56 protein-coding genes, 4 tRNA genes and 1 riboswitch are annotated in these 54,796 nt (G+C 69.4%); of the genes, 42 read left to right on the top strand and 18 right to left on the bottom strand.

Annotation, left to right across the window (positions count from 1 at the left end; translation table 11 throughout):
• Together ACFPUZ_RS10660 and ACFPUZ_RS10665 are read right to left on the bottom strand one after the other, a co-directional pair.
• Positions 1-1,115: HNH endonuclease signature motif containing protein (locus ACFPUZ_RS10660; protein ID WP_377001884.1), on the bottom strand; the 1,115-nt coding region annotated here is incomplete at its 3' end.
• A 100-nt stretch (positions 1,116-1,215) separates the two neighbouring features.
• Positions 1,216-2,289, bottom strand: coding sequence for an HAD-IB family hydrolase (locus ACFPUZ_RS10665; protein WP_377001885.1), 1,074 nt, complete (start codon positions 2,287-2,289; stop codon positions 1,216-1,218).
• 89 nt (positions 2,290-2,378) lie between these two features.
• On the opposite strand from ACFPUZ_RS10665, the gene ACFPUZ_RS10670 reads away from it, so the two are divergent.
• The 5 genes from ACFPUZ_RS10670 (at position 2,379) to ACFPUZ_RS10690 (ending at position 7,157) form a co-directional block, all read left to right on the top strand.
• The gene (locus ACFPUZ_RS10670; protein ID WP_377001886.1) at positions 2,379-2,615 is read left to right on the top strand and encodes a glutaredoxin family protein; all 237 of its coding nucleotides are present in this window, start codon (positions 2,379-2,381) and stop codon (positions 2,613-2,615) included.
• A gap of 86 nt (positions 2,616-2,701) precedes the next feature.
• Positions 2,702-4,033, top strand: a complete 1,332-nt coding sequence (locus tag ACFPUZ_RS10675; protein WP_377001887.1) for a glutamyl-tRNA reductase — start codon at positions 2,702-2,704, stop codon at positions 4,031-4,033.
• Positions 4,034-4,049: 16 nt separating this feature from the next.
• Complete coding sequence (gene hemC / locus ACFPUZ_RS10680; RefSeq protein ID WP_377001888.1) at positions 4,050-4,937, top strand: hydroxymethylbilane synthase; 888 nt, start codon at positions 4,050-4,052, stop codon at positions 4,935-4,937.
• Between the two features lie 12 nt (positions 4,938-4,949).
• Positions 4,950-5,321 carry a hypothetical protein gene (locus tag ACFPUZ_RS10685; protein ID WP_377001889.1) on the top strand — a complete coding sequence of 124 codons (372 nt, stop codon included), beginning with the start codon at positions 4,950-4,952 and terminating at the stop codon, positions 5,319-5,321.
• 156 nt (positions 5,322-5,477) lie between these two features.
• Positions 5,478-7,157 carry a uroporphyrinogen-III synthase gene (locus ACFPUZ_RS10690; protein WP_377001890.1) on the top strand — a complete coding sequence of 560 codons (1,680 nt, stop codon included), beginning with the start codon at positions 5,478-5,480 and terminating at the stop codon, positions 7,155-7,157.
• Here ACFPUZ_RS10690 and ACFPUZ_RS10695 read toward each other — a convergent pair.
• The 5 genes from ACFPUZ_RS10695 to ACFPUZ_RS10715 are packed head-to-tail and all read right to left on the bottom strand — an operon-like array spanning position 7,154 to position 11,361.
• A complete protein-coding gene (locus tag ACFPUZ_RS10695) occupies positions 7,154-7,627 on the bottom strand; it encodes a flavin reductase family protein (RefSeq protein ID WP_377001891.1) in 474 nt (157 codons plus the stop codon). The genes ACFPUZ_RS10690 and ACFPUZ_RS10695 overlap by 4 nt on opposite strands.
• A complete protein-coding gene (locus ACFPUZ_RS10700; RefSeq protein ID WP_377001892.1) occupies positions 7,624-8,574 on the bottom strand; it encodes an ABC transporter substrate-binding protein in 951 nt (316 codons plus the stop codon). The genes ACFPUZ_RS10695 and ACFPUZ_RS10700 overlap by 4 nt, the downstream gene beginning before the upstream one ends.
• Before the next feature lie 27 nt (positions 8,575-8,601).
• Positions 8,602-9,345, bottom strand: coding sequence for an ABC transporter ATP-binding protein (locus tag ACFPUZ_RS10705; RefSeq protein ID WP_377001893.1), 744 nt, complete (start codon positions 9,343-9,345; stop codon positions 8,602-8,604).
• Between the two features lie 8 nt (positions 9,346-9,353).
• Entirely contained in the window at positions 9,354-10,151 is a 798-nt protein-coding gene (locus tag ACFPUZ_RS10710; RefSeq protein ID WP_377001894.1) for an ABC transporter permease, read from the bottom strand.
• A 13-nt stretch (positions 10,152-10,164) separates the two neighbouring features.
• Entirely contained in the window at positions 10,165-11,361 is a 1,197-nt protein-coding gene (locus tag ACFPUZ_RS10715; protein WP_377001895.1) for an LLM class flavin-dependent oxidoreductase, read from the bottom strand.
• 223 nt (positions 11,362-11,584) lie between these two features.
• Between ACFPUZ_RS10715 and ACFPUZ_RS10720 the strand changes: the two genes are divergently transcribed.
• The 15 genes from ACFPUZ_RS10720 to ACFPUZ_RS10790 all read left to right on the top strand — a co-directional run bounded on the left by ACFPUZ_RS10720 (position 11,585) and on the right by ACFPUZ_RS10790 (position 26,902).
• The gene (locus ACFPUZ_RS10720) at positions 11,585-12,724 is read left to right on the top strand and encodes an ROK family transcriptional regulator (protein ID WP_377001896.1); all 1,140 of its coding nucleotides are present in this window, start codon (positions 11,585-11,587) and stop codon (positions 12,722-12,724) included.
• An 89-nt stretch (positions 12,725-12,813) separates the two neighbouring features.
• Positions 12,814-13,818 carry a porphobilinogen synthase gene (hemB, locus tag ACFPUZ_RS10725; RefSeq protein WP_377001897.1) on the top strand — a complete coding sequence of 335 codons (1,005 nt, stop codon included), beginning with the start codon at positions 12,814-12,816 and terminating at the stop codon, positions 13,816-13,818.
• Complete coding sequence (locus tag ACFPUZ_RS10730) at positions 13,818-14,357, top strand: hypothetical protein (protein ID WP_377001898.1); 540 nt, start codon at positions 13,818-13,820, stop codon at positions 14,355-14,357. The genes hemB and ACFPUZ_RS10730 overlap by 1 nt, the downstream gene beginning before the upstream one ends.
• Positions 14,358-14,363: 6 nt before the next feature.
• Complete coding sequence (locus ACFPUZ_RS10735) at positions 14,364-14,864, top strand: hypothetical protein (protein WP_377001899.1); 501 nt, start codon at positions 14,364-14,366, stop codon at positions 14,862-14,864.
• A gap of 9 nt (positions 14,865-14,873) precedes the next feature.
• Positions 14,874-17,480 (top strand): heavy metal translocating P-type ATPase, encoded by a 2,607-nt coding sequence (locus ACFPUZ_RS10740; protein ID WP_377001900.1) that lies wholly within the window; start codon positions 14,874-14,876, stop codon positions 17,478-17,480.
• A 38-nt stretch (positions 17,481-17,518) separates the two neighbouring features.
• The gene (gene hemE, locus ACFPUZ_RS10745; RefSeq protein ID WP_377001901.1) at positions 17,519-18,577 is read left to right on the top strand and encodes a uroporphyrinogen decarboxylase; all 1,059 of its coding nucleotides are present in this window, start codon (positions 17,519-17,521) and stop codon (positions 18,575-18,577) included.
• Between the two features lie 2 nt (positions 18,578-18,579).
• Positions 18,580-19,989 carry a protoporphyrinogen oxidase gene (locus ACFPUZ_RS10750; protein WP_377001902.1) on the top strand — a complete coding sequence of 470 codons (1,410 nt, stop codon included), beginning with the start codon at positions 18,580-18,582 and terminating at the stop codon, positions 19,987-19,989.
• A 9-nt stretch (positions 19,990-19,998) separates the two neighbouring features.
• Positions 19,999-20,063: riboswitch (guanidine-III (ykkC-III) riboswitch) on the top strand.
• Positions 20,064-20,075: 12 nt separating this feature from the next.
• Positions 20,076-20,390: a DMT family transporter gene (locus tag ACFPUZ_RS10755; RefSeq protein WP_377001903.1), complete on the top strand. Its 315-nt coding sequence runs from the start codon at positions 20,076-20,078 to the stop codon at positions 20,388-20,390.
• A 40-nt stretch (positions 20,391-20,430) separates the two neighbouring features.
• Entirely contained in the window at positions 20,431-21,759 is a 1,329-nt protein-coding gene (gene hemL, locus ACFPUZ_RS10760) for a glutamate-1-semialdehyde 2,1-aminomutase (protein ID WP_377002262.1), read from the top strand.
• A gap of 10 nt (positions 21,760-21,769) precedes the next feature.
• Positions 21,770-22,372: a histidine phosphatase family protein gene (locus ACFPUZ_RS10765; protein ID WP_377001904.1), complete on the top strand. Its 603-nt coding sequence runs from the start codon at positions 21,770-21,772 to the stop codon at positions 22,370-22,372.
• Position 22,373: 1 nt separating this feature from the next.
• The gene (locus ACFPUZ_RS10770; RefSeq protein WP_377001905.1) at positions 22,374-22,973 is read left to right on the top strand and encodes a TlpA family protein disulfide reductase; all 600 of its coding nucleotides are present in this window, start codon (positions 22,374-22,376) and stop codon (positions 22,971-22,973) included.
• A complete protein-coding gene (locus tag ACFPUZ_RS10775) occupies positions 22,970-23,764 on the top strand; it encodes a cytochrome c biogenesis CcdA family protein (protein ID WP_377001906.1) in 795 nt (264 codons plus the stop codon). The genes ACFPUZ_RS10770 and ACFPUZ_RS10775 overlap by 4 nt, the downstream gene beginning before the upstream one ends.
• A gap of 48 nt (positions 23,765-23,812) precedes the next feature.
• Positions 23,813-25,420: a cytochrome c biogenesis protein ResB gene (locus ACFPUZ_RS10780; protein WP_377002263.1), complete on the top strand. Its 1,608-nt coding sequence runs from the start codon at positions 23,813-23,815 to the stop codon at positions 25,418-25,420.
• Positions 25,421-25,493: 73 nt separating this feature from the next.
• Positions 25,494-26,489 (top strand): c-type cytochrome biogenesis protein CcsB, encoded by a 996-nt coding sequence (ccsB, locus tag ACFPUZ_RS10785; protein ID WP_377001907.1) that lies wholly within the window; start codon positions 25,494-25,496, stop codon positions 26,487-26,489.
• A gap of 140 nt (positions 26,490-26,629) precedes the next feature.
• Positions 26,630-26,902 carry a helix-turn-helix domain-containing protein gene (locus ACFPUZ_RS10790; protein WP_377001908.1) on the top strand — a complete coding sequence of 91 codons (273 nt, stop codon included), beginning with the start codon at positions 26,630-26,632 and terminating at the stop codon, positions 26,900-26,902.
• Here ACFPUZ_RS10790 and ACFPUZ_RS10795 read toward each other — a convergent pair.
• Positions 26,883-27,365: a nuclear transport factor 2 family protein gene (locus tag ACFPUZ_RS10795; protein WP_377001909.1), complete on the bottom strand. Its 483-nt coding sequence runs from the start codon at positions 27,363-27,365 to the stop codon at positions 26,883-26,885. The genes ACFPUZ_RS10790 and ACFPUZ_RS10795 overlap by 20 nt on opposite strands.
• On the bottom strand, positions 27,334-27,606 hold the full coding sequence (locus ACFPUZ_RS10800) for a hypothetical protein (RefSeq protein ID WP_377001910.1): 273 nt from the start codon (positions 27,604-27,606) through the stop codon (positions 27,334-27,336). The genes ACFPUZ_RS10795 and ACFPUZ_RS10800 overlap by 32 nt, the downstream gene beginning before the upstream one ends.
• A 35-nt stretch (positions 27,607-27,641) precedes the next feature.
• On the opposite strand from ACFPUZ_RS10800, the gene ACFPUZ_RS10805 reads away from it, so the two are divergent.
• Positions 27,642-27,977, top strand: coding sequence for a DUF4229 domain-containing protein (locus ACFPUZ_RS10805; protein ID WP_377001911.1), 336 nt, complete (start codon positions 27,642-27,644; stop codon positions 27,975-27,977).
• 24 nt (positions 27,978-28,001) lie between these two features.
• On the opposite strand, the gene ACFPUZ_RS10810 is transcribed toward ACFPUZ_RS10805, so the two are convergent.
• The gene (locus ACFPUZ_RS10810; protein ID WP_377001912.1) at positions 28,002-28,937 is read right to left on the bottom strand and encodes an AEC family transporter; all 936 of its coding nucleotides are present in this window, start codon (positions 28,935-28,937) and stop codon (positions 28,002-28,004) included.
• Positions 28,938-29,843, bottom strand: a complete 906-nt coding sequence (locus ACFPUZ_RS10815; protein WP_377001913.1) for a 1,4-dihydroxy-2-naphthoate polyprenyltransferase — start codon at positions 29,841-29,843, stop codon at positions 28,938-28,940.
• Positions 29,844-29,932: 89 nt separating this feature from the next.
• On the opposite strand from ACFPUZ_RS10815, the gene ACFPUZ_RS10820 reads away from it, so the two are divergent.
• Positions 29,933-30,799 carry a glycosyltransferase gene (locus ACFPUZ_RS10820; RefSeq protein WP_377001914.1) on the top strand — a complete coding sequence of 289 codons (867 nt, stop codon included), beginning with the start codon at positions 29,933-29,935 and terminating at the stop codon, positions 30,797-30,799.
• On the opposite strand, the gene menE is transcribed toward ACFPUZ_RS10820, so the two are convergent.
• Genes menE through ACFPUZ_RS10840 form a run of 4 tightly spaced genes read right to left on the bottom strand, consistent with a single transcriptional unit; the run spans position 30,796 to position 33,731 of the window.
• Positions 30,796-31,923 carry an o-succinylbenzoate--CoA ligase gene (menE, locus tag ACFPUZ_RS10825; RefSeq protein WP_377001915.1) on the bottom strand — a complete coding sequence of 376 codons (1,128 nt, stop codon included), beginning with the start codon at positions 31,921-31,923 and terminating at the stop codon, positions 30,796-30,798. The genes ACFPUZ_RS10820 and menE overlap by 4 nt on opposite strands.
• A gap of 40 nt (positions 31,924-31,963) precedes the next feature.
• Positions 31,964-32,488, bottom strand: coding sequence for a uridine kinase family protein (locus ACFPUZ_RS10830; protein WP_377001916.1), 525 nt, complete (start codon positions 32,486-32,488; stop codon positions 31,964-31,966).
• A complete protein-coding gene (locus ACFPUZ_RS10835) occupies positions 32,488-33,423 on the bottom strand; it encodes a 1,4-dihydroxy-2-naphthoyl-CoA synthase (protein WP_377001917.1) in 936 nt (311 codons plus the stop codon). Before ACFPUZ_RS10835 ends, ACFPUZ_RS10830 begins: the two co-directional genes overlap by 1 nt.
• A 5-nt stretch (positions 33,424-33,428) precedes the next feature.
• Positions 33,429-33,731, bottom strand: a complete 303-nt coding sequence (locus ACFPUZ_RS10840) for a 4a-hydroxytetrahydrobiopterin dehydratase (RefSeq protein WP_377001918.1) — start codon at positions 33,729-33,731, stop codon at positions 33,429-33,431.
• A 35-nt stretch (positions 33,732-33,766) separates the two neighbouring features.
• Between ACFPUZ_RS10840 and ACFPUZ_RS10845 the strand changes: the two genes are divergently transcribed.
• The 7 genes from ACFPUZ_RS10845 to ACFPUZ_RS10875 are packed head-to-tail and all read left to right on the top strand — an operon-like array spanning position 33,767 to position 39,851.
• Complete coding sequence (locus ACFPUZ_RS10845) at positions 33,767-34,357, top strand: Type 1 glutamine amidotransferase-like domain-containing protein (protein ID WP_377001919.1); 591 nt, start codon at positions 33,767-33,769, stop codon at positions 34,355-34,357.
• Positions 34,354-35,361 (top strand): o-succinylbenzoate synthase, encoded by a 1,008-nt coding sequence (locus tag ACFPUZ_RS10850; protein ID WP_377001920.1) that lies wholly within the window; start codon positions 34,354-34,356, stop codon positions 35,359-35,361. The genes ACFPUZ_RS10845 and ACFPUZ_RS10850 overlap by 4 nt, the downstream gene beginning before the upstream one ends.
• 10 nt (positions 35,362-35,371) lie before the next feature.
• Entirely contained in the window at positions 35,372-35,815 is a 444-nt protein-coding gene (locus ACFPUZ_RS10855; RefSeq protein ID WP_377001921.1) for a hypothetical protein, read from the top strand.
• Positions 35,816-35,844: 29 nt separating this feature from the next.
• A complete protein-coding gene (gene menD, locus ACFPUZ_RS10860; protein ID WP_377001922.1) occupies positions 35,845-37,449 on the top strand; it encodes a 2-succinyl-5-enolpyruvyl-6-hydroxy-3-cyclohexene-1-carboxylic-acid synthase in 1,605 nt (534 codons plus the stop codon).
• Positions 37,446-37,895 (top strand): DUF3592 domain-containing protein, encoded by a 450-nt coding sequence (locus tag ACFPUZ_RS10865; RefSeq protein WP_377001923.1) that lies wholly within the window; start codon positions 37,446-37,448, stop codon positions 37,893-37,895. Before menD ends, ACFPUZ_RS10865 begins: the two co-directional genes overlap by 4 nt.
• Before the next feature lie 41 nt (positions 37,896-37,936).
• Complete coding sequence (locus tag ACFPUZ_RS10870) at positions 37,937-39,136, top strand: glycosyltransferase family 4 protein (RefSeq protein ID WP_377001924.1); 1,200 nt, start codon at positions 37,937-37,939, stop codon at positions 39,134-39,136.
• A gap of 25 nt (positions 39,137-39,161) precedes the next feature.
• The gene (locus ACFPUZ_RS10875) at positions 39,162-39,851 is read left to right on the top strand and encodes a demethylmenaquinone methyltransferase (RefSeq protein ID WP_377001925.1); all 690 of its coding nucleotides are present in this window, start codon (positions 39,162-39,164) and stop codon (positions 39,849-39,851) included.
• On the opposite strand, the gene ACFPUZ_RS10880 is transcribed toward ACFPUZ_RS10875, so the two are convergent.
• Entirely contained in the window at positions 39,805-41,091 is a 1,287-nt protein-coding gene (locus ACFPUZ_RS10880) for a geranylgeranyl reductase family protein (protein ID WP_377001926.1), read from the bottom strand. The genes ACFPUZ_RS10875 and ACFPUZ_RS10880 overlap by 47 nt on opposite strands.
• Before the next feature lie 92 nt (positions 41,092-41,183).
• Here ACFPUZ_RS10880 and ACFPUZ_RS10885 point away from each other — a divergent pair, with 92 nt between their 5' ends.
• From ACFPUZ_RS10885 to ACFPUZ_RS10930, 10 genes are all read left to right on the top strand, one after another.
• Positions 41,184-42,200: a polyprenyl synthetase family protein gene (locus tag ACFPUZ_RS10885; protein ID WP_377001927.1), complete on the top strand. Its 1,017-nt coding sequence runs from the start codon at positions 41,184-41,186 to the stop codon at positions 42,198-42,200.
• A gap of 74 nt (positions 42,201-42,274) precedes the next feature.
• Positions 42,275-42,359 (top strand) — tRNA-Tyr (locus ACFPUZ_RS10890).
• 375 nt (positions 42,360-42,734) lie between these two features.
• Positions 42,735-42,807: transfer RNA gene (locus tag ACFPUZ_RS10895), tRNA-Thr, on the top strand.
• A 66-nt stretch (positions 42,808-42,873) separates the two neighbouring features.
• Positions 42,874-42,945: transfer RNA gene (locus ACFPUZ_RS10900), tRNA-Met, on the top strand.
• Positions 42,946-43,025: 80 nt separating this feature from the next.
• Positions 43,026-43,101, top strand: a tRNA-Trp gene (locus ACFPUZ_RS10905).
• Between the two features lie 110 nt (positions 43,102-43,211).
• Entirely contained in the window at positions 43,212-43,535 is a 324-nt protein-coding gene (secE, locus tag ACFPUZ_RS10910; protein ID WP_377001928.1) for a preprotein translocase subunit SecE, read from the top strand.
• 127 nt (positions 43,536-43,662) lie between these two features.
• A complete protein-coding gene (gene nusG / locus ACFPUZ_RS10915; RefSeq protein ID WP_377001929.1) occupies positions 43,663-44,574 on the top strand; it encodes a transcription termination/antitermination protein NusG in 912 nt (303 codons plus the stop codon).
• Positions 44,575-44,776: 202 nt separating this feature from the next.
• A complete protein-coding gene (rplK, locus tag ACFPUZ_RS10920; protein WP_377001930.1) occupies positions 44,777-45,214 on the top strand; it encodes a 50S ribosomal protein L11 in 438 nt (145 codons plus the stop codon).
• 73 nt (positions 45,215-45,287) lie between these two features.
• Positions 45,288-45,998: a 50S ribosomal protein L1 gene (rplA, locus tag ACFPUZ_RS10925; RefSeq protein WP_377001931.1), complete on the top strand. Its 711-nt coding sequence runs from the start codon at positions 45,288-45,290 to the stop codon at positions 45,996-45,998.
• Positions 45,999-46,345: 347 nt separating this feature from the next.
• On the top strand, positions 46,346-47,560 hold the full coding sequence (locus ACFPUZ_RS10930) for an RtcB family protein (protein WP_377001932.1): 1,215 nt from the start codon (positions 46,346-46,348) through the stop codon (positions 47,558-47,560).
• A 6-nt stretch (positions 47,561-47,566) separates the two neighbouring features.
• Here the strand turns inward: ACFPUZ_RS10930 and ACFPUZ_RS10935 are convergent, their stop codons facing one another.
• The gene (locus ACFPUZ_RS10935) at positions 47,567-49,582 is read right to left on the bottom strand and encodes a PTS sugar transporter subunit IIABC (protein ID WP_377001933.1); all 2,016 of its coding nucleotides are present in this window, start codon (positions 49,580-49,582) and stop codon (positions 47,567-47,569) included.
• The gene (locus tag ACFPUZ_RS10940; RefSeq protein ID WP_377001934.1) at positions 49,579-51,231 is read right to left on the bottom strand and encodes an alpha,alpha-phosphotrehalase; all 1,653 of its coding nucleotides are present in this window, start codon (positions 51,229-51,231) and stop codon (positions 49,579-49,581) included. The genes ACFPUZ_RS10935 and ACFPUZ_RS10940 overlap by 4 nt, the downstream gene beginning before the upstream one ends.
• Positions 51,232-51,305: 74 nt before the next feature.
• On the opposite strand from ACFPUZ_RS10940, the gene ACFPUZ_RS10945 reads away from it, so the two are divergent.
• From ACFPUZ_RS10945 to ACFPUZ_RS10955, 3 genes are read left to right on the top strand one after another with little or no spacing between them, the layout of a single operon-like run.
• Positions 51,306-53,255, top strand: coding sequence for a heavy metal translocating P-type ATPase (locus ACFPUZ_RS10945; RefSeq protein ID WP_377001935.1), 1,950 nt, complete (start codon positions 51,306-51,308; stop codon positions 53,253-53,255).
• A gap of 20 nt (positions 53,256-53,275) precedes the next feature.
• Positions 53,276-53,845: a TetR/AcrR family transcriptional regulator gene (locus ACFPUZ_RS10950; RefSeq protein ID WP_377001936.1), complete on the top strand. Its 570-nt coding sequence runs from the start codon at positions 53,276-53,278 to the stop codon at positions 53,843-53,845.
• Entirely contained in the window at positions 53,842-54,447 is a 606-nt protein-coding gene (locus tag ACFPUZ_RS10955; RefSeq protein WP_377001937.1) for an SIMPL domain-containing protein, read from the top strand. The genes ACFPUZ_RS10950 and ACFPUZ_RS10955 overlap by 4 nt, the downstream gene beginning before the upstream one ends.
• Positions 54,448-54,796: the final 349 nt, after the last annotated feature.

Consider the following 54,796-nt stretch of genomic DNA (forward strand, 5'->3'; position numbering starts at 1 on the left):
ATGGCGGAGAGTTTCCGGATGGGGTGGATGTTGGCCCTCGGTGGCCCACCATCCGGTGGGTGATGCAACACCCCACCGGGGTGGCGTTCGAGCCGTCCGTGGCGGGGAGGGGCGTCGGGGTCATCATCGTTACGCGCGTTGTGTACCTTGCAGGCCATCGACATGTTCTTGATGTTGGTCTCCCCTCCCTCCTTCCAGGCCTCCAGGTGATGCACCTGGCAGAAATCCGCCGCCGTCGTACACCCCGGCACCGGGCAGAGGATCGTCTCCGCAGCCAGCAGCATGCGCTGCTTGAAAGTGGCGCTGCGTTGGTCCCGGTAGAGATCCACCGGGCCTTCTACCGGGTCGTAGATACCGACGAACCCGTGGGTGGCCATCTCATGGGCCACCAGCTCCGCACCGGTGATGGTGGTGCCGTCAGTGAGCCCGAAGACCGTGTCATCGCCCTCCCGGCGCAGCACCTTGGCGTAGTCGGGTACGGCCATGACGACATGCGGGGCCAAGGGCTGGTTGGCGGCCGTAGAGGTACTGCCCATGATGTGGGTGTAGAGGGCATCAGCCATGGCCTGCTCGTGGCTCAGTCCCTTATCCGCTGCCCGCAACGCAGAAGCCGTAGGGGTGAGGTGCGACAGCATCGCGGCGATTTCGCGTTCCGGGCGGGTGACGGTGAAGGTCCGCATGCCGTGGCCGTCGGTGTTCTTGCCCCCACGCAACGCGCGTTTGCCGTAGGCCTTCGCTGCGGCATCCTTGACCGTGCGGTTGAGGTCGCGGACCTTCGTGGCTGCGGCCCGGTCGATCTCCGCGACGGTGCCGCGCAAACCACAGAGCTGCACGCGGAGTTCCTCCACGGTCACCGAGGCACCCCGGAGGAGGGAGCGGAGGTGTTTTTCGATGACGATCACCGCGTCCAGCGACAACTCGGAGGCCGCCTCCCGTGCGGCCTGTTGGAGTTTCTTGTACCTGGTGGCCCCGTAGTAGGTGGCCGCCAGCTTCTCCCACAACAACGCATCCTTCACCCCGAGGGCATCAAGCTGCGCGCGGGTGACCGCCTGGGAGGAAAGGTCCTCCAGGACGGTCATTGCCCTAAGGGCTGCCAGCGCGTCGAGGGTGTTCATGCCCCGGACACTAAACCGGAAACACGCAGGCGTCGAGAAGCAAGCAACGCGGCCTGTGGACAACTACCCGTTATCCACAGAAACCCCGATATCTGCCGCCCTACCGGTTGACAGCACCCTCCGGGGGCCTCCCTTTCCGGAACACCCGCCAGGAACCCAGGCTGGCGGCCGCGGTGACGAGGGCGGGCAGGCCGTAGGCGCGGACGGCGCGGCGCACGGAGCGGTAGTCGCGGACCTGCCAGCCGCGCTGGGCGGCTTCCTTCCGCAGCTTGGAGTCGGGGTTGATGGCCACGGCGGTGCCGACCATGGAAAGCATGGGGATGTCGTTGATGGAGTCGGAGTAGGCGGTGCAGCGCTGCAGGTCCAGTTGCTCGATGGCCGCCAGGGCCGCCACGGCGTGCTTCTTGCCGGGTCCGTGGAGGATGTCGCCGACGAGGCGGCCGGTGAACACGCCGTCCTCGACCTCCGCGACGGTGCCGAGGGCGCCGGTGAAGCCGAAGCGCTTCGCCAGGATCTGCGCCAGCTGCACGGGGGTGGCGGAGACCAGCCACACCTGGTGTCCGGCGGCGAGGTGCATGCGGGCCAGCTCGCGGGTGGCGGGCCAGGCCTTGTCGATCATGGAGGAGTCGACGATGTCCTCGCACAGTTCGACCAGCTCGTCGACACGCTTGCCCTTGATGAACTCCAGCGCCTGGGTGCGTCCCTCGGCGACGTCGGCGGCGTTCTCGGCGCCGGTCACCCGGAACTTGATCTGCTTCCAGGCGATGGGGAGGATCTCGGAGAGGCGGAAGTACTTGCGGCGCGCCAGACCCATGGCGAAGACGACGAGGGAGGATCCCTGGATGAGGGTGTTGTCCACGTCGAAGAAGGCGGCGGCGCCGACGTCCTGCGGGATGTCCGGATCGGGCAGGGAGATGTGGATCCCGCCGGCGGCCTCGATGGAGCCGGAGACGGAGTCGACGCCGGAGGAGAAGGCGTCGAGCTCGATGCCGAAGGTCTCCTGCACGGCGGCGGCCGCGGCGGCCTCACCGGCGGTGCGCTGGGACTCCTCGTCGATGGGCGGCAGCGCCCGGTCCTCCAGGAAACGGCGGAGGTTGCCGCGGGTCGCGCTCCAGCTGGCGAGGAACTCCCCGGGGGTGCCGGGGAAGAGGGAGTCCTGGGGGGAGGGGCTCACGTCGCTGTCCGAGCCTTCCTGTGTACTTCGGTGGATGGGTGGGGCGGTATCGTGTCCATGGTAGGCCCCGACGAAGGAGACTGTGGACCATGGCGGTGACGGTGGAGCTGATGATCCGTACGGAATGCGGGTCGTGCGCGCGCGTCGAGAAGCAGATCGCCCCCGTGGTGGCGGCGGCCGGACTCGACCTCGCGGTGCGCAACGTCGATGAGGACCGCGCCCTGGCCGTGGAGTTCGGGGACCGGGTGCCCGTGGTGGTCATCGACGGGGAGGAGTTCGCCTGCTGGGAGGTCGACGATGCGGAACTCGAGGCGGCGTTGGCCTGAACACCTGCCGGGGGTATCCTTTTGTATGATCCGCCCCGGGGCGGCATAGTCAGATGTCCGTGGAACCGAAAGCGGTGAACTTAAACGTGAGTGTGCTCGTCGTGGGAATGTCGCACCGATCGGCGCCGGTGGCGTTGCTCGAGCGGCTGAGCATGGACGAGACGGTCCGCAATGACACCACCTCCCGCCTCGTGGGGCGTTCCTCCCTCAGCGAGGCGATGATCGTCTCCACCTGCAACCGTCTCGAGATCTACTCGGTGACCAATTCCTTCCACTCCGGTGTGCAGGACGTCGTCGAGGTGCTGCACGAGATCTCCGATGTCGACATCGACACCCTCCGCGGCTACCTCTACGTCCGCTACGCCGACGCCGCCGCCGAGCACATGATGGTCGTCGCCTCCGGGCTGGACTCCATGGTGGTCGGCGAGCAGCAGATCATCGGCCAGGTGCGCACCGCGTACCAGGAGGCCGCCGAGAAGGGGACCGTCGGCCCGGCGCTGCACCAGCTGGCGCAGACCGCACTGCAGACCGGCAAGCGCGTCCATTCGGAGACCGACATCGACGACGCCGGGGCGAACATGGTCACCGTCGCCGTCGACGAGGCCCTCGAGCACCTGCACACCGACACCCTGGAGGGCCGCACGGCCCTCGTCCTCGGGGCGGGGGCGATGGCCTCGCTGGCGGCGACGCATCTGGGGCGACTGGGCGTCGAGAAGCTCATCATCTCGAACCGGACGCGCAGCCGCGCGGAGCGTCTCGCCGAGCATTCGCGGGAGGCGGGGGTGCCCGCCGAGGTCGTGGACTTCGAGTCCCGGGCGGCCACGCTCAGCCACGTGGACCTGGCGGTGTCGGCGACCGGCGCCGACGAGTTCACCATCACGCCCGCCGACATCCCCGCGGAGCGCCGCCGCGACCTCATGCTCGTCGACCTGTCCATGCCGCGCGACATCGACGACGCCGTCGTCGGCCTCGACGGGGTGCACCTGGTCAACATCGAGCGCCTCCACCAGACCATCTCCGGCCGCGGTGACCATGCCGCCGGCCATCAGGAGGCGCTGGCCATCGTCGCCGAGCAGCTCCGCGAATACAGCTCCGAGCAGCGGGTGCGCGATGTGGTGCCGGCGGTGTCGGCGCTGCGTCGGCACGCGGCGGAGCTCATCGACGGCGAACTCAGTCGCCTGCGGGGGCGCACCCCCGGGATCGACGACCCGGAGTTCGAGGAGGTGGCGCGCACGGTGCGCCGTGTCGTGGACAAGCTGCTCCACGAGCCGACCGTGCGGGTGAAGAAGCTCGCCGCCGAATCCGGGGTCGTGTCCTATGAATCGGCCCTCCAGGAGCTGTTCGGCCTGGTCACCGACGCCCCGGCGGTGGCGGTCGACGTCGCCAACCTGCCCGTGGGCAAGCTCACCACCACCTGATCGAAGGAGATCCCGAATGTTCAAGATCGGTACCCGCCGCTCGAAGCTGGCCACCACCCAGGCCGGTCACATGCGCGACGCCCTCATCGCCCTGGGCCATGAGGCCGAACTGCACCTGGTCACCACCGAGGGTGACGTCAACATGGCCCCGGTCGAGCGCATCGGCGTCGGCGTGTTCACCCAGCGCCTGCGCGAGGTCCTCGAGGCCGGCGAATGCGACATCGCGGTGCACTCCTTCAAGGATCTGCCCACCGCCCCCGACGAGCGTTTCCGCCTCGTCGTGCCCGTGCGTGCCGACGCCCGCGAGGCCCTCATCGCCCGCGACGGCCTCACCCTGGACACCCTCCCGGAGGGCGCCCGCGTGGGCACCTCCGCCCCGCGCCGGATCTCCCAGCTCAAGGCGCTGCGCCCGGACCTGGACATCCGCCCGCTGCGCGGCAACATCGAGACCCGCATGGGCTTCGTCACCGACGGCGAGCTGGATGCCGTCGTCCTCGCCTACGCCGGCCTCTCCCGGGTGGACATGGGCGACCGCGCCACGCAGGTCTTCGGCCCCGAGGTCATCCTCCCGGCCCCGGCCCAGGGCGCGCTGGCCATCGAGTGCCGCGCGGACGACGAGGCGGCGGTGGCCGCCATCAACCAGCTCCTCGACCCGGACGCCTACACCTGCGCCACCACCGAGCGCATCGTACTCAACCGGCTCGAGGCCGGCTGTACCGCGCCGGTCGCCTCCCACGCCACCCTCGACGCGGACGGCACCATCCACCTCACCGCCGGTGTCTTCGCCCTCGACGGTTCCGCCCAGCTCATGTACGAGGGCAGCGGCACCGACCCGGTCACCCTCGGGGAGGCCGCCGCCGCCGATCTGCTCGGACGGGGTGCCGCCGCGCTCATCGACCGGTAGACTGGTTCGACCATGGCTGTACTCAAGATCACCGACCGGCAGGTCACCGTCACCCTCGACTGGTGGGAGAAGATCGCCGCACGGCGCTCCCATTTCACCATCCCCACCCGGGTGATCACCGACGTCCGCGTCGTCGAGGACGCCGCCCGCCTGGCCAGCGCCGTCCCCGCCCGCAAACGTGCGCCCGGCACCCGTATCCGGGGCGTAACCAACACGGGCACCTTCACCGCCACCGACGGCACCGGGGCCCGGACGTTCGCCGTGTGCCACGGCACGGGTCCGGGCATCCTCATCGACCTCAAGTCCGCCACCGTCAACCGCATCATCATCTCCACGCCGCAGGCCGACCGGTATGCGGCGGAACTGGCCCGGGTGGTGGGTTGAGGCGGGCGTACCCGTGGTACGCAGGTTTTCATATTCGGGGGTTCCTCACTTAAGGTGTGGATACCACACCATCATTTCCCCGTGGTTGTCCGGCCCCCCTTAGCCGGAGCCACGGGTGTCCTGTTGTGAGCGTCCCCCACACTAGAAAAGATCCGTATGAGCATGGCCCCTCAGACCTCCCAGCCGGGAAAGGTCGTCTTCGTCGGCGCAGGCCCCGGTAACCCCGACCTGCTGACCGTGCGTGCCCGCGAGGTACTCGCCGCGACCTCCATCGCCGTGACCGACCCAGGCGTGCTCACCGGCGTGCGCGAGGTGGTCGCCTCCGGTCTGCCCGTCCCTCAGGAGCGTATCGACGCCGCCGAGGCCGAGTACGAGCGCATCTGCGCCGAGGCCAAGGCCGCCGGTGCCCGGCGCCGCCCGCCGCGCCCGCCGGCGCCCACCGCCGCGGACATCCGCGACGTGGTGGCCGGGGAAGCACACGACGTGGTGGCCCAGCTGTCCGCGGCTCTCGAGGAGGGCGGGGACGTCATCCGCCTCGTCACCGGCAACCCGCTGACCCGGGACCAGACGATGGCGGAGATCGCCGCCGTCGCCGCCGCCGGCCTGGAGTTCCAGGTCGTTCCGGGCATGTCCCTGCCGTCGACCGTGCCGTCGTTCGCGGGCATCGCCCTCGGGTCGACGTACACGGAGACCGATGTCACGGAGAACAACGTCGACTGGGAGCAGCTGGCCTCCGCGCCGCAGCCGCTGGTGCTGCAGGCCACGGAGACCGACCTGGTGACCATCGCCGCCGAGCTCAGCGAGCGCGGTATGGCCGCCGACACCCCCGTCTCCGTCACCGTCAACGGCACCACCCGCCTGCAGCGGACCCACGACGTCACCCTCGGCACGCTGGGGCGTCTCGACGCCGAGCTGCCCGGCCAGCTCGTCGTCACCCTGGGCAAGGGCGTCGACGACCGCTCCAAGTACTCCTGGTGGGAGAACCGCCCGCTCTACGGCTGGCGCGTCCTCGTGCCCCGCACCAAGGAGCAGGCCGCGTCGATGAGCGCCCGCCTCTCCGGCTACGGCGCCATCCCGCAGGCCGTGCCCACGATCTCCGTCGAGCCGCCGCGCAACCCCGCCCAGATGGAACGCGCCATCAAGGGCATCGTCGAGGGCCGCTACCAGTGGGTCGTGTTCACCTCCGTCAATGCGGTCGAGGCCGTGTGGGAGAAGATCGTCGAATTCGGTCTCGACGCCCGCTCCTTCGCCGGCGTCCGCCTCGCCGCCGTGGGCACCAAGACGGCGCAGGCCATCAGCGATCTCGGCATGACGCCTGAGCTGCTGCCCGCCGTGACCCAGCAGAACGCCGCCGGACTGGTGGAGGTCTTCCCCGAGTACGTCGAGGAGCTCGATCCGGTCGGCCGCGTGCTGCTGCCCCGGGCGGACATCGCCACCGACGTGCTTGTCGACGGTCTCGTCGACCTCGGCTGGGAGGTCGACGACGTGGTGGCCTACCGTACCGTCCGCGCCGCCCCGCCCTCCGCGGAGATCCGCGAGATGATCAAGTCCGGCGGTTTCGATGCCGTGTGCTTCACCTCCTCCTCGACGGTGAAGAACCTGGTCGGCATCGCCGGCAAGCCGCACCCCCGCACCATCATCGCCTGCATCGGCCCCATGACCGAGGCCACGGCCAAGGAGATGGGGCTGCGCGTCGACGTGGTCCCCGAGATCGCCGAGGTGCCTGACCTGGTTGACGCCCTCGCCGACCACGTGGCCACCCTGCGGGCGGCCGGCCAGCTGCCGCCGCCGCGGAAGAAGCGCCGCACCCGCCGCAAGACGGGCGAAGTCTCCTAGAGGCTGCGTACCCGCGAACCGTGGAACACCAGCGGATCCACGGCTCCGTCGGCTGTGGCCTCCGTGACCTGCAGGACTGCGAAGACGTGGTCGCCGGTGAGCACCTCGTCGACGAGGTGGGCGCGGAGGTGGGCCACGGCGTCGTCGAGAAGCACGGTCTGCCCCCGCGCCGACCAGGCGACCCCGGTGAAACGATCGGCGGCAGGCCCGCCCAGCTGGCGGGCGATGCCCGCGTGTGCGCTGCCGAGTACGGATATGCCCACTTCCGGGGCGTCGCGGAGCAGTGGCCACGTGCTCGAGGTGGTCTGCACGGACAAGCCGATCAACGGGGGGTCGAGGCTGAGCCCGACGAAGGATCCCAGGACGAGGCCGGTGGGGCGGCCATCCACCAGCGCGGCGACGGCCACCAGGGGGGTGGGGACGTGCGCCAGGACGGGGCGCAGGTGGGGGCGTGTCAGTGTGGTGCTCATCGGTTCTCCTCGAAACGGGTGTCGATCTTGTCGGCGAAGTCGAAGCCGGTGGGCAGGATCCCGGCGCGGTGGAAGGCGCCGATGAGATCGTTCTGGGAGGACACGACGCGCTCGTCCAACGGGATCTGCGTGCGTAGTGAGCGGTTGTTCAGTTCGGCTGCGGCCACGTCGACGCGGGTCTCCGTGGCGTAGACCTGCGCCCATGCGGAGGGGTTCTCCCGTGCCCACGCGTATGCGCGCTCGACCCGGGCGGTGAAGTCGGCCAGGGCGCGGGAGGTGAGCGGGTCCTCCAGTGCCGCGTCGCTGGCGACGCCGAAACCGAAACCGTTGGACACTCCGGCCGCGGTGACGAGCGGTACGGCGCCGTCGAGCTCGGCGAGGGCGGTGTACGGGTCCCACACGGCCCAGGCGTCGACCTGTCCGGACTCGAAGGCGGCCTTGCCGTCGGAGGGGGGCAGGTAATTGATGGTCACGTCCTCGACGAGGACGCCCGCCTTTTCCAGCTGCAGGATGAGGTGGCCGTGGGCGCTCGACCCGCGCGCCACCGCCACGGAGCGGCCGGCGAGTTCGGCGACGGAGGTGATGTCGGAATCCGGGCGCAGGAGGATGGCATCGCCCTCGGCCGGGTTGGAGTAGGCGGTGATGACGGTGGTGTCCGTGTTCCCTCCGAGGACCGGTGGGGTGTTGCCGGTGATCGCGAAGTCGATCTGTGCGGCATTGAGGGCCTCGATCTGGGGCGGGCCCGAGGTGAATGCCGACCACGAAATGTCATAGGGGACGTCCGCGAGCTCACCAGCAGCGGCGAGAACCTTCTCGGTGCCGGCGATCTGATCGCCGACGTTCAGGGTGAGCGAGCCGAGGTCGTCGGCGTTGCTCGGGGAGCTGCAGGCGCCGAGGCCCAGGGCGCCGGTGAGGAGGAGGGGAACCAGAATGCGGGGGGAGATCATGAGGGGGGTCCTTTGTCGTCGGGGTGATCAGGCCGGGCGGGTGACGCCGAGCAGGTCGAGCAGGTGGGTGGTCAGGGCGATGAAGCGTTCGTCGGTGAGGCGGGGGCGGGGCAGGTCGACGGGGATGTCGTGGGTGAGGTGGCCGTCGTCGAGCAGGATCACCCGGTCGGCGAGGGTCACGGCCTCGGAGACGTCGTGGGTGACCAGCAGCACCCCGAAATCACGCTGGGTCGCGGTCTCCAGGAGGAGGCGCTGGGCGTCGAGGCGGGTGAGGGCGTCGAGGGCCCCGAAGGGTTCGTCGAGAAGCAGCAGGTGCGGCTCGCTGATGAGCGCCCGGGCGAGCGCGGCGCGTTGGGCCTGCCCGCCGCTGAGGGTGTGGGGCCACCGCTCGGCGGCGTCCGAGAGGTGAACCTCCGCGAGCAGCTCTCGGGCCCGCGCCTGCTTCTCCGCGAGCGGCAGGGACACGCGGGTGAGGCCGGCCACGACGTTGTCCAGGACGGTGAGCCAGGGAAACAGGCGGGGTTCCTGGAAGGCCACCGCGGGGTGGCCGGCCACGTGGACGTGGGCGGAGTCGCCGTGGAGCCCGGCGAGGATCTGCAGGAGGGTGGATTTGCCGGAACCGGAACGTCCGATGAGGGCGACGATCTCTCCCCGCCGGATGTGCAGGTCGATGCCTGCGAGGACCTTCTTCGGCCCGAAGGACTTGTGGAGCGTGTCGACGCGAGCCACCGTCGTGGTGGACGGGCGGAGGGGCGTGATGAGGTTGGTCATGGTGATTCCTAAAGGGTGGTGGAGCGGTAACGGAAGACATGGCGCTCCCAGCGACGGATGAGCGCATCACTGAGCAGGCCGAGGACGGCGTAGATGACGAGGCCGACGATGACGATGTCGGTGCGGTAGAAGTCCCGGGCGTTGTTGATGAGGAATCCCAGACCTTCCCGGGCGTTCACCTGCTCCGCGACGATGAGCGTCAACCAGGCGGAGGCCGAGGCCTGGCGCAGTCCCACGAACAGGGCCGGGGCGGCGCTGGGGAGCAGCACACTGCGGAGGCGGCGGGTGAGGCTGAAGCCCAGGACGCGGGAGGTCTCCAGGAGTTTCGGGTCCGCCTGGCGCAGCCCGGAGACGGTGTTGAGGTACAGCGGGAACAGGACACCGAGGGCGATGAGCAGCACCTTCGGCAGTTCCCCGATACCGAACCAGATGATGAACAGGGGCACCAGGCCGAGGTGGGGCAGGGCGCGCGCCGCCTGCAGGAGGGGATCGAGGGCCTCATCGATGAGGCGGAAGAAGCCGACGAGCAGCCCCAGTCCGATCCCCGCCAGGGCGCCCACCGCGAAGCCGAACAGGACCCGCTGCGAGGACGTGGCGAGCGCCTGGAGGAGGCTGCCGTCGGAGAGCACCTCCCACCCGGCCCGGAGGATGGCGGTGGGGGCGGGGAGGATGCGTTCGGGGATGATCCCGGCGAGGCTGAGGAGCTCCCAGCCGAGAAGGAAGAAGAGCGGGGACAGGACGCGGACGTGGTTGCTGCCGGTTGATGGGGCAGTGCGCGTGGTGCGGGGGCGGGTGAGCAGTGACATGGGGGATCCTCTGTTAGCTGACGGGCTGCGGTTGCGGGGTGGCGGGGACGAAAGGCACGCGTGCGGTGCTCGGGCGGGGCGGGTCCTCGTGATTGCGCACACGGATGCCCCGGCGCAGCAGTTGGGGGATGACGCCCTCACCGAAGTGGTAGGCCTCCTCCAGGTCGGGGTAGCCGGAGAGGACGAAATCGCTCAGACCCAGCCCGGAGTACTCGATGATCCGGTCCGCCACCTCGCCGTAGGAGCCGACGAGCGCGGTGCCGGCGCCACCGCGGACGAGGCCCACCCCGGCCCACACGTTGGGGTGGATCTCCAGGTCGCGGGCGACGGTGCCTGCGTGGAAGGTGCTGCCCCTGCCGTGCAGGGCGGCCATCCGGCGCTGGCCCTCCGACTGGGAGCTCTGCAGCCCGGCCTGCGCCTGCCGGACCTGCTCCGGGGAGATCCCCCGGAGGAGTTTCCCGGCCGCCGCCCAGGCCTCCTCCGAGGTGTCGCGGGCGATGACGTGGAAGCGGATGCCGTGTCCGAGCGTGCGGCCGTGGGTGGAGGCCAGGGAGTTGATCCAGTCGATCTTCTGCTGCACCGGGGCTGGTGGCTCGCCCCACGTGAGGTAGAGATCGGCGTAGCGGGCGGCGACATCACCGGCCGGGGCGGAGGAACCGCCGAAGAGGACCTGCGGGATGACGTCGGGTACTCGCGTCAGGGAGGCGTTCTCCACGCTGAGGTGTTGGCCACGGTGGGTGACGGTCTCCCCGCGCCACAGGCGGGTGACGATGTCGAGGAACTCGCCGCACCGCGCGTAACGCTGTGCCTTGTTCAGGTGGTCTCCGAACGCCCGCTGTTCGTTGTCCTCGCCGCCGGTGACGACGTTGATGAGCAGGCGGTTACCTGAGTAGCGCTGGAAGGTGGCGGCCATCTGGGCGGACAGCGTCGGAGAGACCAGGCCGGGGCGGAGGGCGACGAGGAATTTGAGACGCTCGGTGGCGTCGATGAGCGCGGCGTCGGTGATCCAGGCGTCCTCGCACCACTGGCCGGTGGGAGTGAGGACAGACTCGAAGCCGTTGAGCTCGGCGGCCAGGGCGAGCTGGGTGAGATAGGGGAGTTCGATGGGGCGGTCGCCGGAACGGGCGGCGGCCCCGTGGCCACCTCCGACGATGCCCCGGGAATCTCCGGAGGTGGGCAGGAACCAGTGGAATGTGAGTGTCGTGGACATGCCGAGAAGTTAACAGACTGTGCGGTCTAGATGGCCAGAGTTTGTTTAATGCAGAAAGGAAGGTCCGGGAGGTTTGAGAGGTTTCCATTCGCGCGGCGGGGGCTGCCTCGGTGGTGGATAAAAGGGGTGTGAAATGCCACGATTGCGGGGGTGCCGGGCACGGACCTCGAATCCTGACTGGGCGGTATGGAACTAATAGACAGCCAGGTCTATTCTCTCCCTCATGCACCTTTCCCCGGCCCTCCTGGAGCAGGGCGCCCCGCTCCGTTTCGGGCACCCGACCCACCCGACGGCCCGCGTCTTGCACCAGATCCGCACGCTGCCCCACGCCACCCGGGTGCTCCTGCGGGACACGCTGGGACTCTCTGCCCCGAGCGTGACGCGTCACGTGCGTTCCCTCATCGACGCCGGCCTCGTCGAGGAGTCCGCCCCCCAGGGTTCCGATGACCGGGTGGGGCGCCCCCAGACCTCGCTGGACATCGACGCCCGCCACGTCGTCATCTGGGGTGCCCACGTCGGTGCCCGTTCCACGACGGTGCTCGCGGCCGACGGTGCCGGCCGGGTGATCCGCGAGGCGGACGTCGACATGGCGGTGAGCGGGCACGCTCCGGAGCAGACCATCGCGCGCCTGGCACAGGGCATGGCGGCGGTGGGGAGGGGGCTGCCGGCGCCGGTGGCGGCGGGGGTGGCGTTTTCCGCGCACGTCGACCACGCCGGTCGCGTCACGTCCCCCGCCTACGGGTGGGAGGGGGTGGACCCCGGACCACTCCTCGGTGACGCCCTGGGCGGCCCCGTCTCCGTGACGGCGGGGGTGTCCGCGATGGCCGGGAGAGAGCTGGCGGCGAGCCCGATCAGTCACGGGGAACCGGCCTCGGCGCTGTATTTCTATGCGCGCGAGGTGGTCAACCACGCGTGGATCATCAACGGGACGGTGCACCGCGCCCACTCCGGCCGGGCCCCGGGTCTTCTCCTGCCCTCCGCCCCCGACGGCCTGCATCCGCTGGGCAATGCCGCGTTGGTGCAGGCGGCGCAACGCCGGGGCGTCCGGGTGCCGGACTTCGCCTCCCTCGTGCGGGAGGCGGCCCGGAACCCGCGCGTGCGCGAGCTTCTCGACGCCCGGGTCGACCATCTCGCCCAGGCGATCCTGTTGTCCCTGGAAGTCATCGACCCGGAGAAGCTCGTCCTGGCGGGAGACGCCTTCCACCTCGACAGAAGCGGTCTGCGGAGACTGGTCACCACGCTGCGCCGAGGATGGGGGCGGGTGCAGATCAACCTGGCCGCCCCGCAGGCCACCCGCGACGCCGCCCTGATGGCGGGGCTGCACCCGTTCTGGTCGGATCCGCTGGAGTACGTCGGTGCCTGATCTCGGTGCAGTGCGGTCGTGTCGCGTCCCCCGCCTATGATGGCGGGGAACACCGATCACCTCACTTTTCCGGAAGGACCGGCCCCGCTGTGACTGACCAGCCCACCCCCCTCCGTCGCCCCCGCCGCCTGCGCACCAGCCCGGCGATGCGCGAGCTCGTCGCGGAGACGACGCTGCGGCCGGCGGACCTCATCCTGCCGATGTTCATCGCCGACGGCATCGACGCCCCCCGGGAGATCTCCTCCATGCCGGGTGTCCACCAGCACACCCTCGACTCCCTCAAGCGCGCCGCCCACGAGGCGCTCGAGGCCGGGGTGCGCTGCGTCGACCTCTTCGGGGTCCCGCGCGAGGAGGACAAGGACGCCGACGGCACCGCCTCCGGCGAGGAGCACGGCGTGCTCAACCGGGCGCTGGCCGCGATGCGGGAGGAGTTCGGCGATGATCTGCTGCTCATGGCCGACACCTGCCTCGACGAGTTCACCGACCACGGCCACTGCGGTGTCGTGCGGGAGGACCGGTGGGGACGGGCGGTCGTCGATAATGACGCCACCCTGGAGCTCTACCAGGCGATGGCCGTCGCCCAGGCCGACGCCGGGGCGCACATCGTCAGCCCCTCGGGGATGATGGACGGCCAGATCCGGGCCATCCGCGCGGCGCTCGACGCCGCGGGGCACCAGGACGTGTCCATCATGGCGTACTCCGCCAAGTACGCGTCTGCCTTCTACGGCCCCTTCCGGGAGGCCGTCGGTTCCTCGCTGCAGGGCGATCGCCGCACCTACCAGCAGGACCCCGCCAACCTGCGGGAATCCCTGCTCGAGGCGGAGCTGGACATCGAGGAAGGCGCCGACTTCATCATGGTCAAGCCGGCTATGCCCTATCTCGACGTGCTGGCGGCCGTGGCGCAGCTCTCCCCGGTGCCGGTCGCCGCGTACCAGGTGTCCGGCGAGTACGCGATGCTCCAGGCTGCCGCGCAGAACGGCTGGCTCGACCTCGAGGCCGTCATGATGGAGTCGCTGACCTCCATCAAGCGCGCCGGGGCGAACCAGATCCTCACCTACTTCGCCACCGACGCCGCCCGGGTGCTCAACCGCTGATGACGGAGAAGAAACCAGAGGTCGTCCGGCTCATGCTGCTGCTGTTCGCGGTGGCCGTCGGCGGGGAGATCCTCCACCAGATCCTCAGCATCACCATCGGGCTCATGGACCCCTCGGGGCTCTACGCCGCGGCGAAGGAGACGATGAGCGCCGAGCAGGCGGAGCAGATTTCCGAAGGCGCGCTGCGGGCCACGGTCATCGCCTCGATCCTGGCGGCCGGGGGATTCGGGATCGCCGTCATGGGGCTGCTGGCCTTCATGCTCGTGCTCATCCACCGGCGCTCGAAGTACGCGGGCATGGCCCGGCGGATGCTGCTGGTGTTCGGTTTCTATTTCGCGTTCCGTATTCTCATGCTGTTCGCGGCCACCCCGGGCGGGACCCGCGTCCCCGTGGCAATGTATCTGGTGGACGGCAGTGTCCAGATCCTCGTGGGTGTGGCCGCCGTGCTCGGCCTGGTCTTCTCCTTCCGGGAGGAGACCTTCAGGTGGACCGGGGAGATCGACTCCTCCGGCGCACGGATCGACCCTCGAAGGAAGTGAGCCGCAGTGCCCAGCATGTTCCCGGGAATGCACGTCCATCCCGATGACCCGAACCGCGGCCCGCGGCGCACCTCGCCCGGCGCGGACCCGGACGTGTGGCCGGCGTCCCTGAAGTGGGGTTACTACATCACGGTGGCCGCCGCAGTGCTCATGGTGGTCACCGGCATGGTCGGACTCGCCCAGGGCTTCCGGGGGGATCCGGGCGCCGCCCCGGAGCTCATCGAGGCCTACCATCGCAACATCCGTTTCATCGGGGTGTACAACATCATCGCGGGCCTGGTCATCGCCGCCGTGGCCGCGCAGCTCAAGTCCGGCGGGCGCATCTCCCGCCGCGTGCTGGCGGGTGTATTCGCCCTGTCGATCTTCTTCAACATCGCCGCCTTCGCCATCCAGGTGGGGGGTCTGGCGATGGTCGCCATCTGCGTCCTCCTGGGCGTGGCGGCGGTACTGGTGTTCCGCCCCGCATCCAACGACTACATGCGGCGGAAGAGCAGCGGCGACGACTAACCTGTGGGCATGGACCGCAATGATCAGGTGACCTCTGCCCTGGAGGAGGCGCGGGCGGCTGCCCGGGTACTCGGCATCGATGTCGACACCGGACCGCTGCAGGTCGACCATGACCGCCCGAAGGTCTCCTACGCCTTTGAACTGCAGGGCGGTTTCGACGCCCCGGATGTCGCCGCCATCGAGGATGCCCTCGAGGAGATCAGCGGGGTCCGCGCCCGCATCGTCGTGCCCGCCGACAGCGGCGCCACCGCCTGGATCACCGCCCCCGACACCCTCGACCCGGATGCCCTCGCGCAGGTCATCGGCGGTTTCGGGGTGCGGGCCGTCCTCAGTGACTCCTCCCTGCGCCGGCGCCTTTTGCGCCCCGACCCCGTCGACCGCACCCGCCCCGCCGTCCGCGCCAGCCGCCTGCCGTGGAAGTACCGGCGGCACCTGGAGGACGAGGAACGCAGCCTGGAACGCGCGCGCCGCTCCGGGTTCCTTGGCGGGCAGGAGGACCGCGCCCGCCTGGCGGAGAACGCCCAGCCCAAGGACCTGCTGTTCACCGCCCGTGATCTGCTCACCCCGCTGCGGCTCATCATCTGCCTCATCCTGGCCGTGCCGATCATGCTCCTGTCCTACCTCCACGAGCTGCAGTTCGACGGCTGGCAGTGGCTCACCCTCGCCCTCGCGCTACCGGTCGTGACGTGGGGCGCGTGGCCCTTCCACCGGGCGATGGTGGGCGGCGCCCGGCGCGGGCTGACGGCGCTCGACGCCGCCAGCTCGGTGGCGATCCTGGCCGCCACGGTGTGGTCGATCGTCATGCTCCTGTTCACCCCGGCAGGGGAGATGGGGTGGCAGTCCACCCCGCACTGGTTCGCCTTCCAGCAGCAGCGCATCGTCGACGGGGAACTCTTCCTCGACGTGGCGTGCGGCATGACCGTCCTGCTGCTGGCCGGGCGCCTGCTCACCATGCGCACGCGCGTCAGCCTGCTCGAGGAGATGGACGCCCGGCGCCCGGATGCGCAGCAGCTGGTGCGGCTGGCCCCGAAGTCCCGGCTGCCGGGCGCGCCCGCCCGGGAGGAGGAGCGCATCCCCCTGCAGGAGCTCAACGTCGGCGACGACATCATCGTCCAGGCGGGGGAGATCATCCCGGTCGACGGCACCGTCGTCGGTGGCTCGTGCACCATCGACCGCGGGCTCATCAGCACCGGGGGTCGGGAGACCGAGCAGGTCAAGGTCAACTCCTACGTCCACGCCGGGTCGAAGAACCTCGACGGCCGACTCAAGGTGCGCGTCGTCCACACCGGTCACCGCACCCGTTCCGCCGCGATCCACCGCTGGGTCAACGACGCCAACATCCAGCAGTACCAGTCCACGCTCCTGTCGACGCGGACGGCGGCCATGCTCATCCCGGCGGCCCTCGGCCTGGCGCTGCTCGACTTCATCCTGTGGGTGCTCATCGCCGGTAACTTCAACGCCGCCTTCGCCACCGCCCTGGCGGTGCTCGCCTCGGTGGCGCCGGTGGCGCTGGCGCTGTCCCCGGCCCTGGCCATCCGCCACGGCATCGAGGCCGCCGCCCGCCACGGCATCCTCATCCGCGACGGCGCCACGGTGCGCCGGACGGAGATGATCGACACGGTCATCTTCAACCGGGTGGGCACCCTGGCGGAGAACGACATGCACGTCGAGTCCGTCACCGCCGCGCACGGGGAGAACCCGGAGCTGGTCCTGCGGGTGGCGGGCGCCCTCGCCCTCGAATCGGACCACCCCGTCTCCCGGGCCCTGGTCAAGGCTGCGCGCGAGGCGCGCGACACCGGCGCCGGTGGCGAGGACGTCCCGCACTGGATCGACGTCTCCCACGCCGAGGACGACGGCGAGGGCCGCTTCCGCGGCCTCGTGGACCTGCCCCTCCGGGCGCGGGACGGCACCGTCACCGTCACCCAGGTGGAGGCCGTCCTGTGGCGCCCGCGCACCATGTCGCAGCTGCGCGGCCGCCTCGCCGCGGCGGTGGTCTCGGGAGGTACCCCGCTCGTCGTGCGCTGGAAGGGGAAGGACCGCGGCGTCATCTCCCTGCACGACAACGTCAAGCCCGACGCCGAGGACGCCGTCGAGCAGCTGGAACAGCTGGGCATTGAGACGGTGATGCTGTCGCGGGACACGTACCCGGTGGCGCGTCGATACGCGGACCGCATCGGCATCTCCCAGGTCCTGGCCGGTATCGCCCCGGGGCGCAAGCCCCACACCGTGCGCGCCGTGCACACCCAGGGGGCGACGGTGGGCATGGTCGGCGACGTGTCCGTGCTGTCCTCCCTGCGGGTGGCGGATGTCGGAATCCTCATGGGCGACAGTGACACCCGGGACGAGGTCGACCACATCGCCCATTCGGGCCACCCGGATGTCGACATCATCGTCCTGCGCCGGGACGTCTCCGCGATCCCGGACCTCATCGCGCAGTCGCGCCGGGTGTGCCGGATCATCGACACGAACATCATCTTCGCGTGGACCTACAACGGCATCGCCCTGCTGGCCTCGGTGGCGGGTGTCCTGCACCCCATGGCGGCGACGGTGCTCATGCTCGGGTCCTCGCTTCTCATCGAGGCCCGCTCCAACAGCGCCCGCACTTTCCGCCGCTGATTACCCCCGACTCCAACTTTTGGACCACAATGGTGGGCATGACTCGTCGTGATATCCCTGATGCCCCGCTCCTCGCCGCCGCCGCCGGCCGTACCCCCTCCCGCACGCCCGTGTGGTTCATGCGCCAGGCCGGCCGCTCGCTGCCCGAGTACCTCAAGGTGCGCGAGGGCATCTCCATGCTCGACTCCTGCTTCATGCCGGAGCTGCTCGCCGAGATCACGATGCAGCCGGTGCGTCGCCACGATGTCGACGCCGCCATCCTCTTCTCCGACATCGTCGTCCCCCTGCGCGCGGCGGGCGTCGGGGTGGAGATCGTCGCCGGCCGCGGCCCCGTCATGGACAAGGCCATCACCACCCGCGCGGACATCGACGCCCTCCCCATCCTCGAGGAGGACGTCACCGAGGTGCAGGACGGCATCCGCATCATCCTCGACGAGCTCACCGACACCCAGACCCTCATCGGTTTCGTCGGGGCCCCCTTCACGCTGGCCAGCTACCTCGTCGAGGGCGGGCCCAGCAAGAACCACGAGAAGACGAAGTCCATGATCCACGGTGATCCGGATTCCTGGCACGCGCTCATGCAGCGCCTCACCCCGACGATAATCGCCTTCCTGCGCCAGCAGATCGACGCCGGCATCGACGCCATGCAGCTCTTCGACTCCTGGGCCGGTTTCCTCACCGAGCGGGACTACCGCGAGCACGTCCTGCCGTACTCCGTGGAGATCCTCCGCGAGATCGAGGGCGAGATCCCCCGCATCCACTTCGGCGTGGGCACCGGAGAGATCCTCGGCGCCATGTCCGAGGCCGGCTCCGAGGTCATGGGCGTCGACTGGCGCGTGCCGCTCGACGCCGCCGCCGAGCGCATCCACGCCGCCTCCGGGCCGAAGGTGCTGCAGGGCAACCTCGACCCGGCGATCCTCTTCGCCGGCCGCGACGCCGTGGTCTCCGAGGTCGCCCGCATCAAGGGCGAGGCCGCGCGCGCCATCGACGCCGGGCATGCCACCGGGCACATCTTCAACCTGGGTCACGGCGTCCTGCCGAACACCCGGGCCGAGGACATCACCGAGGCCGTCGCCATCATCCACGAGGAGAACTGAGCGTGACCAGGTACGCCATCATCGGCGCCGGCCTCGCGGGGCTCACCGCGGCGTGGGAGATCCGCCAGTCCGACCCGGACGCGCTTATCGACGTCTTCGAGGCGGAGGACCGCATCGGCGGCAAGCTGCACACCGTGCCCTTCGACTCCGGCCCCACGGACATGGGTGCCGAGGCCTACCTGGCCCTGCGCTCCGACGCCACGGACTTCTTCACCGGCCTCGGCCTCGGCGATGACCTCGTCAGTCCCTCCGGGGCGCGCTCCCTCGTCTACTCCGGTGGCGAGCTCCACCCGCTGCCCGGCGGCGGCGTCATGGGCATCCCGGCCAGCTCCGCCCCCGTGCGCGACCTCGTCTCCGCCGAGACGGCCGCGCGTATCGACGCCGAGGGCGAGGCCCCGGCCATCGACTGGGAGGTGGGGCAGGACGCGAGCGTCGGCACGCTGGTGACGGAGCGCTACGGCGCGGAGGTCACCGACCACCTGGTGTCCGCCCTGCTCGGCGGGGTGTATTCGTGCGCCGCCGAGGACCTGGGGATCCGGGCCACCGTCCCGCAGCTGGCTGCGGCGCTCGACGAGCTGGCGGAGAGCGGACAGAAGGTCACGCTCTCGGCGGCGGTGCAGCTGTGCGAGTCCCGACGGACCCCGCGCGACCCGGGCTCCACCCCGACGCCGGTGTTCGCGGCCTTCCGCCACGGTTACGCCCAGGTCTACGAGGCGCTGGCGGAGCAGGCGCAGGCGGACATCCACCTCGACGCCTTCGTCGCCGGGATCGCCCGTGACCTGCGCGGATACCACCTCAAGGGCCCGGGGGTCTCCCCGGAGGCCCCCTACGACCGGCTCCTGGTGACCACCCCGGCCCCCACCACCGCGGTCCTGCTGCGGGAGGTCGCCCCGGAGGCGTCCGCCGCGCTGCGGGCCGTCCAGCTGGCCTCCTCCGTGGTCGTCGGCATGAAATTCGACTCCGCCGCGGGACTGCCGGACAACTCCGGCATCCTCGTCGCCGTCGATGAGCCGGGCGTGCGGGCGAAGGCCTTCACGTTCTCGTCGAAGAAGTGGCCGCACCTCGGCGCCCGCGGCGGGGCCCTGGTCCGCGCCAGCTTCGGCCGCTTCGGCGATGACGCCCTGGTGCGCGCCGAGGAGGACGTGCTCGTCGACGCCGCCCTCGACGATCTCGAGCACATCACCGGTTTCGACGGCCGCGCCGCCGGCCTCTCCGAGATCTACGTCCAGCGGTGGTTCGGCGGGCTGCCGCGCTACGACGAGACGCACCTGGCCACCGTCGCCGCCGTCCGGGAGGGCGTGGCCGGGGTGCCGAGCCTCGAGGTCGCCGGCGCCTGGGCCGGGGGAGTGGGCGTGCCGGCGGTCATCGACGACGCCCGCGCCGCCGCCGCCCGGCTCATGCAGGTAGGATAGGCCCTCGACATCAGCCCGGGCCTCCCGGGCCCGGACGAGGGAGCCGTACCCGGTGTTGCGACAAGACGGCCAGAAGAGGTCGTCTCATGTCCTGGATCATTCTCGTGCTCTCTGGCGCCTTTGAGGCGGTGTGGGCCATCGCCCTCGACCGCTCCGTCGGATTCACCCGACTGTGGCCCTCGGTGGTCTTCTTCGCCGCCCTCATCGTCTCGATGGGCGGCCTGGCCATCGCCCTCAAGCAGCTGCCGGTGGGCACCGCCTATGCCGTGTGGGTCGGCATCGGCGCGTCGCTGGCCATCATCTGGTCCTTTGCCACGGGGCAGGAGATGTTCTCGCTGGCGAAGGGCTTCTTCCTGGTCATGATCATCGGCGGCATCATCGGACTGAAGGTGGTCAACTGAACGGGGGGAAAGTTTAACCCCGGTTGACCCCGGTCGTATGATGGTGGCCATGACTGTGACGCCCCTGACCTCCGCACGCACCCAGCAGTCCGCGCAGCTGCACGACCGGGCCCGGGCCGTCATCCCCGGCGGGGTGAACTCCCCGGTGCGCGCCTTCGGTTCCGTCGGCGGGCAGGCCCGCTTCATCGAGTCGGCCCACGGCTCCACGCTCATCGACGTCGACGGCAACGAGTACGTCGACCTCGTCTGCTCCTGGGGGCCCATGCTCAACGGCAACGCCCACCCGGAGATCACCCGCGCCGTCGTCGACGCCACCGCCCACGGCCTGTCCTTCGGGGCGCCGACGGAGGCCGAGATCGACCTGGCCCAGATGATCATCGACCGCACCTCCGTGGAGAAGGTCCGACTGGTCAACTCGGGCACGGAGGCCACCATGTCCGCCGTGCGCCTGGCCCGCGGCTTCACGGGTCGTTCCAAGATCATCAAGTTCGAGGGCTGCTACCACGGGCACGTCGACGCGCTGCTGGCCGCCGCCGGCTCCGGGGTGGCCACCTTCGCGCTGCCGGATTCCCCGGGCGTCACCGGCGCCTCGGCCGCCGACACCATCGTCGTGCCCTACAACGACGTCGCCGCCGTCCGGCAGGCCTTCGCGGAGCACCCCGGGGAGATCGCCGCGATCATCACCGAGGCCGCCGCCGGCAACATGGGCACCGTCGCCCCCCGGGAGGGTTTCAACGCCACGCTCAAGGAGATCGCCCACGCGGACGGCGCCCTGCTCATCATGGATGAAGTGATGACCGGCTTCCGTACCTCCTACTCCGGGTGGTACGGCGTCGACGGCGTGGCGGGAGATCTCACCACCTTCGGCAAGGTCATCTCGGGTGGCCTGCCGGCCGCGGCCTTCGGCGGGCGCGCCGACATCATGGAACACCTCGCTCCCGCGGGCCCCGTCTATCAGGCGGGCACCCTCTCCGGGAACCCGGTCGCGGTGGCGGCCGGCCGGGCCTCGCTGCGCCTGGCTTCCGAGGACATCTATCCGACACTCCATGCCCACGCCGACCGCCTCAGCGGGCTCATCTCGGAGGCGCTCAGCCGCGAGGGCGTGGCCCACCACATCCAGCGCGCCGCGACGATGTTCTCCGTGCGTTTCGCCGAGGGGGAGGGCCACAACTTCGCCGACATGCAGGCCGCGGACACCTTCCGCTTCCCGCCCTTCTTCCACGCGCTGCTCGACCACGGCGTCTACGCCCCGCCGAGCGTGTTCGAGACCTGGTTTGTGTCGACCGCCCTGAGCGACGATGATTTCACCCGTATCGAGGACGCCCTCGTCCCCGCCGCCCGCGCCGCCGCAGCTGCAGCCACCGCCTGAAGGAACAGACATGTCGCACACGATCGTCCATCTCATCCGCCACGGTGAGGTCCACAACCCGGGGCGCATCCTCTACGGCACCATCCCCGGCTACCACCTCTCCTCCCGGGGGCGTTCCCAGGCCGCGCGCGTGGCACGCACCTTCGAGGACCACGACGTCACCTACCTCGGCGCCTCGCCCCTGCAGCGCGCCCAGGAGACGGCGGAGCCCTTCGCGGAGACCCTGCTTCTCGACGTCGACACCGTCGCCCCCATCGTCGAGGCCGGCAACCGCTTCGAGGGCCTGCGCACCAAGGGTTGGCGCTCGCAGCTGTGGAACCCGGTGCGCTGGCCGCTCATGCGTAACCCGCTGCAACCGAGCTGGGGCGAGGCCTACGCGGACATCGCCGCCCGCATGATGGCCGCCGTCGAGGACACCCGGCGCCGCGCCGAGGGCCACGAGGCGATCCTCATCAGCCACCAGCTGCCCATCGTCATGGTGCAGCGCCACGTCATGGGCCTGCCCCTGGCGCACGCCAGCCGTCAGTGCGAGCTGGCCTCGGTGACCTCGCTCGTCTTCGACGGCGCGGACATCACCGACATCTTCTACACCACCCCCGCGAAGGACATCTGACATGCGCCTGCGTCTCGTCGCGGCGCTGCTCGCCGCCACGTCGCTGACACTGGGGGCCTGCAGCCAGGACTCGGACTCCGCGAAGAACGCCGTCGCCGTCGGCGGCACCTTCCAGTTCCACTCGCCGGGCGGGCAGACCGAGATCTTCTACGAGGAATCCGAGCGCGCCCCGCTGCCCGACTTCTCCGGCGACTCCCTCATGGAGGAGGGAAAGCAGATCTCCCTCTCCGATTACGCGGGTGAGGTGGTCATCCTCAACGCCTGGGGTCAGTGGTGCGCGCCGTGCCGCTCCGAGGCCGATGACCTGCAGCGGGTCCAGGAGGAGATCGCACCGCACGGCGCCACCATCCTGGGCATCAATGTCAAGGACTACAACCGCACCATCGCGCAGGACTTTGTCACCGACAACGGCCTGAGCTACCCCTCGATCTACGATCCGCCCTTCCGCTCCGCGGCCGTCCTCGGCGGCGTGCCCTCCTCGGTCATCCCGACGACGATCATCCTCGACCGCCAGCACCGCCCGGCCGCGGTGTTCCTCAAGGAGGTCACGGACCAGGAGCTTCTCGACGCCGCCCGGCCCCTCATCGAGGCCACCGAGTGACCGATCTCGGGCAGCTCTTCGCCGACGCCGCCGCCTCCGGGCCCCTGCTCCTGGGCCTGCTGGCCGCGGCGGCCGCCGGTCTGGTCAGCTTCGCCTCCCCGTGCGTGGTGCCCCTCGTGCCCGGCTACATGTCCTACCTGGCGGGCATTGTCGGCGGCGAGGTGCGTCACGACGCCGAGCACGGCGCCGTCGTGACGAAGAAGCGGCAGTGGGCCGTCGCCGGGGCGGCACTGCTGTTCATCCTCGGGTTCACGGTCGTGTTCGTGCTGGCCACGGTGACTGTGTTCGGGGCGATCAGCATGCTCACCCTCAACGCGGAGACGCTCATGCGCGTCGGCGGTGTCATCACCATCCTCATGGGCGTGGTGTTCATGGGCATGATCCCGGCGCTGCAGCGCGACACCCGCATGGCCCCGAAACGGTGGAGCACGTGGGTGGGGGCGCCGCTGCTCGGCGGCGTCTTCGCCCTCGGCTGGACCCCCTGCCTCGGGCCGACGCTGGCGGCGATCATCTCCGTATCCGCGGGCACCGCGGGCATGACCGCCGCCCGCGGCGTCGCCCTCATCATCGCGTACTGCCTGGGGCTGGGCCTGCCCTTCCTGCTCATCGCGCTGGGTTCCGCCCGGGCCATGCGCACGATCGGCTGGCTGCGCCGGCACTCCCGCCGGGTGCAGATCCTCGGTGGCGTCCTCATGATCCTCGTGGGGATCGCCCTGCTCACCGGCGTGTGGGCGGACTTCATCAACTTTGTTCGTCAGTGGACCGTCGAGTACGGCGCCACCATCATCTAGGAAGTCGTCGTGACGTATCTCAAGAAGGCCTGGAACTGGCTGACCAGCATGCGCACCGCCCTGGCGCTGCTGTTCCTGCTGGCGGTCGCCGCCATCCCCGGGGCCCTGCTGCCGCAGCGCTCCCTCAACGAGACCAACGTCAACGAGTACATCGAGAACAACGGCCGCCTCGCCGAGGTCTACGACCGCCTGCAGCTTTTCGACGTCTTCGAGTCCACCTGGTTCCTCGCCATCCTCGTCCTGCTCACCCTCTCCCTCGTCGGCTGCATCCTGCCGCGCTCCTGGGACCACTACGTGGCGTGGAAGACCCCGCCCACCCGGGCGCCGAAGAACCTGGCCCGCCTGCCGCTGCACGCCGCAGGGGGCGTCGATAAGCCGCTCGACGAGGTCACCGAGCACGCCCGCACCCTGCTGAAGCGCTGGCGGACTGCGGAGTACACGCCGGAGGAGGACCGCGCCGGGAAGATCTCCCTGGCCGCCGAGCGCGGCTACGCCCGCGAGCTGGCGAACCTGCTCTTCCACCTGGGTCTGGTGGGCATGATCGTCACCGTGGCGCTGGGCCGGATGGTCTACTACGAGGGGCAGGTGATCGTGGTCACCGAGTCCGGCAACTACGAAACCCCGCCCATCGACCAGAACACCGAGTTCTGCAACACCTCCACCGCCAACTTCGACTCCTTCCGCGCCGGCCCGCTGTTCGACGGCACCGGCCTGACCACCTTCTGCTTCGACGCCCACAACTTCTCCGCGGACTACCTGCCCAACGGCCAGGCCGAGATGTTCACCTCCGACGTCTCCTACGCCGTCGGCGCGGACATCACCCGCCCGAAGTCCGAGTGGCAGGACTACCAGCTCAAGGTCAACCACCCGCTGCGCATCGAGGGCGACCGCGTCTACCTGCAGGGCCACGGCTTCGCCCCGACCTTCACCGTCACCTGGCCGGGCGGCGAGACCCGCACCCAGACCGTCCAGTGGCGCCCGGACGACCTCACCTTCTTCCTCTCCTCCGGCGTCATGCGCTTCGACCCGCCCGCCGGACTGCACCCGGAGCTCTTCGAGCGCCGCCAGAATCAGCTGGCCATCCAGGGGCTCTTCGCCCCGACTGCCCAGTGGGACGGCGAGAACAACGAGCTGCTGACCTCCCGTTTCCCCGCGATGACCGACCCGGCCGTGGCCATCGACATCTATCGCGGCGACGCCGGCCTGGACACCGGGCGCGCCCAGTCCATCTTCGACCTCGACCCCACCCTGCTCCACTCCGGGCAGCTGCAGAAGATCGAGCGCGTCAACCTCACCCGCGGCGAATCCGTCACCCTCGACGACGGCACCGAGGTCACCTTCGACGGCGCCAGCGAATTCGCCAATTTCCAGATCTCCCGCGACCCCTTCCAGCCCTGGGTGCTGGTGACCACCATGATCATGCTCGCGGCGCTGGTCGGCTCGCTGCTCATCAAGCGCCGCCGCATCTGGATCCGCCTCAGCCCCCTGGAGAACGGCGGCACGCACGTCGAGCTCGGCGGCCTGGCCCGCACCGACCGCGCCGGCTGGGGCGAGGAGTTCGAGCGCATCCACCGCGAGCTGCTGGGACTGCCCGATCCCGACGAGACCGACGAGGATCTCCTCGTCCCTGAGGACGCCCGACTGATCTCCAACTAAAGTTGGACTGACCTGGTCCGGTGGGGTAGCGTCACTGGGGAAAATCGTCGGCCCAACCTCGAGGGTGTCCCCCATGCCTGTCAATCAGACTCTCTCCAACTTCTCGGACGTGGCGTTCCAGTCCGCCTTCATCATCTACGTGCTGGCGCTGGTGCTCTCGCTCATCTACTACGGCCGCATGCAGGGCGTCATCGACGCCCGCCGTGCTCTCGCCCGCGCGGAGAAGAAGGAGCTCGTCGCCGTGGGTGACGGCGGCTCCACCGTCGTCGACGACGTCCCCGAGCTCGCGGAGGTCGAGCGCCTCGAGGCCCGCGCCAACAAGTTCGGCGGCATGACCCAGTCCCTCGTCTGGCTGGGCATCATCGTCCACGCGGTGTCCGTGGTGCTCCGCGGCCTGGCGACCAATCGCTTCCCCTTCGGCAACCTCTACGAGTACGTGCTGGTCACCACCGCCTTCATGATGATCGGCGCCGCCGTGGTCATCCAGCGCAAGGAATGGCGCATCGTCTGGCCCTGGCTGCTCGTGCCCATCCTCGCGCTGCTCTTCTTCGGTGGCACCAAGCTCTACGCCGACTCCGCGCCCGTCGTCCCGGCGCTGCAGTCCAACTGGCTGCCCATCCACGTCTCCATTGTCTCCACCGGCGCCTCCATCGGCATGCTCTCCGGCATCGCCTCCCTGCTCTACCTGCTGCGTATCTGGCAGCCGCAGGGCCAGGAGCGTGGCTTCTTCGGGACCATCGCCAAGCCGCTGCCCAGCGCCAAGAAGCTTGACGCCATGGCCTACCGCACCGCCATCCTCACCCTGCCCGTCTTCGGACTGGGCATCGTCCTCGGTGCCATCTGGGCAGAGGCCGCGTGGGGACGTTTCTGGGGCTGGGACCCCAAGGAGACGGTCTCGCTCATCTCCTGGGTGCTCTACGCCGCCTACCTCCACGCCCGCGCCACCGCCGGCTGGCGTAACTGGAAGGCCGCCTGGATCAACATCGCCGCTCTGGCCACGACCATCTTCAATGTCTTCTTCATCAACATGGTCGTCTCGGGCCTGCACTCCTACGCCGGGCTGAACTAGAGCACCCCGTCGAAGGCGGTGCCCCGCAGCGCATTCCGGTACTCCTCCCGCCCGCGTGAATTCGAGGAGGCGGGCGGACTGATCTAGACGTTTCGCGCTAGACTGTGGCCCTAACACCGTCCGCGTGAGGAGTGAGAGCAGTGACAGGAACCTCTGCACCCAGAAAGAAGACGGGCAAGCCGGCAGGCGATGATCCGGTGCTGCTCGAACTCGGCGCTCAACTGGCCCAACGCCGCCGTGACATCGGGGCGCTGCAGGCCGATATCGCCGAGAAGGCCGGCGTCTCCCGGTCCACGCTCCACACCATCGAACACGGTGGGACGGGGGTCCGGTGGGAGAAGGTCGCCGCCGTCGCCCACGCGCTGGGGCTGACGATGAACTTCGAGGCCACCGCTAGCGCAGGCGAGGCATAAGGAATTTCTCCACGCCCCGCACGATCCACCCCAGCGGGCGGGCCGCTCCCGAGGCCCCGCGCGCGACGGGCCGCAGCACTCCCCGGGCGGCCAGTTCCGGCCCGATGCGCCCGAGCAGCAGGACTGCCGCAGGCATGGGGCGGATGAACAGGGTGATCTCGGAGATGAGGCCCGCCTCGTCGAGACGCAGCCACTGAATCTCCTCGAGGTTCTGCGCGCCGAGGCGGTTGCGCCCATGGAGCACCCAATCGCGGTCGGCTCCGGTGACGCGGTGGATGACGATGTCGTCGAGAAGCACGAACGCCGCCTCGAAGACGGCGATGACCTCGTCCGGCCCCCGGAACGAGAAGCCGTCCGTGAGCGGGGAGATGAGGTGGACGTCCGGTGCCAGGCAGGCCCGCATGGCGGCGAGGTCGCCGGAGCGGTCGGCGTCAGTCCACCGGCTGATCGTCGTCGGGTTCACGATAACGCTCCTCCGCCCGCTTGCGACGCTCCTCCTCCTCGCGCTGCGCGGCTTCGCGCGCGCGGCGCTCCTTGAAGCGGTCCTTCTCGATCTTCCACAGGAACTCTTCGTCGTCGTCCGGCCCCTTGACGGCGCGCGGTGGCGGGGCCGCCTGGTTGCGCTTCCAGGTCTTCGGTCCGAAGGCCTTCCACACGAGCACAATGGCGACGACAATCAGCAGAATCAGTAAGACGCGTCCCATGCTGCCCACTGTACGGGCCGAAGTAGACTGCAGGTGTGACTGCACCTGAAAATCCCCGGCACCCGTCCGACGCGCCCCCGGAACTCGATCCGCGGGTCCGCCGCCAGGCCAACCTGGCGCTGCTCAAGTACGGCGGTGCCCGCCTGGGGTTGTTCGTGGTGCTCACCATCATCATTCAGCTCTTCGCCGTGCTTATCGACGCCCCCGTCCCCCTCGTCATGTCCGCCCTCCTCGCTCTGCTGGTGGCGTTCCCGCTGTCCATGCTCGTGTTCAAGGGCATGCGCGTGGAGGCGAACCGTTCCGTGGGGGCGTGGAACGCGCAGCGCCGGGCCCGCAAGGAGTGGGTGAAGCGGGAGCTGGAGTCCCGCTGACCACTGCCCGCCCGCCGGGCGGCGTCAGCGGCCGAAGAGCAGCGCGATCGCCAGCATCACCGGCAGGGAGCCGAACGTGGTGAGGAAGACCGTGTCACGCGCGATGATCATGCCGCGCTGATGCGAGGCGGCGAAGTTGTACACGTTCTGCGCGGCGGGCAGGGCCGCGAGGATGACGGAGGCGTAGAGCTCGTTGCCCTCCAGCCCCAGCGCCCGGGCGATGCCCCACGCGATGAGCGGCATACCGACCAGCTTGAGGGCCGTCGCGGCGATGGTGCCCGGGCGATCCGCCGGGGTGGTCAACGGGGCCGTGTTGCGCAGCGAGGCGCCGAAACTGATGAGGATCATGGGGATGGACGCCCCACCGAGGATCTCCAGCGGGCGCATGACCGGATCTGGGATGTGCAGGCCGACCAGAGCCACGACCAGGCCGAGCACCGAGCCGATGACCACGGGGGAGAACACCGCGGTGCGCACCGGACCCCAGATCCGAGCCAGGCGGGAGCGCCCACCCGCCTCCTCAGCGACCAGTCCGGCGAGGATGAAGGGCGTGAACACCACCATCTGCAGCACCAGCACGGGCACCACGTAGGTGGCCTCGCCGAGGACGTAGATGCTCACCGGCAGGCCGATGTTGACGGAGTTGAAGTAGCAGGACGAGGCCGCGCCCATCGTCGTGGTGGGGATGTCCTGCCGGAACAGCAGCACCGAGGCGAGAATGTACAGCGCCGCCGTGGCCACCGTGGCGCAGAAGATCACCAGGATGACCGGTGAGAACAGCGTCTGGGCGTCCGACTTCGCCACCGAAGTGAACAGCAGCGCCGGTGAGGCGGCGTAGAAGGCCACGCGGTTGAGCACGAGGCGTTCGCGGTCATCACCGATGACCCCCGTGCGCGAGAGGATCACGCCGACCGCGATGACCGCCAGGATGATGGCGAAGCCGGTGATGACGCCGGTCATCTACACCCCCGGGGCGTTGAGGAAGAGCACCACCGCAGTGATGACCGCCCACAGCAGCATCGCCTGCCCGGTGGACTTGATCAGCGGGATGAGAGCGGGGCCCGTCGCTCCGCGCAGCGCGAGCAGGATGCCGCCGACGGCCAGCGGCAGTGCCAGCAGGCCGAGCAGCAACGGAAGCAGCGTGAACGCCAGGACGAGGGACACCGCGAAGGGGGTCAGCGCAAGGGCGGTGTAGACGCGGCGGGTGGCGTGGTCGCCGAGGCGCACCGCGAGGGTGACCTTCCCCGCGGCGGTGTCCGAGGGGATGTCGCGCAGGTTGTTGGCCAGGTTCACCGACGAGGAGATGGCACCGATGGCCACCGCCCCGCCGAGACCGATCCAGGACACGGCCCCCGCCTGCGTGTACTCGGTGCCCAGCACGGCGACGAGCCCGAAGAAGAGGAACACCGCCACCTCGCCCAGGCCCCGGTAGCCGTAGGGGTTGCTGCCGCCGGTGTAGAACCAGGCGCCGAGAATCGCCAGGGCGCCGACGAGGATGAACCACCAGGCGCTCGACAGGGACAACGCGATGCCGGCCACCGCGGCGACGCCGAAGGCGAGGAAGGCGGCGAGCTTGACGTGCGCGGGTTTCGCCAGGCGGCCGCCGGTGAGGCGCGCCGGGCCGGTGCGGTCCTCGTCGGTGCCGCGGATGCCGTCGGAGTAGTCGTTGGCGTAGTTGACGCCCACGATGAGCGCCCACGCCACCACCAGGGCCAGCAGTGCCCGCCACCAGGAGAAACCACCCGCGTAGGCGGCGGCGCCCGAGCCGACGATGACGGGGGAGAAGGCGTTGGGCCAGGTGTGCGGGCGGGCGGCCTGCCACCAGTCCCGGGCCGTGGCCGGATAGGGGTGTTGATCAACGGACATGGGGCCATTGTGGCCCATCGCCGTGGTCACGCAATGTTGAGGGTCCCGCCAAGCGGAGGGCGGCGGGCGAAAGTAAGGTGGTGCAGGCTATGTGGATCTCATATGTGCTCGGCCAGGCGGTCAGCTTCTTCTTCACTCTGTTCCGGATGATTCCGCTGGCGTGGAACAACCGCTTCTCCCGGCGGCGTTTCCCGCAGGCAGGCGAGGTGATCATCTCGCTGACCTCGCACGGCGAGCGACTCAGCCGTGTCCACTACACCCTCGAGTCCATCGTGCGCGGGCACGTCAAGGCGCCGGTGGTGCTGTGGCTGGACCGGAAGGATTTCGACGCCGAGTGGCCGAAGACCCTCCGCCGCCTGGTCAAGCGCGGCCTCCAGGTGCGCTGCTCCGACGGGCTCTACGGGCCGCACACCAAGTACTGGGGGCAGTTCCGTGAGGTGGCGGGCACGGCGACGCGGGTGGCCACCATCGACGACGACATGATCTACCCCGAGTGGTTCCTCGAGCGCCTGCTGTTCATCGGTGATCTGCGCAATGACGTGGTCATCGCCTACCGCGCGCACCGCATCGAGCTGCGCGACGAGGAATTGCTGCCCTACGTCAAGTGGACCGCCGCCGACACCTGCCGGGCCAGTTTCCTGCACTTCGCCACCGGGGTGTCCGGGGTGCTCTACCCGCCGAGCTTCATCGACTTCGTCGTGGAGCAGGGCGATGTGTTTCAGCAGCTCACCCCGCGTGCCGACGACGTCTGGCTCCACGCCTGCGCCCTGCGTTCCGGGCATCGCGTCCGGCAGGTCTATTCGCACCCGCGCAACTTCGCGGTGGTGCCCTCGACGCAGGCGGGTGCGCTGGTCATCGGCAACACGCTCATGGGCGGCAACGATGAGCAGATCGACCGTGTGTATTCCGCGGAGGATGTGGCCAAGCTCGTCGCGGCCAGCCGCTCCGAGGATTAGAAGAGCTTCTCGACGCCCCGCCGGTCCACCTTCCCCGGCCCCGTCAGCGGCAGGGCCTCCAGGCGGCGCAGCTCCTTGGGCAGCTGCCAGCGGGGGAGGTGGTCGAGCCCCTCAATGACCTCGCCCGGGGTGGCGGTCCCGGTGTAGGCGGCGACGATGGCCTGCCCGAGCCGCGGGTGCGGAACCCCGACGACACAGGCCCCGGTCACCCCGCGCACCCCCAGCAGCGCCTGCTCCAGCACTTCGGGGTGCAGCTTGAGGCCGCCGGAATCGATGACCGCGTCGAGGCGGCCGGTGACGTGGAGGCGGCCATCCGCGATGTGCCCGGCATCCGTGGTGGCGAACCAGCCCTCCTCCGCGAAGGCCGCGTGACCGGGCGCGTTGCGGTAGCCGAGGGCGATCATCGGCCCGCCGAGGTGGATACGTTCCCCCTCGACCCGGACGCGCGCGCCGGGCAGCGGGCGGCCGTCGTAGACGCAGCCGCCGGCGGTCTCCGAGGAGCCGTAGGTGGTGACCACCGTGATCTGCATGTCCGCCGCCGCGCGGGCGAGCTGGGGGTTGAGGGCGGCGCCGCCGACGAGGACGGCGTCGAAAAGCCGGAGCGCCTCGATGCCCTGCAGTGTATCCATGAGTTTGGCCAGCTGCATTGGGGTGAGGGAGGTGTAGCAGCGGTCGCGGGTGGCGTGGAGCTCGGCGGCGGCGCGGGCGAAGCGGGGGGTGTGGAAGCCGGTGCTCAGGTCGAGCGCCAGCGGGTCGACCCCCGCGACCAGCGAGCGGATGAGCACCTGCAGCCCGGCGATGTGGTGGGCCGGCATGGCCAGCAGCCACTGGCCCGCGCCACCGAGGTGCCGGTGGGTGGCGTCGGCGCTGGAGACCAGGTTCGCCGGGGTGAGCTGGGCGCCCTTCGGCGTGCCCGTGGAGCCGGAGGTGGCCACCACCAGGGCGATCGACGGGTCGATGGGTCGGCCCGCCTCCTGCGAATCCTGCAGCAGCGCGGCCCGGGCCGGGTCGTCGGCGGGCACCGGCAACAGGGTGCGCTGCCCGGCGATGGCCTCCTCCAGCGACGGCAGGAGCGCGAGGGGATCGCGCGGATCGACGACGAGGGGCTCCAGGAGGCGGGTCACGTGCGTTGATCCTAGCGTCCGGCCTGCGGCGGGGTGCTGATCACACCACCAGGTCCGCCCGCTCCCACGGCCGGTGCCGGTCGAGGAACGGGATCTCCGCGGCCATCCACTCGTCCCAGAATGTCTCCGCCTCCGCGCGGGTGCCGTTGACGCCGCTGGCCACATCACGCGCCAGGCCGCGTTCGCGGGCCACGGCGAGGTCCACGTCGACCCAGATGAGGGCGTCGACATAGGGGGCGGCCTCGAGACGCCCCGCGCCGGTGCCCTCGACGATGAGGAGGTCGGTGTCGGCCGGTACCTCGATGGCTCCCGGCCGGCCCATCCGCACCCAGCCCGGCGGGCGGTAGGACACGGCCGTGCCGGCGCGGTAGGGGAGGAGGATGGCGTCGATAAGCAGCTCGGCCCAGTCGAAGAAGGAGTGGTGCCAGGCGAGATCGTCGGTACCCACCACGCACGCCGCGCCGTGCTCGGCGGCCAGGCGCCGGGCGAGGGTGGTCTTGCCGCTGGCGCCGTGGCCGTCGATCGCCAGGACGGCGCGGGGCGGGAGAGCGAGGTGGGAGAGCATCAGTAGTAGTAGGGGAACTGATCCCAGTCGGGGTCGCGCTTCTCCAGGAAGGAGTCGCGGCCTTCGACGGCCTCGTCGGTCATGTAGGCCAGGCGGGTGGCCTCGCCGGCGAAGACCTGCTGGCCCATGAGGCCGTCGTCGGTGAGGTTGAACGCGAACTTGAGCATGCGCTGGGCGGTGGGGGACTTGCCGTTGATCTCGCGCGCGACCTGGATGGCCTCCTCCTCGAGCCGGCCGTGGTCGGCGACGATGTTGACCGCACCCATGCGCTGCATCTCCTCGGCGGAGTAGGCGCGGCCGAGGAAGAAGATCTCGCGGGCGTACTTCTGGCCGACCTGCTTGGCCAGGTAGGCGGATCCGTAACCGGCGTCGAAGGAGCCGACATCGGCGTCGGTCTGCTTGAAGCGGGCCTCCTGGCGGGAGGCGATGGTGAGGTCGCAGATGACGTGGAGCGAGTGCCCGCCGCCGGCGGCCCAGCCGTTGACCACCGCGATGACCACCTTCGGCATGGTGCGGATCAGCCGCTGCACCTCGAGGATGTGCAGACGCCCGCCCTCCACCTTGGTGCGGGCCTCGTCGACGGTGTCGGCGGTCTCGCCGGAGGCGTAACGGTAGCCGCTGCGGCCGCGGATGCGCTGGTCACCACCGGAGCAGAAGGCCCAGCCGCCGTCCTTCTCCGCAGGTCCGTTGCCGGTGAGCAGGACGGTGCCCACATCCGGGGTGCGGCGCGCGTGGTCGAGGGCCCGGTAGAGCTCGTCGACGGTGTGCGGGCGAAAGGCGTTGCGCACCTCGGGGCGGTCAAAGGCGATGCGGACGATGCCGTCCCGGCGCTGCGTGCCCACGTGGCGGTGGTAGGTGATGTCGCTGAGGTCCTCGAAACCCTCGACCGCCCGCCACTGGGTGGCGTCGAAGGGGTTGTCTGTGCTGTAGGTCATGGACTTCAGCTTAGGGTGAGGCCCTCCGCATGGTCGGTGATCACCCGGGCGAGGCGGATGTCGCGGGCGGTCACTCCGCCGACGTCGTGGCTGGACAGCGCGACGTCGACCTGCCCGTACGTGAGGGTGAGGTCGGGGTGGTGGTCGGCCTCCTCGGCGGAGGCGCCGATGAGGTTGACCAGGCGGAGTCCGGTGGCGAAATCGCCGGTGTCGAAGGTGGCCGTGAGGTGGTCGCCCTGGTTCTCCCAGCCGGAGAGCTCGGCGTCGGCGATCTGGGCGGCGGTGAGGATCTGCTTCGGATCGGTCATGGGGGCCATTGTGCGGAAGAAGCTACGCTGGCGCCATGAAGCTGCTGCTGACCTCGTTTCTGCACGATCGTCTCGCCGAGCACGTCTCCGGAACCGTCGCCTACATCTCCGACGCCGCCCGCTCCTTCGGCGACGCCCCCTGGGTGAACACCGAGCGTGACGGCCTGCGGGCGCACGGCCTGCAGCTGGTGGAGCTGCCGCTCGCGGACACGCCGCCGGCGGAGGTGGACCGGATCCTCGGCGAGGTCGACGCCGTGTACGTCGCCGGCGGGGAGACCTTCGATCTGCTCCACGTGCTGCGCAGCACCGGGACCGACGAGATCCTCACCCGCCGGGTGCGCGCGGGCCTCACCTACGTCGGGTGTTCGGCCGGGTCAGTCATCGCGGGCCCCGACATTGAGCCGTGCCGCCTGCTCGATTCCCCGGACATCGCCCCTGACCTGCGCGATTACGCAGGCCTCGGCCTCACGGACCTGGTCGTCATCCCGCACGCGCAAGGCAGCGAGGTGTTCCCCATCGACCTCTACGCCGAGACGGTGCGCCAGTTCGGGGAGCGCTGGCCGCTCGTCCTGCTCCGCGACGGCCAGGCCCTGCTCATCGAGGACGAGGAGGTCCGCCTACTGTGAATCCCATGCACATCGACGACATCCTCGACCGCGCCCACGTCGTGTCCCTGCCCATGGCGGTGCGCTTCCGCGGCGTCGACACGCGGGAGGCCCTGCTTATCGACGGCCCCGCCGGCTGGGGAGAATTCGCCCCCTTCCTCGACTACGACGAGGTCGAGTCCGCCGCCTGGTTGCGCGCCGGGCTCGAGGCCGCCTTCACGGGCTTCCCGGCCCCCCGTCGCACCCTCGTCGAGGTCAATGCCACCGTGCCCGCCGTCTCCCCCGACGAGGTTCCGGCGGTGCTGGACCGCTACCCGGGATGCCGGGTGGTGAAGGTGAAGGTGGCGGAGAAGGGCCAGACCCTGGCGGACGATGTCGCGCGCGTCCGGGCGGTGCGCGAGGTGCTGCCGGGGGCGCTCGTGCGTGTCGACGCCAACCAGGCCTGGACCGTCCCCGAGGCCCTGGAGGCCGCCCGCGCCCTCGGCCCCCTCGACTACCTGGAGCAGCCCTGCCGTTCGGTGGAGGAGCTGGCGCAGCTGCGCGGCGAGCTCATGCGCGCCGGGATGTTCGTGCGCGTCGCTGCGGACGAGTCGATCCGCCGCGCGGCCGACCCCCACCGCGTCGCCGAGCTGCGCGCCGCCGACGTGGCGGTGCTCAAGGTCGCGCCGCTCGGGGGTGTGCAGCGCGTGCTCGAACTCACCGACCACCTGCGCGCCCGACACATGGACGTCACCCTCGCCTCCGCGCTGGACACGGCCGTCGGCATGAACGCCGGCCTGGCGGCACTGGCCGCCCTGCCGGTCCTCGAGGATGACGACGGCCTCGACGTTCCCCCCGCCGCCGCGGGCCTGGCCACCGGGTCGCTCTTCCTCGCGGACGTCGCCGCGCCGCGCGAGCTTGTCGACGGCCACCTCTCCGTCGCCCCCGTCGACCCCGACCCCGCGCGCCTCGCCGCCCTGGCGGCCCCCGCGCAGCGCCGCGACTGGTGGTTCTCCCGCCTTCGCCGGACCTGGCCGCACGTGTAGGTTGAGCCCCATGAACGATGACGACACCCGCTACCTCGGCCCCACCGGCGGCGACCGCCCCCGGCAGTACTTCCCCGGCGAGGGCGACCCCGTCTACCAGGAGCCTGCGTACCAGGAGCCCGTGTACCAGGAACCCGCCTACCAGCAGCCGGCGGCGAAGTCCTCCGGCGGTGGTGCGCTGCCCATGGTCCTGGGCATTCTCTTCGGACTCACCCTGCTGGCCGCCGCGCTGTTCTTCTTCCTCTGGCGCGGCGCCGCCGCGGAGGCCAACAAGCCGGTCGAGCCGGTGACGGTCACCCAGACGACGTCGCTGACCGTCACCCAGACGACCACCGAGCGGGCCCTGCCCACGGAGCTGCCGTCGGAACTGCCCTCCGAGCTGCCCTCGGAGCTGCCGGAGGTCGACCTCGAGGGCTGGCTCAATGATCTGCTGGGTTCCCAGCCGACGCAGTAGGTGCAGGCGCGCTCAGTAGACTCGTCCCCATGGATATCGAGTCGATGGACCTGGCGCAGCGCGTCGTCGCCCAGCTTTCCCGCCACGTCAGTGATGTGGTGCTGTGCCCGGGTTCGCGCAATTCCCCGTTGAGCCTGGCCCTGCTCGCGCGCCCGGACATCAAGGTCCACGTGCGTCACGATGAGCGCAGCGCCGCCTTCCTCGCCCTCGGCCTGGCACGGGTGCAGAAGCGCCACGTGGCGGTGGTGATGACCTCCGGCACCGCCGTCGCCAACACCCTCCCCGCCCTGGTGGAGGCCCATTATGCGCACGTTCCGCTGGCGGTGGTCAGCGCCGACCGTCCGCGCCGCATGCAGGACACGGGCGCCAGCCAGACCATCGACCAGGTGGGGATCTTCGGGCGCTACGCCACGACGACCGAGGTGAGCGGCAGCCAGGACATCCCGTTCCTGGCGGAGGCCTTCACCACGCAGCTGCAGGTGCATATCAATGTGGAGTTGGATGCCCCGCTCGTCGGCAAGCACCTGCCGGAGGCACCCGGCGACCGGACGCTGGGGCGCGCGCCCCTGCCGCGGCCGCACCGGCACGGCGAGGTCGCCGTGGATCTCAGCCGTCCGACCCTCGTCATCGCCGGGGACGAGGCCTGGACGGTGGAGGGGCTGGAGGACGTGCCGACCATCGCCGAGCCGACGGCGCCGGCGCCGTATCATCCGGTGCATCCGCTGGCCGCGGCGTTGTTCCGCAAGCCGCAGATCAGCGCGAACGACTACGTGGTGGACACGAAGCCGGAGCAGGTCATCGTCGTCGGGCACCCGACGCTGCACCGGGATGTGCTGGCCCTGATCAGTGACCCGGACATTGAGCTGATCACCCTGTCCCGCACCGCCGACTTCACCGACCCCCGCCCGGATTCCCGCCGCGGCAGCGCCGTCACGGTCACCGGCGAGCCCTCGCAGCAGTGGATGCGGATCTGCCAGGCGGCCTCGGATCTGGCGGCCGACACCGTGCGCCTGGTCATCGCCGACCCGGCCCACGGTTTCACGGGGCTGCACGTCGCGGCGGCGATCTCCGACACCCTGGGCACCGGCGACACCCTCGTGCTGGGGGCCTCCAACCCGGTGCGCGACGCCAGTTTCGTCGGCCTGCCGTATGACGGGGTGGACACGTATTCGCCCCGGGGGGCCGCGGGTATCGACGGCACCGTCTCCCAGGCCGTCGGCATCGCCCTGGCCACCCAGGCCGCCCACCCGGATGAGCCGCGCGCGCCGCGGACCGTCGCGCTGCTCGGCGACGTCACCTTCCTCCACGACATCGGCGGTCTGCTCATCGGGCCGGCGGAGACGCATCCGGAGAACCTCGTCATCGTGGTGGCCAACGACGACGGCGGCGGCATCTTCGAGACCCTCGAGATCGGCGCGCCCGGCCTGCGCGCCAGCTTCGAGCGCGCCTTCGGGACCCCGCACGGGGCGTCGCTAAGTGACCTGTGCGCCGGCTTCGGGGTCCCGCACCGGGCGGTCACCGAGCTCACCGAGCTTCTCGACGCCCTCAGCGAGCCCCATGACGGACTCAGCGTCATCGAGGCCCGCACGACGCGGGCCACCCGCCGCGCGATGCACGAGGCACTGCGTCGATGAGGCAGAGCATCGCGCGGCGCGGCCGCCAGCTGGTGCTCCTCCTCTATGTGGCGGCGCTGCTCGGCGCGGTGTCCATGGTCATCGGCCCCGCCCTCAATGACCGGAACATCGCCGCGGATCCCGGGCGCGCCCTGGCGACCGTGACGGGCGTGAGCTGGTTGCGGACCACAATCGATTACCGCGATGAGGAGGGCATCTACCACTCCCCGCCGACCGGCCTGCTGTACCCGACCGGGCTGGGGGAGGGCCAGCGGGTGTGGGTGACGTACGCGAAGTCCGATCCCGATCTGGTCAAGGTGGAGGGCCGCGCCTGGACGCTCTCACTCATCCCGGCGTGCAGCGTCGCACTAGTGACAACGGTTATCGCTGCCGTATTGTGGTGGGCACTGGGGCGCGCGACGCGCCCGCGGGCCAGTTCACCGAAAGTTAGCCCGGAATTGAGCTGACGCTCAGGACGATGTTGCCTAGGTAGGAGATCATGTCACCCATGCGTGTTGCGATCGTCGCCGAGTCCTTCCTGCCCAACGTCAACGGTGTGACGAACTCGGTGCTCCGGGTCCTGGAACACCTCCACCGGGAGGGGCATGAGGCGATGGTCATCGCCCCGGGGGCCCGGGATTTCCAGGAGGAGATCCACGAGTACCTAGGTTTCGAGATCGTCCGCGTGCCCACCGTGCGCATGCCGCTCATTGATTCGCTGCCGATCGGCGTGCCCAACGCCACCGTCACCGATGCGCTGCGGGAGTTCCAGCCGGACATCATCCATCTCGCCAGCCCCTTCGTGCTCGGCGCGGCCGGCGCCTTCGCCGCCCGCCAGCTGCGGATTCCGGCGGTGGCGCTCTACCAGACGGATGTCGCGGGTTTCGCCACGAAGTACCACCTCGCCCCGCTGGCGGCGGCCGCCTGGGAGTGGACGCGCCACATCCACAACATCTGCCAGATGACGCTGGCGCCCTCCTCGCTCACCATCGCTGACCTCGAGGGCCACGGGATCCACAACGTCCGTCACTGGGGGCGCGGCGTCGACGCCGTCCGTTTCCACCCGGACAAGCGGGACCCGGTGCTGCGCCGCCAGTGGGACCGCTCGGGGCGCAAGAAGATCGTCGGTTTCGTCGGCCGCCTCGCCGCGGAGAAGGGCGTGCACCGCCTCGTCTCCCTCCACGAGCGCCGGGACATCCAGCTGGTCATCGTCGGAGATGGCCCCTCCCGGGCGGAGCTGGAGTCGCTCATGCCCAAGGCCGTGTTCACCGGTGCCCTCGGGGGCGAGGAGCTGGCCCGCGCCTACGCCTCCCTCGACCTGTTCGTCCATGCCGGGGAGTTCGAGACCTTCTGCCAGGCCATCCAGGAGGCCCAGGCCTCCGGTGTCCCCACCATCGGCCCCCGGGCCGGCGGCCCGGTCGACCTCATCCAGGAGCGCTACAACGGGCTGCTTCTCGACGTCGACACGTTCACCCGCGACCTGCCCACCGCCGCCGAGTGGCTCGTGCACCCCGAGCGGCACGAGGCCCTGCGCCAGAACGCGCGGACCTCGGTGCAGAACAAGACGTGGGAGGCGCTGTGCGAGCAGCTCCTCGGCTACTACGCGGAGGTCATCGAGGAGACCCGGCGGGTTCCGCTCACCTTCTTCGGGCCCCGCCCCGAGCTGCCCCTGTGGGCGGCGAAGGCGCTGGGCGCCCGCGTCGCCTGAGGAGCTGCTGACCTAGACTGAACGGGTGGCAAAGGCAGACCTGGACAAGCAACCCTTCGACGTGGCGTCGATGTTCGATGCCGTCGGCGAGAAATACGACCTCACCAACACCATCCTCTCCTTCGGGCAGGACGCCCGCTGGCGGCGCCGGACGCGCGAGCGGCTCGACCTGCAGCCGGGGGAGAAGGTGCTCGACCTGGCGGCCGGCACCGCCGTGTCCACCGTGGAGCTGGCCAAGTCCGGGGCGTGGTGCGTGGCCTGTGACTTCTCCCAGGGCATGCTCGCCGCGGGGCGCGAGCGGGCGGTGCCGAAGGTGTGCGGCGACGGCATGCAGCTGCCGTTCGCGGACGACACCTTCGACGCGGTCACCATCTCCTACGGACTGCGCAACATCCACGACCATGAGGCCGGGCTGCGGGAGATGGCCCGGGTGACCAAGCCCGGTGGGCGGCTGACGATCGCGGAGTTCTCCACCCCGGTGGTCCCCGTCTTCGGCACGGTGTACAAGGAGTACCTCACCCGCCTGCTGCCGCGCGTGGCGCGCGTGTTCTCCTCCAACCCCGAGGCCTACGAGTACCTGGCGGACTCCATCCGCGCGTGGCCCGGCCAGGAGGGCCTCGCCCGGGTGATCAATGCCAACGGCTGGGAGAACGCCGGATGGCAGAACCTCAGCCTCGGGATCGTGGCGCTGCACTCGGCGACGAAGCCGTTGTAGACCACAGGGGGGTGTCGCGACGCGCCCGGGACACCGCGCCCCCGGCCAGGCGCCAGGTGCGGGCCACGAGGTCGCGGTCCTCGTCGGTGATGAGGTTGCCCATGAGCCGCGCCGCGGCCGGCATGATGACGGCCCCGATCGGGCCGCGCAGCCCCAGCGGGCCGACGACGGGCAGGAACTTCGGGTAGGTGAGCAGGCGCGCAGCGGTGCGGGCCAGCAGGAAGGCCTCCCCGTAGGTGTCGCGCAGCAATTGCGGCCACGCCCGGGTGAGGTCGCGGTCCTGTTGCAGCAGGGCCACGGCCATCTCGGCGGATTCGAGTCCGTAGTCGATGCCCTCGCCATTGAGGGGGTTGACCAGGGCGGCGGCGTCGCCGATGAGCATCCAGTTGGGGCCGGCCACGTTGGAGACGGCGCCGCCCATGGGCAGCATCGCCGAGGCGATGTCGCGCTCCGGGCCCAACTGCCACTCCGGGCGCTTCTGGGCGGCGTAGTGGGCGAGCAGCTTCTTCGTGTTCACCTTCGCCGGGCGGGTGTCCGTGGACAGGGCGCCGGCGCCGAGGTTCACGCGCCCGCCGCCGAGCGGGAAGATCCAGCCGTAGCCGGGTTGGACGGTGCCGGTGTCGTCGAGAAGCTCGACGTCGGAGTGGATCCACGGCTCCGTCGACAAGGGGGTCTCGCAGTAGGAACGCGCGGCGATGCCGTAGACCTCCCCGCGGTGCCACTCGCGGCCCAGCAGCTTGCCGAACGTTGACCGCACGCCGTCCGCCACGAGGATCCAGCGGGCCCGCACCTGCTTCTCGACGCCCCCGTGACGCACCGTCACCTCGCCGATCCGGTCGCCCTGGAAGGTGACGCCCGTGGCGCTGGCGTCCTCCCACACGGTGGCACCCCGCGCTGCGGCGGCCCGGACCAGGAGGTGATCGAACTCGGTGCGCGGCATGGCCGAGCCCACCGTGCCGTAATGCCCCTCCGGCCAGGGGGCGGTGACGGAGCCGCCGAAGCCCCGCAGCTTGAGTCCCTCATTGCGGTAGTCCCTGGTCACCTCGTCGGCCAGGCCGAGCCGGGCGAGGCTGTGGATGGCGCGCGGAGTGAGGCCGTCGCCGCAGGTCTTGTCGCGGGGGAAGGAGGCGGCGTCGATAAGCAGGGCGTCGAGCCCGGCCTCCGCCGCATGGATCGCGGCGGCCGCTCCCGCGGGACCGGCACCGACGACGAGGACATCCACCACACTCATGCGCCCCATTGTGGCACCCTGACTACGGTGAGCGGCAATTGTGGACTACGGTTGAACCCGATCATCTTCATCCTCATACCCCGTTGCAAGGACATTCCGATATGACCCACGGCACTACCTACCAGCCCAGCCCGGCAGGGCACGTGGACCTGGGAGACGCCGAGCTCAATGAGCGCATCGCGACCGGAATGACCGAGGTCGAGGTCCTGCTGCGCGAGGAACTGGCGAAGGGCGAGGACTTCCTCGTCGACAAGGTGACCCACCTGCTCACCGCCGGGGGGAAGCGATTCCGGCCCATGATGGCCCTGCTCGCCTCCCAGTACGGCCCCCGCGCCGGGTCGCGCGACGTGGTCAAGGCCGCCGCCGCCCTGGAGACCGTCCACCTGGCCACCCTCTACCACGACGACGTCATGGATGAGGCCGAGCTGCGCCGCGGCGTGGACTCCGCGAACGCCCGCTGGGACAACGCCGTCGCCATCCTCGCCGGGGACATCCTCTTCGCCCACGCCTCCCGGCTCATGAGCGAACTGGACACCCACACCGTGGGGCACTTCGCCACCACCTTCCAGGACCTGGTCACCGGCCAGATGCGGGAGACCCTCGGCGCCGGCGACCGGGACCCCATCGAGCACTACCTCGACGTCATCGCGGAGAAGACCGGCGTGCTCATCGCCTCCTCCGGCTACCTCGGCGCCTATCACGCCGGCGCCTCCGCAGAGCACACCGATGCGCTGCGCAAGATCGGCATGTCGGTGGGCATGATCTTCCAGATTGTCGACGACATCATCGACATCTTCTCCGACCCCGAGCAGTCCGGGAAGACCCCCGGAACCGATCTGCGGGAAGGCGTGTTCACCCTGCCCGTGCTGCTCGCCCTGGCGGAGGATTCCGACGTCGGCGAGCAGCTGCGCGGCCTGCTCACCGGGCCGCTCACCGAAGATGCCGACGTCGAACGCGCCCTCGAGCTGCTGGGACGGTCCCAGGGGCGGGAACAGGCGCTGGCGCACGTCCATCGCTTCCTCGCCGAGGTGGAGACCCAGATCGCCCGCCTGCCGGAGTCCCCGGCCACCGATGCCCTGCGCCTGCTCGCCGGCTACACCGTCCGGCGCGTCGGTTAAATATCCGCTCTGACCAGGCGATTTGCCAGGTGGTCGGGGCATCATAGTAAAGTGTGTAGCGCACCACGGTGCTTGCCAGGTTGCCCGAGCGGCCAAAGGGAGCGGACTGTAAATCCGCCGGCATAGCCTTCAGAAGTTCGAATCTTCTACCTGGCACCACGTGAAACCCACCCGGATTGTCCGGGTGGGTTTCTGCGTTCCCGGGTGTGGCAGTGCCGGTGCGCCCTCGTCGAAAGCACGCGGTCGAAAGCACGCGGTCGAAAGGGCGCCCCGTGGCGGGGTTCAGGGCCCCATCTCGACGCCCTGAATTCAATGCCGTGAATTCGACGTGGAGGACCCCGCGCCAACGACTGTAAGCATGCCTCCCGCACCCCACTTTAAAGCCGCTTCCACAGCCTTTAAACGCGTCCATATAACACGCTAAATACCGCCACTGACCTGCCGATTTGTGTTAGTGCAAGGCATCGGGTTAATCTTTACAAGGCTTCAACGGAGCGGCCAAGAGAAATCAAGGCAAAAAGTTCCAGAGGCTGTGCCCCCTTAGCTCAGTCGGCAGAGCGTTTCCATGGTAAGGAAAAGGTCATCAGTTCGATTCTGATAGGGGGCTCTGTTTCTTTTCTCCCGCGGTTGCAGGCGGACCGTCGGTGGCTGGGGGAGTGTGAAGCAGTCACCTGGCGGTGTAGCTCAGTGGTAGAGCAAGCGACTCATAATCGCTGTGTCGCGGGTTCAATTCCCGCCATCGCTACCGGTTGACCGCCTGGCAGGAAGTTTCGGAAGAGGTTTCCCGTCTGGTAGGGTGAACCGTGCTGTTCGATCAGCGCACCAAGGGGCGTAGCTCAATTGGCAGAGCAACGGTCTCCAAAACCGTAGGTTGCAGGTTCAAGTCCTGTCGCCCCTGCCACTGCGGGCCGGTCCCGAGGAATTTCCTCGGGACCGGCCCGTTCTGCTTGTCCGGGGAGCCCTCTGGTAGGCTCACTGAAGTTCCATCCACGACAGATCGCGAGGAGAGCTGTGACCGATCAGCAGCCCAACCAGCCCGGTGTGGCCCGCCCGACGGGCAAGCGTCAGCTGACCGGCGCCGGCACCACCTCGACCTCCTCCTACGAGGCGAAGCGTGTCGCCACCACCGCGCCCGAGGATGAGAAGCCGGGCGGCGGCGTCGCCAGCTTCGTGCCCGAGGTCGTCTCCGAGATGCGCAAGGTCATCTGGCCGACGGCGCGTCAGATGGTCATTTACACGCTGGTGGTCTTCGCCTTCCTCATCGTCGTCACCGCGCTGGTGTCGAGCGTCGACTTCGTGGTGGGCCTCGGAGTTGAGAAGGTTCTCACTCCTTAGGTAGAGTATTCCGCAACAGCTTCCACTCCCGCCGGACCCTCAGGGTCGGCGGGATTATTCATTGGGCTCCGGGCGCTAGACTGTCCGGCAAGGCCCACCACGTCCACCGCACGTCTGGAGCAACAGCATGAACACCACGGACCACGACACCCCCATCTTCGACAACGACGACGCCGAGATCAGCGCCGCCGAGCAGATCCTCGGCGATGATCCCTCCAACGCCGACGAGACCCTGGCCACCGAGCCGCCGGTCGCGCCGACGACGGAGGAGGACTCCGTCCTCGAGGAAATCGCAGAATCCGAGGAGACCGAGGAGACCGAAGAGCCGGAGGAGCGCGACGAGCTCGCCGCCGCTGCCGCCGCCCTCGGTGACACCACGGAGGAGGATTCGGAGGCGGAGTACCGTCGCCGCCTGCGTCGTTACGTGTCCGAGCTGAAGAAGCTCCCCGGTGACTGGTACATCATCCAGTGCTACTCGGGCTACGAGAACAAGGTGAAGACGAACCTCGACATGCGTGCCCAGACCCTCGAGGTCGAGGAGTACATCTACGACGTCGTGGTCCCGATCGAGCAGGTCCTGGAGATCAAGGACGGCAAGCGCAAGCTGGTCAAGCGCAAGCTGCTGCCGGGTTACGTCCTGGTCCGCATGGAGATGAACGACAAAGCGTGGTCCGTGGTGCGCGACACCCCGGGTGTCACGAGCTTCGTGGGCAACGAGGGGAACGCGACCGTCGTGAAGCACCGCGACGTCGCGCGTTTCCTCATGCCGAAGGAGGCTTCCGTCGAGGGAGACGCCGCGGCGGTGACCGCGGACGGCGAGAAGGTCGTCGCCATGCCGGACGAGCAGGCGCGCCCGACCGTCGCCATCGATTTCGAGGTCGGCGAGGCGGTCACCATCCTCACCGGTGCACTCGCGTCGGTGTCCGCGACCATCTCCGAGATCGATCCGGTCACCGGCAAGATCCAGGCGCTGGTGTCCATCTTCGGCCGCGAGACCCCGGTCGAGCTCACCGCCGATCAGATCGAGAAGATCAACTAGCTTCTCGACGCCCCCGGGATTTGGGCCCGGTCCCGGGCGTGCCGTAGGCTTGACCCTCGCGCGCACCCGCGCGCCCGAAACATTCATCCCCGGTGGCCGGGATACGCGAAGACCCAGCTGAGGCTGGCAGCGGGGCCCGGCATCCGGACGGTGGTCGTCATCATCGTGACGGTCCACCGGTACCCAGGAACGAGGTAATTCGATGGCTCCCAAGAAGAAGAAGAAGGTCACCGGCCTGATCAAGCTGCAGATCGAGGCTGGCGCCGCTAACCCGGCTCCCCCGGTCGGCCCGGCCCTCGGTGCCCATGGTGTCAACATCATGGAGTTCTGCAAGGCCTACAACGCCGCCACCGAGTCCCAGCGCGGCAACGTGATCCCGGTTGAGATCACCGTCTACGAGGACCGTAGCTTCGACTTCATCCTCAAGACCCCGCCGGCCGCCAAGCTGCTGCTCAAGGCCGCTGGTCTGCAGAAGGGTTCGGGCGTCCCGCACACCCAGAAGGTGGGCAAGGTCACCATGGCGCAGGTCCGCGAGATCGCCGAGACCAAGCAGAAGGACCTCAACGCCCGCGACATCGACGCCGCCGCGAAGATCATCGCCGGTACCGCCCGCTCCATGGGCATCGAGGTCGAGGGTTAATCCCTTTCCATCATCACGTGGCAGGGCCAGCTCCGGCCCGCTGACCACACAATCCGCATAAGGAATTGCATCAATGAGCAAGAACTCCAAGGCATACAAGGCCGCCGCCGAGAAGATCGACAAGGGTCGCGTCTACTCCCCGATCGAGGCTGCGAAGCTCATCAAGGAGACCGCCTCCCAGAACTTCGACTCCACCGTGGACGTCGCCATCCGTCTGGGCGTTGACCCGCGCAAGGCTGACCAGCTGGTCCGCGGCACCGTCTCCCTGCCGCACGGCACCGGTAAGACCGTCCGCGTGGCTGTCTTCGCCGCCGGCGAGAAGGCCACCGAGGCCGAGGCCGCGGGCGCCGATGTGGTCGGCACCGACGAGCTGATCGAGCAGATCACCGCCGGCACCATCGACTTCGACGTCGCCATCGCCACCCCGGACCAGATGGCCAAGGTCGGCCGCGTCGCCCGCGTGCTGGGCCCGCGTGGTCTCATGCCGAACCCGAAGACCGGCACCGTCACCACCGACGTGGCCAAGGCTGTCGCCGACGTCAAGGGCGGCAAGATCTCCTTCCGCGTGGACAAGGCCTCCAACCTCCACGCCGCCATCGGCAAGGCCTCCTTCGACGCGAAGGCCCTGGCCGAGAACTACGGCGCTCTGCTGGACGAGCTGCTGCGCATCAAGCCGGCCTCCTCCAAGGGCATCTACCTGAAGAAGATCACCCTCTCCTCCACGAACGGCCCGGGCGTCCCCGTCGACTCCCACGTGCAGAAGAACTACGCCGCCGAGGCCTAAACCTCAGCGCGTATCGACGCCCCGTGTGCTCCCCGGAGCCCACGGGGCTTCGTGGTTCTTGACACCGCACCCCGGACCCTCTAGGGTCCCTGGTGGCCCACAGACTATCGACCCGCCGAAAGGAGACACCCATGTATCTGCAGCTGAATATTCAGATTCATGCGTGCCTCGTCGGCGATGCGTCCAGCCGAAACTAGTTCCGCTAGTTTCTCTCGGCTGCACCGCGGCGAGATACGTCCCGGCCCTGACCACATCAGGGCGGACACGTAGACCCCGGTGCGGCCTTTTTTCATGCGCGCCCTCCGTGCCCGCCCTGTCCCCTTCCGACAAGGACAAGGAGGGAGCACATGTCTCCCCGTAGGCGCCCCCCGGCGCCGCCCACGCGTCACCTGCACACCCGCACTCCCAAGGTGGAGTGCTTCGCCTCCCAGATTGAGCAGGACACGCTCGATCAGGCCCGCGAGCTGGCCCGCCTGCCGTTCGTCTACCCGCACGTCGCCCTCATGCCCGACGCCCACGTCGGCATGGGCTCGGCGGTGGGCACCGTGTTCGGCACCATCGACGCCGTCATCCCGGCGGCGGTCGGGGTGGACATCGGCTGCGGCATGATCGGTGTGCGCACGGGATTCACGGCCGCTGACCTGCAGGGGCGGGATCTCACCCGACTGCGCGACCGGATCGAGGAGACCATCCCGCTGTCGCCGGGCAACTACAACGACTGGGCGCTGGCCGGCACCACCGCCGACACCCGCACCCGGGAGCTGGCGGCGCAGGCCGAGCGGGACGGCGTCGATCTCTCCCACTCCCCGAAGTGGCGCCAGCAGCTCGGTTCGCTCGGCGGCGGCAACCACTTCATCGAGCTCTGCCTCGACGAGGAGGACACCGTGTGGATGTTCCTGCACTCCGGTTCCCGGGGCGTGGGCAACAAGATCGCCCGCAAGCACATCCGGGCGGCCGAGGAGCACTGCGCGAAGCACTGGATCCCGCTGCCCAACGCCGACCTGGCGTACCTCGTGGCGGGCACCCCGGAGTTCGACTCCTACCTCACGGACCTGGCGTGGGCGCAGCGCTTCGCCTGGCTCAACCGGGAGGAGATGATGGATCGCTTCCACGCGGCGCTGGCCTGGTTCCTGGAGGCGGAGGTCGTCGAGAAGCAGCGCATCAACTGCCACCACAACTACACCGTGCAGGAGCAGCACTTCGGCAAGACGGTGTGGGTGACCCGCAAGGGGGCGGTGCGTGCCGCGGAGGGCGACGCCGCCCTCATCCCCGGCTCCATGGGCACCGCGTCCTACGTGGTGGAGGGGCGCGGCTACCCGCCGGCGCTCAACTCCGCGCCGCACGGGGCGGGGCGTCGCCTCTCGCGGACGCAGGCCCGGGCGGAGTACTCCGCCGCCGACCTGGAGGCGCGGATGGAGGGCATCGTCTACCGCCCCGGCGAGGCGTGGGTGGATGAGATCCCGGACGCCTACAAGGACATCGACCAGGTGATGGTCGATGCCGAGAAGCTGGTGGACGTGCGCCACCGGCTGCGCCAGGTGCTCAACGTCAAGGGCACCTGACGCCGCCTACTTGGCCACCGGATCGCGGCGTCCGAGGCGGACCTTCTTCACGGTGCGTTCCGCCTCGACGTCGGCGTCCTTGAAGCCGAAGAACCAGGTGAGCACGAAGGCGGTGCCCAGCGCGGCGGCGGAGGCGATGAGGAAGCCCCAGAAGCTGAAGTCCAGGCCCTCCGGGTTGACGAAGGAGGTGAAGCCGATGAGCGAGCCGGTGAAGCCCCACATGTTGACGTTGAACAGGCCGGTGAGCAGGCCGCCGACGAAACCGCCGATCGACGCCATGATGAACACGCGGCCGTACTTGAGGTTGACGCCGTACATGGCGGGCTCGGTGATGCCGCAGAACGCGGAGATGGCGGCCGGCCCGGACAGGGCCTTGATCTTCTCCAGCTTCGTCTTGATGAACACCGCCAGCACCGCGCCGCCCTGGGCGACCATCGTGGCGGAGATGATGGCGTTGAGGTAGGAGTTGCCGGAGGCCGCGATGTCCTGCGCGACGAGCGGGATGACGGCCCAGTGCAGTCCGAAGATGACCAGCGACTGGTAGAAGCCGCCGATGATCGCCCCGGAGATCGTGGGCGAGAGGTCGTAGAGGCCCTGGATGACGGTGGCGATGCCGGTGGAGACGAACATGACGATCGGCCCGAGCACCAGCAGGATGATCACCGAGACGATGACGACCTCGAAGAGCGGCACGAAGATCATCCGCAGGATCGCGGGGATGACCTTCTTCAGCCACGGCTCCACAATGGAGGCGACCCAGGCGGCGACGATGATGGGGAAGATGGAGTAGCTGTAGCTGGCGACGTGGAAGGGGATGCCGAAGAAGTCGGAGTTGAGCGGCATGCCGAGGATGTTGCGGTCGGCCCCGCTCTGCGACATCTCCACCAGTGTCGGGTAGGTGAGTACGCCGCCGATGATGGCCACGATGATGGGGTCCGCGCCCAGTCTGCGCGCGGCGGTGAAGCCGACGAAGATCGGCAGGAAGAAGAACACCGCGTCGGACATGGCGTTGATGATCTGGAAGGTGTTGGAGTCGTCGGTGATGACGTCGAACGTGAGCAGCAGGGAGAGAATTCCCTTGATGATGCCCGAGGCCGCCAGCAGGCCGATGATGGGAATCATGGAGCCCGTGATCACGCCGATGAGCTCGGAGAAGCCGTATTTGACCCAGCCGACGGCCGTGGTCGGCTTCTCCCGCACCTCGGCGGGGGCGTCCGGGTCGGTGGGGCCGAGCTGCGCCTCGATGGCCTGGTAGACGTTCTCCACCTCCGGTCCGATGACCACCTGGTACTGGCCGCCGGCCTTGACCACGTCGATGACGCCGTCGAGATCCGCGATGACCGCATCGTTCGCGCGGGCCTCGTCCTTGAGATAGAAGCGCACGCGCGTGATGCAGTGGGTGACGGAGCGGACGTTGTCCGCCCCGCCGATGTTGTCGATGATGTCCCAGGCCAGCGCGTCGAATCCGGTCAGCTCCGCCGGACGTTGCGTATCGACGCCCGCCTCGCTCACCGTCGCCACCTCCTGGGTGGGTTCCTTCACCTTGGCCGTCGCGCGGGCGACCTCGTGGCCGAGTGCGGCGTCGCCGTAGTCGACGTCGAGAAGCTCGAGCTTCTTCTTCGTGTTGGTGACGATGACGACGGTGGCGGTGGACTTCCCGGCCTCCTCGATGACGGCGGTGTCCATGGTGCCGATGACCTGGCCGGCGGTGACCTCGTCGCCCTTGGCCACGGTGATGGTGAAGGGGCGGCCCTCGAGCTCGACGGTGTCGATACCCAGGTGCACGAGGTACTGCAGCCCCGAGGGGGCGGTGATGCCGACGGCGTGGCCGGTCTTGGCCACCATCATGACCTTGCCGCTCACCGGGGCGACCACGTCGCCGCCGGGGGTGTCGAGGATGCCGAAGCCCTCGCCCATGGATTTGCCCGCGAAGACGGGGTCGGGGATGTCGGTGATGTCGATGATCCGGCCGGCAACGGGTGCGACCACAACATCTACGGTGTCCGGACTGTCAGCTGTCATGACTGGTGTGCTCCTTCGGCGATGACCAGCGCCTGGTAGGGCTGGAGGGGGAGGGTCGGGGTGAGTTTGGTTCCGGGGTGGTTGTCACTGAGGACGGTGCCGTCCACGAACTCCGGCGGCAGGGTGAGGCGCTGCGGGTTGAAGGTGAGGTTGCACACCACCAGCACGCGTTCCTCAGGGTGGGTGCGCAGGAAGGCGTACACCGCCGGGTGTTCGCGGTCCCAGGCCTCGTAGCTGCCCGCGGCGATGGCGGGGTGCGCGCGGCGCAGGGCGATGAGGTGCTGGTAGTGGCGGAAGATGCGGCCGTCGGCCAGCTCGGAGGCGACGTTGATGCGCTCCTGGTTCGTCGGCCGCAGCCAGGGGACTCCGGTGGTGAAACCGGCGGTGGGGGAGTCGTCCCACTGGACGGGGGTGCGGCCGTTGTCGCGGGCCCGGGCGAGGACGACGGTGAAGGCGTCGGCGGGGGCGAGTCCGGCGTCGAGAAGCGAGTGGTAGGCATTGTGCGCCTCGACGTCGATGTAGTCGGCGAGGGAGGTGTATTCGGGATCGGTCATGCCGATCTCCTCGCCCTGGTAGATGAAGGGCGTGCCGCGCTGGGTGTGGGTGAGGGTGGCGAGCATGGTGGCGGCCTCGACGCGCAGCTCCCCGGCGTCGCCGAAGCGGCCGACGGCGCGCGGCTGATCGTGGTTGTTGAGGAAGAGCGCGTTCCAGCCGCCACCCACCTGCATGCCCTCGGCCCACTCGTTGAGCACGCGTTTGAGGTCGGCGGAATCGTAGGGCTTGAGCGCCCATTTCTCCCCGCCGGGGTAGTCCACCTTGAGGTGGTGGAAGTTGAACACCATGTCCAGCTCCCCGTTGGCGGGGTTGGAGTAGGCGACGCAGCGCTCGATGCTGGTGGAGGACATCTCGCCGACGGTCACCGTGCCGGGCACCCGGCCGAAGGAGGCGCGGCGCAGTTCCTGCAGGTAGGGGTGGACGTCCTCGCCGTCGGTGTACATGACTCGGGGATCGACACCCGGGGCGGAGCTGAGCAGCTCCTCCTTCTTGCCGATGAGGTTGATGACGTCGAAGCGGAATCCCCGCACCCCCTTGTCCAGCCAGAAGTTGACGATGTCCGCCATCTCCTGCCGCACCCGCGGGTTCCGCCAGTCGAGGTCGGCCTGGGTGATGTCGAAGAGGTGGAGGTACCATTCGCCGGTATCGCCGAAGGGGGCCCACGCGCTGCCGCCGAACTTGGATTCCCAGTTGGTCGGCGGCCCGCCGTCGGGGGCGGAGGGGCGGATGATGTAGTAGTCGCGGTAGATCGGGTCGCCGTCGAGGGCGCGCTGGAACCATTCGTGGGCGGTGGAGGTGTGGTTGAACACCATGTCGAACATGACGCCGATGCCGTGCGCGGCGAGACCCGCGATGAGCTCCTCGACGTCGACCATCGTGCCCATGACGGGGTCGATGGCGCGGTAGTCGGCGACGTCGTAGCCGTTGTCGCGTTGGGGGGAGACGAAGAAGGGGCTGAACCAGACCATGTCGGGTCCCAGTTCGGCGAGGTAGGGGATGCGGTCGATGATGCCGCGGATGTCGCCGATGCCGTCGCCCGTCGAGTCCTGGAATGACTTGGGGTAGATCTGGTAGATCACGGTGCGTCCGTCCATGGTCCCACGGTATCGAAAAGCGCCCTGCATATGACGGCCGTCACAGCTTGGGGAAGGGTGAGGGTAGCCTGTACTTGCTGGTCAGTGGCCTTTTCTTTGGCCATAATGATGTTATGACCACCTCAGTCGCACCTCCTGTCACACCGAAACCCGCGGCGTTGTTCCTCCGGTCCCGCGACGGCATCATCACCCTGGCCACCGTCGCCGCGATCCTCCTCCATCTGGTCCTCTGGTTCGGATTCGGTCTCGAGGGGTGGGCCCGGACGTGGCCGCTCGTCGCGGTGGTCGTCCTCGGCGGCCTGCCGCTCATGTGGGAGGTCCTCCGCTCGGCGATACGCACCCGGGGTGGGGCCGACACCCTGGCGGCGGTGTCCATCATCACCGCCGTCGCGCTGGGGGAGTGGCTGGTCGCGGCGATCATCGTGCTCATGCTCTCCGGCGGTGAGGCGTTGGAGGAGGCGGCGTCGAAACGCGCCTCCGGCACCCTCGACGCCCTCGCGCGCCGGGCCCCGACCACCGCGCACCGCCTGCGGGGCGAGCACATTCTCGACGGCACCGAGCAGGTCCCCGTCGCCGACATCGTCGCCGGGGACCGCATCGCCGTGCTCCCGCACGAGCTGTGCCCGGTCGACGGCGAGGTGGTCGACGGGCACGGCGCCATGGACGAGTCCTACCTCACCGGCGAGCCCTACGTGGTGAGTAAATCGAAGGGCTCGCAGGTCATGTCCGGTGCCGTCAACGGCGACAGCCCCCTGGCCATCGTGGCCACCCGCCCGGCGCAGGACTCGCGCTACGCCCAGATCGTCGGCGTCCTGCGCGAGGCCGAGGAGAACCGGCCCGCGATCCGGCGCCTCGCCGACCGGCTGGGCGCCTGGTACACCGTCATCGCGCTCGCCCTCGGCGCGCTGGGCTGGGTGATTTCGGGGGATCCGGTGCGCTTCCTCGCCGTGGTTGTCGTGGCCACCCCGTGCCCGCTGCTCATCGGCGTGCCGGTGGCCATCATCGGGGCGATCTCGCTGGCGGCGCGACGCGGGATCATCGTGAAGAACCCGGGGATGCTCGAGAACGCCTCCCAGGTGAAGACCATCATGTTCGACAAGACGGGCACGCTCACCTACGGCCGCCCCGTCATCACCGACATCGACACCGCCCCCGGCTTCGCGGAGGACGAGGTCCTGGCCCTGGCCGCCTCCGTCGAGCGTTACTCCCGCCATCCCCTCGCCGAGGCGATCCGCGCCGGCGCCGAGACACGCGGCCTGGAGCTCCCCGACGTCACCGAGGTCTCCGAGCGGCCCGGCCAGGGCCTCACCGGGCGGGTCGGCGGCCGGCACATCCGCATCACCAACCGGCGCACCGCCCACGAGATCGACCCCGCCAGCCGCGAGCTCATCCCGGAGACCTCCTCCGGCATGGAGTCCATCGTGCTCGTCGACGACGCCTACGCCGCCATGATCCGCCTGCGCGACGAACCCCGCGCCTCCGCCCACGAGTTCATCGCGCATCTGCCGCAGCACCATGACGTGGACAAACTCATGATCATCTCCGGTGACCGCGAGTCCGAGGTCCGCTACCTCGCGGAGCAGGTCGGCATCGGGGAGGTGCACGCGGGGGTCAGCCCGGAGGGGAAACTGGCGATCGTCGAGAAGCACAACCAGCGGGGTCCGACCATGTTCCTCGGCGACGGCATCAACGACGCGCCCGCCATGGCCGTCGCCACCGTCGGCGTGGCCATGGGCGCGGATTCCGACGTCACCTCCGAGGCCGCCGACGCCGTCATCCTCGACTCCTCCCTCGAGCGTCTCGACGACCTCCTCCACATCGGCGCCCGCATGAGGAGGATCGCGCTGCAATCGGTCATCGGCGGCATGACTTTGAGCATTATCGGCATGATCCTCGCGGTCTTCGGGTTGCTCACCCCGCTCATGGGGGCCATCGCACAGGAGGTCATCGACGTCCTCGCCGTCCTCAACGCGGCGCGCGTGGCCGTCGTCCGCGGCCCCTTGAGTGATTTCGACGACCGCTGAACGCGACCTAGGCTGAAGGCATGCCGAAGATCACCCGGGCGACCGTCGAGGAACACCGCGCCGCCCAGCACCGCGCGGTTCTCGACGCCGCCGAGCGCCTCATCGAGGAATCCGGAGGCCAGGTCCCGACCCTCGGGGAGGTGGCCGCCGCCGTCGGGCTCGCCCGCTCCAGCGTCTACGCCTACGCCTCCTCCCGCGTCGACCTGGTCATCCAGCTGCTTCTGGAGACCATCCCCGCCTGGACCGAGCGCGTATCCGCGGCGATCGAGGCCGCCGGCGCTGATCCGGCGGCGCGCGTCGACACCTACCTCGAGCACACCCTCGACTTCTTCGTCGACGGCACGCACGGCCCGCTCATGGCCGCCGCCCAGCAGCACCCCGAGGCCTTCACCGACGAGCGCGTCGTGGAGTCCCACGACAGGATGGCCGCCGCCCTGCGCGCCGCCATCGCCGACCTTCCCTCCGATGCGGTCCCGCTTCTCGACGCCGCCGTCCACCGCGGCGCCGAGATGATCACCCGCGACGGCGTCGCCCGCGAGCGCGTGCTCGGGATGCTGCAACGCATGGCCCGGGGACTGATCGTCCCGTGAGCATCCGGTGCACCGGTACCGCCGCCGGGGAGTTTCCCGCCGACACGGCACTGTTGCGGATTCTGGTCTCCGGGCGGAATGCCGATTCGCAGCAGGCCTACCGCACCCGACTGGAGGCCCGCGAGGTCGTCCTCCGGGTCATCGCGGCCACGACCGTTGAGCTCCGTGCGGAGAGTGTCCACGAGAACACGTGGGACGGGGTCACGCACGCCACCTGGGAGTGTGAGGTGGCGGCCACCGGCACCTTCGCAGAGCTCCAGGAGATACTGTCCCGTCTCGCGGCCGTCCCCGCTGTCGGGGTGACCGGACCTTCGTGGCGCCTGTCCGCGACCGGACGTCGGGCCGCGCGCGAGCACCTGCTCGCGGAGGCGGTGCGGAACGCGCGTCGGGAAGCGGAGATCATCATCCGTGCCCTCGACGGCCACCTCGGCCCGGTCCTGGCCGTGCGCAGCGGGCACGACAGTAGTGAGGGCCCCGAGGTGCGCCTGCTGGCGGCCGAAGCGGAGGCAGGTGAACGTCCGCCCCGCACACTCGAGATCGACTTTGTCCCCGAGATGATCCCGTTCAGTGAGTCAGTGACGGTCGAATTCGGGATCGGCTAGGGCGTGGCTCTGGGGGTGCGGAGCGGCACTCCACTTTGGCATCCCGGTGACCGGCGTGAGTTACCGCACGGGACGGGGACCCGTGCCGAGAAATATCTCTACGCCGCGCATTTTCTTGCTAAGGGTGGAAACAGTGGACGTGCACCACCAGTTCAATCAGGCCAGGCTATTGGGGGTGGTAGCGGGAATCAAGATGGAGACCTCAAATCGATACCAAAGTATCGCTAATGAGAGATTCGCTTCTAGTGGCGTGTAGGGCAGAGATAATGGGGGCGTCCATCTTGTGGAAACTTGAAAGGAAGGAAATGCACGCTCTATTTTGGAAGAGGCTCAGCCGCACTCATGATAG

The sequence above is a fragment of the Corynebacterium nasicanis genome (assembly GCF_042658165.1).
In the GTDB taxonomy this organism is placed as follows: domain Bacteria; phylum Actinomycetota; class Actinomycetes; order Mycobacteriales; family Mycobacteriaceae; genus Corynebacterium; species Corynebacterium nasicanis.

Coding starts and splice junctions, on each gene's coding strand:
- ACFPUZ_RS10670 (WP_377001886.1), top strand. CDS start 2,379: ATGGCGGTGACGGTGGAGCTGATGATCCGTACGGAATGCGGGTCGTGC.
- hemC (WP_377001888.1), top strand. CDS start 4,050: ATGTTCAAGATCGGTACCCGCCGCTCGAAGCTGGCCACCACCCAGGCC.
- ACFPUZ_RS10685 (WP_377001889.1), top strand. CDS start 4,950: ATGGCTGTACTCAAGATCACCGACCGGCAGGTCACCGTCACCCTCGAC.
- ACFPUZ_RS10690 (WP_377001890.1), top strand. CDS start 5,478: ATGAGCATGGCCCCTCAGACCTCCCAGCCGGGAAAGGTCGTCTTCGTC.
- ACFPUZ_RS10695 (WP_377001891.1), bottom strand. CDS start 7,627: ATGAGCACCACACTGACACGCCCCCACCTGCGCCCCGTCCTGGCGCAC.
- ACFPUZ_RS10700 (WP_377001892.1), bottom strand. CDS start 8,574: ATGATCTCCCCCCGCATTCTGGTTCCCCTCCTCCTCACCGGCGCCCTG.
- ACFPUZ_RS10705 (WP_377001893.1), bottom strand. CDS start 9,345: ATGACCAACCTCATCACGCCCCTCCGCCCGTCCACCACGACGGTGGCT.
- ACFPUZ_RS10710 (WP_377001894.1), bottom strand. CDS start 10,151: ATGTCACTGCTCACCCGCCCCCGCACCACGCGCACTGCCCCATCAACC.
- ACFPUZ_RS10715 (WP_377001895.1), bottom strand. CDS start 11,361: ATGTCCACGACACTCACATTCCACTGGTTCCTGCCCACCTCCGGAGAT.
- ACFPUZ_RS10720 (WP_377001896.1), top strand. CDS start 11,585: ATGCACCTTTCCCCGGCCCTCCTGGAGCAGGGCGCCCCGCTCCGTTTC.
- ACFPUZ_RS10730 (WP_377001898.1), top strand. CDS start 13,818: ATGACGGAGAAGAAACCAGAGGTCGTCCGGCTCATGCTGCTGCTGTTC.
- ACFPUZ_RS10740 (WP_377001900.1), top strand. CDS start 14,874: ATGGACCGCAATGATCAGGTGACCTCTGCCCTGGAGGAGGCGCGGGCG.
- hemE (WP_377001901.1), top strand. CDS start 17,519: ATGACTCGTCGTGATATCCCTGATGCCCCGCTCCTCGCCGCCGCCGCC.
- ACFPUZ_RS10755 (WP_377001903.1), top strand. CDS start 20,076: ATGTCCTGGATCATTCTCGTGCTCTCTGGCGCCTTTGAGGCGGTGTGG.
- hemL (WP_377002262.1), top strand. CDS start 20,431: ATGGTGGCCATGACTGTGACGCCCCTGACCTCCGCACGCACCCAGCAG.
- ACFPUZ_RS10765 (WP_377001904.1), top strand. CDS start 21,770: ATGTCGCACACGATCGTCCATCTCATCCGCCACGGTGAGGTCCACAAC.
- ACFPUZ_RS10770 (WP_377001905.1), top strand. CDS start 22,374: ATGCGCCTGCGTCTCGTCGCGGCGCTGCTCGCCGCCACGTCGCTGACA.
- ACFPUZ_RS10780 (WP_377002263.1), top strand. CDS start 23,813: ATGCGCACCGCCCTGGCGCTGCTGTTCCTGCTGGCGGTCGCCGCCATC.
- ccsB (WP_377001907.1), top strand. CDS start 25,494: ATGCCTGTCAATCAGACTCTCTCCAACTTCTCGGACGTGGCGTTCCAG.
- ACFPUZ_RS10800 (WP_377001910.1), bottom strand. CDS start 27,606: ATGGGACGCGTCTTACTGATTCTGCTGATTGTCGTCGCCATTGTGCTC.
- ACFPUZ_RS10810 (WP_377001912.1), bottom strand. CDS start 28,937: ATGACCGGCGTCATCACCGGCTTCGCCATCATCCTGGCGGTCATCGCG.
- ACFPUZ_RS10815 (WP_377001913.1), bottom strand. CDS start 29,843: ATGTCCGTTGATCAACACCCCTATCCGGCCACGGCCCGGGACTGGTGG.
- ACFPUZ_RS10820 (WP_377001914.1), top strand. CDS start 29,933: ATGTGGATCTCATATGTGCTCGGCCAGGCGGTCAGCTTCTTCTTCACT.
- ACFPUZ_RS10830 (WP_377001916.1), bottom strand. CDS start 32,488: ATGCTCTCCCACCTCGCTCTCCCGCCCCGCGCCGTCCTGGCGATCGAC.
- ACFPUZ_RS10835 (WP_377001917.1), bottom strand. CDS start 33,423: ATGACCTACAGCACAGACAACCCCTTCGACGCCACCCAGTGGCGGGCG.
- ACFPUZ_RS10840 (WP_377001918.1), bottom strand. CDS start 33,731: ATGACCGATCCGAAGCAGATCCTCACCGCCGCCCAGATCGCCGACGCC.
- ACFPUZ_RS10845 (WP_377001919.1), top strand. CDS start 33,767: ATGAAGCTGCTGCTGACCTCGTTTCTGCACGATCGTCTCGCCGAGCAC.
- ACFPUZ_RS10855 (WP_377001921.1), top strand. CDS start 35,372: ATGAACGATGACGACACCCGCTACCTCGGCCCCACCGGCGGCGACCGC.
- menD (WP_377001922.1), top strand. CDS start 35,845: ATGGATATCGAGTCGATGGACCTGGCGCAGCGCGTCGTCGCCCAGCTT.
- ACFPUZ_RS10865 (WP_377001923.1), top strand. CDS start 37,446: ATGAGGCAGAGCATCGCGCGGCGCGGCCGCCAGCTGGTGCTCCTCCTC.
- ACFPUZ_RS10870 (WP_377001924.1), top strand. CDS start 37,937: ATGCGTGTTGCGATCGTCGCCGAGTCCTTCCTGCCCAACGTCAACGGT.
- ACFPUZ_RS10880 (WP_377001926.1), bottom strand. CDS start 41,091: ATGGGGCGCATGAGTGTGGTGGATGTCCTCGTCGTCGGTGCCGGTCCC.
- ACFPUZ_RS10885 (WP_377001927.1), top strand. CDS start 41,184: ATGACCCACGGCACTACCTACCAGCCCAGCCCGGCAGGGCACGTGGAC.
- nusG (WP_377001929.1), top strand. CDS start 43,663: ATGAACACCACGGACCACGACACCCCCATCTTCGACAACGACGACGCC.
- rplK (WP_377001930.1), top strand. CDS start 44,777: ATGGCTCCCAAGAAGAAGAAGAAGGTCACCGGCCTGATCAAGCTGCAG.
- rplA (WP_377001931.1), top strand. CDS start 45,288: ATGAGCAAGAACTCCAAGGCATACAAGGCCGCCGCCGAGAAGATCGAC.
- ACFPUZ_RS10930 (WP_377001932.1), top strand. CDS start 46,346: ATGTCTCCCCGTAGGCGCCCCCCGGCGCCGCCCACGCGTCACCTGCAC.
- ACFPUZ_RS10935 (WP_377001933.1), bottom strand. CDS start 49,582: ATGACAGCTGACAGTCCGGACACCGTAGATGTTGTGGTCGCACCCGTT.
- ACFPUZ_RS10940 (WP_377001934.1), bottom strand. CDS start 51,231: ATGGACGGACGCACCGTGATCTACCAGATCTACCCCAAGTCATTCCAG.
- ACFPUZ_RS10950 (WP_377001936.1), top strand. CDS start 53,276: ATGCCGAAGATCACCCGGGCGACCGTCGAGGAACACCGCGCCGCCCAG.